The 45797-nt window shown below is 48.2% G+C and carries 28 protein-coding genes and 2 tRNA genes (1 of these 30 only partly in view); 24 read left to right on the top strand and 6 right to left on the bottom strand.

Annotated features, from left to right (window positions below):
- The 7 genes from OEY58_13600 to OEY58_13570 all read left to right on the top strand — a co-directional run.
- Nucleotides 1–2991: nitrate reductase subunit alpha (locus tag OEY58_13600; protein ID MDH5326488.1), on the top strand; the 2991-nt coding region annotated here is incomplete at its 5' end.
- A gap of 51 nt (nt 2992–3042) precedes the next feature.
- Entirely contained in the window at nt 3043–4590 is a 1548-nt protein-coding gene (narH, locus tag OEY58_13595) for a nitrate reductase subunit beta (GenBank protein ID MDH5326487.1), read from the top strand.
- 57 nt (nt 4591–4647) lie between these two features.
- Nucleotides 4648–5163 carry a nitrate reductase molybdenum cofactor assembly chaperone gene (gene narJ / locus OEY58_13590; GenBank protein ID MDH5326486.1) on the top strand — a complete coding sequence of 172 codons (516 nt, stop codon included), beginning with the start codon at nt 4648–4650 and terminating at the stop codon, nt 5161–5163.
- Nucleotides 5164–5173: 10 nt separating this feature from the next.
- Nucleotides 5174–5863, top strand: a complete 690-nt coding sequence (gene narI, locus OEY58_13585) for a respiratory nitrate reductase subunit gamma (GenBank protein ID MDH5326485.1) — start codon at nt 5174–5176, stop codon at nt 5861–5863.
- A 781-nt stretch (nt 5864–6644) separates the two neighbouring features.
- Nucleotides 6645–9143 carry a nitrate reductase catalytic subunit NapA gene (napA, locus tag OEY58_13580; protein ID MDH5326484.1) on the top strand — a complete coding sequence of 833 codons (2499 nt, stop codon included), beginning with the start codon at nt 6645–6647 and terminating at the stop codon, nt 9141–9143.
- A gap of 56 nt (nt 9144–9199) precedes the next feature.
- Complete coding sequence (locus tag OEY58_13575) at nt 9200–9649, top strand: nitrate reductase cytochrome c-type subunit (GenBank protein MDH5326483.1); 450 nt, start codon at nt 9200–9202, stop codon at nt 9647–9649.
- A gap of 13 nt (nt 9650–9662) precedes the next feature.
- Entirely contained in the window at nt 9663–10229 is a 567-nt protein-coding gene (locus OEY58_13570) for a NapC/NirT family cytochrome c (protein MDH5326482.1), read from the top strand.
- Nucleotides 10230–10243: 14 nt separating this feature from the next.
- Here the strand turns inward: OEY58_13570 and OEY58_13565 are convergent, their stop codons facing one another.
- On the bottom strand, nt 10244–10573 hold the full coding sequence (locus OEY58_13565; protein MDH5326481.1) for a hypothetical protein: 330 nt from the start codon (nt 10571–10573) through the stop codon (nt 10244–10246).
- A 204-nt stretch (nt 10574–10777) separates the two neighbouring features.
- On the opposite strand from OEY58_13565, the gene OEY58_13560 reads away from it, so the two are divergent.
- From OEY58_13560 to OEY58_13495, 14 genes are all read left to right on the top strand, one after another.
- A tRNA-Val gene (locus OEY58_13560) sits at nt 10778–10854 on the top strand.
- 331 nt (nt 10855–11185) lie between these two features.
- Nucleotides 11186–22003, top strand: coding sequence for a putative Ig domain-containing protein (locus OEY58_13555; GenBank protein ID MDH5326480.1), 10818 nt, complete (start codon nt 11186–11188; stop codon nt 22001–22003).
- 121 nt (nt 22004–22124) lie between these two features.
- Complete coding sequence (locus tag OEY58_13550) at nt 22125–23660, top strand: autotransporter domain-containing protein (protein MDH5326479.1); 1536 nt, start codon at nt 22125–22127, stop codon at nt 23658–23660.
- A 204-nt stretch (nt 23661–23864) separates the two neighbouring features.
- Nucleotides 23865–25790, top strand: a complete 1926-nt coding sequence (gene thrS / locus OEY58_13545; protein MDH5326478.1) for a threonine--tRNA ligase — start codon at nt 23865–23867, stop codon at nt 25788–25790.
- A gap of 3 nt (nt 25791–25793) precedes the next feature.
- Nucleotides 25794–26315, top strand: coding sequence for a translation initiation factor IF-3 (infC, locus tag OEY58_13540; GenBank protein MDH5326477.1), 522 nt, complete (start codon nt 25794–25796; stop codon nt 26313–26315).
- A gap of 204 nt (nt 26316–26519) precedes the next feature.
- The gene (gene rpmI / locus OEY58_13535; protein MDH5326476.1) at nt 26520–26717 is read left to right on the top strand and encodes a 50S ribosomal protein L35; all 198 of its coding nucleotides are present in this window, start codon (nt 26520–26522) and stop codon (nt 26715–26717) included.
- 12 nt (nt 26718–26729) lie between these two features.
- A complete protein-coding gene (rplT, locus tag OEY58_13530; GenBank protein MDH5326475.1) occupies nt 26730–27089 on the top strand; it encodes a 50S ribosomal protein L20 in 360 nt (119 codons plus the stop codon).
- 110 nt (nt 27090–27199) lie between these two features.
- Entirely contained in the window at nt 27200–28222 is a 1023-nt protein-coding gene (pheS, locus tag OEY58_13525; GenBank protein MDH5326474.1) for a phenylalanine--tRNA ligase subunit alpha, read from the top strand.
- 56 nt (nt 28223–28278) lie between these two features.
- Complete coding sequence (gene pheT, locus OEY58_13520) at nt 28279–30669, top strand: phenylalanine--tRNA ligase subunit beta (protein MDH5326473.1); 2391 nt, start codon at nt 28279–28281, stop codon at nt 30667–30669.
- 9 nt (nt 30670–30678) lie between these two features.
- Complete coding sequence (gene ihfA / locus OEY58_13515) at nt 30679–30984, top strand: integration host factor subunit alpha (protein MDH5326472.1); 306 nt, start codon at nt 30679–30681, stop codon at nt 30982–30984.
- The gene (locus OEY58_13510) at nt 30962–31318 is read left to right on the top strand and encodes a MerR family transcriptional regulator (GenBank protein MDH5326471.1); all 357 of its coding nucleotides are present in this window, start codon (nt 30962–30964) and stop codon (nt 31316–31318) included. The genes ihfA and OEY58_13510 overlap by 23 nt, the downstream gene beginning before the upstream one ends.
- Nucleotides 31319–31444: 126 nt before the next feature.
- A tRNA-Pro gene (locus tag OEY58_13505) sits at nt 31445–31521 on the top strand.
- 668 nt (nt 31522–32189) lie between these two features.
- Entirely contained in the window at nt 32190–32483 is a 294-nt protein-coding gene (locus OEY58_13500) for a hypothetical protein (protein ID MDH5326470.1), read from the top strand.
- Complete coding sequence (locus OEY58_13495) at nt 32473–32673, top strand: hypothetical protein (protein MDH5326469.1); 201 nt, start codon at nt 32473–32475, stop codon at nt 32671–32673. The genes OEY58_13500 and OEY58_13495 overlap by 11 nt, the downstream gene beginning before the upstream one ends.
- Nucleotides 32674–32766: 93 nt before the next feature.
- On the opposite strand, the gene OEY58_13490 is transcribed toward OEY58_13495, so the two are convergent.
- Nucleotides 32767–33462 (bottom strand): DUF3592 domain-containing protein, encoded by a 696-nt coding sequence (locus OEY58_13490; protein MDH5326468.1) that lies wholly within the window; start codon nt 33460–33462, stop codon nt 32767–32769.
- 321 nt (nt 33463–33783) lie between these two features.
- Here OEY58_13490 and OEY58_13485 point away from each other — a divergent pair, with 321 nt between their 5' ends.
- The 3 genes from OEY58_13485 to OEY58_13475 all read left to right on the top strand — a co-directional run bounded on the left by OEY58_13485 (nt 33784) and on the right by OEY58_13475 (nt 37955).
- Complete coding sequence (locus OEY58_13485; GenBank protein ID MDH5326467.1) at nt 33784–34776, top strand: histone deacetylase; 993 nt, start codon at nt 33784–33786, stop codon at nt 34774–34776.
- 165 nt (nt 34777–34941) lie between these two features.
- Nucleotides 34942–35202 carry a hypothetical protein gene (locus OEY58_13480; protein ID MDH5326466.1) on the top strand — a complete coding sequence of 87 codons (261 nt, stop codon included), beginning with the start codon at nt 34942–34944 and terminating at the stop codon, nt 35200–35202.
- Between the two features lie 386 nt (nt 35203–35588).
- Nucleotides 35589–37955: a hypothetical protein gene (locus tag OEY58_13475; GenBank protein ID MDH5326465.1), complete on the top strand. Its 2367-nt coding sequence runs from the start codon at nt 35589–35591 to the stop codon at nt 37953–37955.
- A gap of 64 nt (nt 37956–38019) precedes the next feature.
- On the opposite strand, the gene OEY58_13470 is transcribed toward OEY58_13475, so the two are convergent.
- From OEY58_13470 to OEY58_13455, 4 genes are all read right to left on the bottom strand, one after another.
- On the bottom strand, nt 38020–41094 hold the full coding sequence (locus OEY58_13470; protein ID MDH5326464.1) for a hypothetical protein: 3075 nt from the start codon (nt 41092–41094) through the stop codon (nt 38020–38022).
- A gap of 19 nt (nt 41095–41113) precedes the next feature.
- Nucleotides 41114–43909: a hypothetical protein gene (locus OEY58_13465; GenBank protein MDH5326463.1), complete on the bottom strand. Its 2796-nt coding sequence runs from the start codon at nt 43907–43909 to the stop codon at nt 41114–41116.
- A complete protein-coding gene (locus OEY58_13460) occupies nt 43906–44505 on the bottom strand; it encodes an RNA polymerase sigma factor (GenBank protein MDH5326462.1) in 600 nt (199 codons plus the stop codon). Before OEY58_13460 ends, OEY58_13465 begins: the two co-directional genes overlap by 4 nt.
- A gap of 375 nt (nt 44506–44880) precedes the next feature.
- Nucleotides 44881–45797, bottom strand: partial view of a hypothetical protein gene (locus OEY58_13455; GenBank protein MDH5326461.1) — the 3' portion only. 196 nt of this gene lie beyond the right edge of the window; 917 of the gene's 1113 nt are visible here — the last part of the coding sequence; its start codon lies off the right edge, out of view; the stop codon is at nt 44881–44883.

Raw genomic sequence — 45797 nt, 5'->3', positions numbered from 1 at the left:
GCCAATCTGCCCATGACCCGGACCCCGGACGCGCACTTTTACTCAGAAGTCCGTTATAAAGGTGCAAAAGTAGTTTCCATGGCACCGGACTATGCCGAGTATGTTAAGTTCGCTGACCTGTGGATGCCGGTGAAACAAGGGACCGATGCGGCGGCGTTTCTGGCAATGGGACACGTTGCACTTAAAGAGTTTTTCCTCGACAAACAAGACGCGTATTTCCACGAATATGCACGTACTTATACTGATCTTCCGGTACAAGTTATGTTGCGAAAACATGGTGACGCTTACGTGAGTGATCGCTACTTGCGTGCCTCAGATTTCGCCGACGGCATGGGGGAAAGTAATAATTCAGAATGGAAAACCATTGTCTATGACGGCAACACCAAGACGTTTGTCACGCCCAATGGTTCAATCGGTTTTCGCTGGGGTGAAACAGGCAAATGGAATGTTTTGCCCAAAAATGCCGCCAATCAACAGGAAATCATAGCGGAATTGAGTTGTATTGATAATCGTGATGAAGTCGTATCCGTGGCTTTTCCGCACTTTACACCGGATGAACCGGAGCTATTGCACCGCAACATCCCCGCCAGGAAATTAAAACTTGCCAGTGGCGAACAAGTCTATGTGACCTCCGTGTTTGATCTGCAACTGGCGCAATATGGGTTGGACCGAGGATTGGGTGGTGACAATGTCGCGTCATCTTATGATGATGAGACTGTTGCATATACCCCGGCATGGGCGGAAAAAATAACCGGTGTTAAACGCGCTGATCTGACCCGTACCGGCCGCGAGTTTGCCTATAACGCCTCAAAAACCAAAGGTAAGTCCATGGTCATACTGGGCGCGGCGATCAATCACTGGTATCACAACGATATGAATTACCGGGCTATTATGAATTTGTTACATATGTGTGGTTGTGTAGGCCAATCGGGCGGTGGTTGGGCGCACTATGTGGGCCAGGAAAAATTGCGGCCCCAAGCCGGTTGGGCACCCATCGCCTTTGCTTTGGACTGGAACAGGCCGCCCCGTCATATGAACAGCACTAGCTATTGGTATTTTCATACCGACCAGTGGCGATATGAAACCCTGGATGCTGATGCCATGCTGGCTCCAACCGCCAAGGGCAAATACAAAAATTACACACTGGCAGATTACAATGTGGTAGCACAACGGTTGGGTTGGTTGCCGTCTGCACCTCACTTTAATCGAAACCCGCTGCATATTGTAGATGACGCAGAGAAAAACGGTGCCACAGACGAAGCAGGAGTGGCCAAGTATGTGGTGGAGAAGCTAAAGAGCGGCGAGTTGGATTTTGCCTATGCAGACATCGATAATCCGGTTAATTTTCCGCGCAATCTTTTCGTTTGGCGTGCCAATCTGCTAGGTTGTTCCGCTAAGGGGCACGAGTATTTTCTAAAACATTTGATTGGCGCACAAAATGGAGTCATGCAGGAAGGCGTACATGGTAAAGACAGCAAGGAAATCAAATGGGTGGAGGAAGGTCCCATCGCCAAGCTGGATTTAATGGTGGATATAAACTTTAGACTCAATTCCACCGGTGCTTACTCCGATATCGTTTTGCCGACTGCGACTTGGTATGAGAAGAACGATCTCAATACAACCGACATGCATCCGTTTATTCACCCGCTTTCCGAGGCGGTATCGCCAGGTTGGGAATCCAAAAGCGACTGGCAAATCTTCCGTAGTATTGCCAAATCCTTTTCGGAGCTGGCTGAGAAACACCTGGGTGTGCGCAAAGACGTGGTTGCCTTGCCCATGCACCACGATTCACCCTTTGAGTTGGCGCAGCCATTAGGTGTACAGGACTGGAAAAAAGGCGAATGCGAACCGGTCCCGGGTAAAACCATGCCGCTGTTGAAAGTTGTGGAACGTGATTATGCCAACGTTCACAAAAAGTACAGTGCCTTAGGGCCGCTGATGGTCAAGCTCGGCAACAATATTAAAGGTATCGACTGGAATACGGAGCAGGAATACGACAAGCTGAAAGATATTAATTATACGATAAAGGACGAAGGTATTACTAAAGGCATGCCCTCACTGGAAGAGGATATTGCAGTCTGTGAAGCGATACTGCATATGGCGCCGGAAACCAACGGTGATGTGGCACACAAATCGTGGACAGCAATGAGTGAAAAGACGGGCATCGATCACCACCATTTGTATGCCGGGCGTCAAGAAGACAAAATTACCTTTCATGACATTCAAGCGCAGCCGCGCAAAATTATCACCGCGCCCACCTGGTCAGGGATCGAATCCGAAAAGGTGAGCTATAATGCAGGTTATACCAACATCCACGAACACATTCCGTTTCGAACACTGACCGGGCGAGCACAGTTCTATCAGGATCACGAGTGGATGCTTGATTTCGGCGAAGGATTTTGCGCCTACCGTCCTGCGGTGGATATGAAATCCCATATCAGTGTGCCATCGCAAGTAACAGATAAACCCCATCTGGTGTTGAACTGGATCACACCGCACTCTAAATGGGGGATTCATAGTACTTATCAGGATAACCTGCGCATGCTGCAGTTGTTTCGAGGCGGGCCGTATATATGGGTGTCTGAAAAGGACGCGCAGCAAATCGGACTTGAAGATAACGATTGGGTGGAAGCAATAAACGTCAACGGGGCAACAGTAGCCAGGGTAGTGGTGAGCCAACGTGTACCAAATGGGATGGCAATGATGTATCACGCCCAAGAGAAAAACGTGAATGTGCCCGGCTCAAATTCCACGGGTAAGCGGGGAGGAATTTTAAATAGCGTCACACGAGTGGTGGTTAAGCCTACCCACATGATTGGTGGGTATGCACAGCTTGCGTACAGCTTTAACTATTACGGAACTGTGGGTTCACAACGTGACGAATTTGTAGTGCTACACAAGATAGAGGATCGTGATATCGACTGGTTGGAGCGACCACTAACACCTGAACGTGAGGGGCAATTGAATCCACCCGGAATTGGACCAAGGTAAACGATGGTGGCCAAAGTACGCTTTAAAGTTTGGTAGGTAAGGAGAATATAGATGAAAGTTCGTGCGCAATTTTCACTGGTATTTAACCTGGATAAATGTATTGGTTGCCATACCTGTTCAGTGACATGTAAAAACGTTTGGACCAATCGCAAGGGAGTAGAATACGCCTGGTTCAATAATGTCGAAAGTAAACCCGGTGTTGGTTTTCCAAAGCAGTGGGAAAATCAAGAGGTGTGGCGAGGTGGTTGGCATCTAAAAAATGGTAAATTGGAATTACTCTCCGGCAGCAAGCTGGAACGACTGCTAAATATATTCGCAAATCCGGACATGCCGGAAATCGATGATTATTACGAACCGTTTACATTCGATTACTCGCATTTGCAAACCGCGCCTTTATCGGAGGCCACGCCGACTGCACGTCCTCGCTCCATGATAGATGGCGAACGCATGGAAAAAATTACCTGGGGACCTAACTGGGAAGACGATCTGGCAGGGGAATTTTCAAAGCGTTCACGCGACAAGAACTTTAAAGATATCGATAAGCAGATCTATTCGGAGTTCGAACAAACTTTTCACATGTATTTACCGCGAATTTGTAACCACTGTTTGAATGCCTCGTGTGTGGCAGCCTGTCCTTCCGGCTCAATTTATAAACGTGAAGAAGACGGTATCGTCTTGGTGGATCAGGATAAATGCCGTGGCTGGCGTATGTGTGTCAGCGCCTGTCCGTATAAGAAAATTTTCTACAATTGGGAATCCGGAAAAGCAGAGAAGTGCATCGGATGTTATCCGAGGGTAGAGTCTGGTCTGCCGACGGTGTGTTCAGAATCATGTGTCGGTCGCATTCGGTACAACGGTATAATGCTTTATGACGCTGATAAAATAGAAGCAATGGCCAGTAAATCAAATGAACAGGATTTATATCAGGCTCACATGGATATTTTTCTGGACCCCAATGATCCGGAGGTCATCAAACAGGCCCGGATAGATGGCGTACCGGATGATTGGATTATCGCAGCGCAAAAATCGCCAATTTATAAGTTGGTTATCGATTGGAAGCTTGCCTTTCCGATCCATCCGGAATTTCGCACCTTACCCATGGTGTGGTATGTGCCACCGCTCTCACCTGTACAGTCCCAAATCGACCAGGGTAATTTGCCCACTGGGCCGGATGGTGCCATTCCCGTCGCAGACACACTGCGAACTCCGATAAAATATCTTGCCAACCTGTTAACCGCGGGTGACGAAGAACCCGTTCGCAATGCGCTTAACCGCATGATTGCAATGCGCAGTTATCAGCGTTCTGTGCACGTTGAAGGAGTTGCAGATACTCGGGCCCTGGAAGTTGCCGGTATAACCGAAGAACAGGCGAAGGAAATGTACCGTTACCTCGCCATTGGCAATTATGAAGACCGCTTCGTCATACCCACGGCTCATGAAGAGACCCGTCTGGAAGATTTTCATAGTTTTCAAGGTCAGAACGGTTTCACTTTCGGTAACGATAGTTCGCCAGGCATCAGTGCAAAATCATTGTTTCCGGAACGACGCAGAGAATCGGTGGAGTCGCTTGATTCCGCACCTTCTGCGGATGAACGTTAGCAAAAACTTGGTGTTTGTACAGAAATCGTCACAAGCAAGCCGTAGCAGGAGAATAATATGTCTATTTACAGAATTCTATCGGTGCTTTTGCATTATCCGCAACAGGAATTACTTGATGCCGTGGTGGACATACGGACTATGTTGAAAGAGATGCCGCTGTCGACACGGGATAGTGATGTGCTGGAAAATTTCTTACAGCGATTGGAGTCAAAGGAACTGACAACACTACAGGAAGAGTATGTGCAGACCTTTGATCTGGTTCCGGAACACAGCCTGCACCTTACTCATCACTTGTTTGGCGATGAACGCGGAAGAGGCCCCGCGTTGATCGATTTGACAGAATATTATAAAGAGTTTGGATTACAAGCTGATGAAAAAGAATTACCGGACTATCTGCCAATGATCCTGGAATTCAGCTCGGAATTGGATGAAACTGAAGCACATTTATTTCTTAGTCAGACAGTGAAGGTATTACAACAATTGGCAGTCAATCTGGAGAAAGTCGGCAGCCCCTATGCAGCATTGGTACGCGTTGTCGAAAGCAAAGGGCAACTTGCCCCTATTGCCGCGTGAGGAGGAAAGAATGGACCTGCACACATTAATTTTCGGCGTTTACCCCTATTTCGCTACAACCGTTTTTCTGCTGGGAAGCTGGATTCGATTTGACCACGAGCAATACACTTGGAAAAGCGACTCGAGCCAGTTACTGTCGAAGAAATACCTGCGTTTTGGCAGCAATATGTTCCATATCGGAATTATTGCTTTGTTTTTTGGCCATGTCACTGGCCTGCTGACTCCTCACCAGGTGTTCTTGTCGCTTGGAGTCTCTGACATGGCGCACCAGTGGACAGCAATAACTGCCGGTATGATTTTCGGGGCGATGTGTTTCATCGGTGGTGTTGTGCTTTGGTTGCGGCGAATGTTAAACCGGCGAGTACGTGCAGCTTCACGTTGGATGGATATCAATATACTTGGTTGGTTAGTACTAACCGTTGCCCTGGGTCTTGCTACATTGCCGGTTTCCATTTCTCACGCGAAATCCGGAGACCCGGCAGTTATGGTGTTATTGGCAAACTGGGTGCAAAGTATACTCTATTTACAACCTAACCCCGATTTAATTCGAGACGTCTCGATTGTGTACAAGCTGCATATATTTGTGGGCATGTCAGTATTTCTGTTTTTTCCGTTTACACGTTTGGTTCATATCTGGAGTGCCCCTATAGGTTATCTTGGACGCGCATACCAGATTGTACGTACCAAGAAAACGATATGAGGAAAACAAAACTTAAGTAACCCCGCTCTAGTAACCCGACTCTTGAGTCTGCGAGGGCGTAGGTGCTTTGCCGTCGGCGGGTAGTTAGTATGCGGTTTGTAAGCTCAGGTAATTGAGTGTTTTTGGAAACCGTATCGGGATATTGGAAAGCGTATATACGTTTTTGCTCCTCAGTAATTGGTTCGGCTTCGATTGCGACACCCTCTATGGGAATGAGTGAGGCACACGTGACACCGGCGATGGCTGAAAGAATATGACCACCGAATACATTCCACGGTTTCCCCAGGGGGCTCTTTCGGGCACAGCAAAGATCAATATGGTTTATGCGCCCATCGAAGGAATGATATAACTTGCGTTTTCCAATCCAACAACCCAGGTGCTTATATAGTATACGCAGAGTATGCCCGCATTACCGCCGAGTACACATATGAACTTCTCTCGGTGATTGAATCCGTTGCCGATGTTATGGAAGGTGTTCACGGTCCGTATAAATCCAAAGGCCGGGAATTTGCATATTGACAGCTCTATCCTCCAAAAAATTTTGCACACCTTTTACATTTAAACAGCTCTGCACATTCCCCAACACAGACAGGTTCTTTGATTTGATTTTGTGCGTAATACTGCCGCCGGGTTATTAAAGGAAACCGACGTTTGGGCCGAAAATGCCTTTGCCATACATTTGTTAGGGATAAAACCCAGTGTTCCACTCAGATTAATTGGAATTTTTCGTGCATTAACCCACCGAGAAAATCTAATCCGTTTACACAATATTGAGGCAGCTATGAAATTTTCACGCAGACATTTTTTAAAATTAAATTCTATTGTGCCTTTAGCTCTATCATCCTTGTCCCTTGTGACCCAATCGGTATTTGCCAAGTCCAAATCACCGCAGTCTGATGAAAAAATTCGCTGGGATAAAGCGCCTTGTCGATTTTGTGGCGTGGGTTGTAGCGTCATGGTGGGTACTCAGAACGGTAAAGTGGTGGCCTCCCAAGCGGACCCGGAATCTCCGGTTAACCGTGGAATGAACTGCGTCAAAGGGTACTTTTTGCCAAAAATACTCTATGGGGAAGATCGTCTGCAAAAACCCCTGTTGCGTATGACCGATGGCAAATACGACAAGAACGGGACTTTTACTCCCGTCAGTTGGAAAACCGCGTTAGATATTATGGCGGAAAAAATAAAAACCACCATGAAAGCCAAAGGTCCGACAGCACTGGGTATGTTCGGTTCCGGGCAATGGACGGTTTGGGAAGGCTATGCGGCGGTCAAACTCATGAAAGCCGGTTTTCGATCCAATAACCTTGAGCCCAACGCGCGACATTGCATGGCTTCGGCGGTGGCGGGGTTCATGCGTACTTTCGGTATTGACGAGCCCATGGGGTGTTATGACGATATCGAACACGCGGATGCCTTTGTGTTGTGGGGCGCCAATATGGCGGAAATGCATCCTATTTTGTGGACCCGCGTAACCGAACGGCGTTTGAGCAATAAAAATGTCAAAGTGGCCGTGTTGTCCACCTTTGAGAATCGTAACTTTGATTTGGCTGATGTGGGTATGGTGTTTAAACCCCAAAGCGACTTGGCCATCCTCAACTATATTGCAAACTATCTCATTCAACACAATGCTGTAAACAAAGACTTTATTAACCAGCACGTGAACTTCCGCATGGGCAATGACGATATCGGTTATGGCCTGCGTCCCGATCACGAAAAACAGAAAAATGCCAAGAACGCAGACAAAGCCGGCGGTTCCAAGCCCAGTTCTTTTGATGAATTCAGAAAATTTGTTTCTTCCTATACCTTGGAAAAGGCCCATGAGATTTCCGGTGTGCCCAAGAAAGATTTGAAGAAGCTGGCAGAGCTTTACGCCGATCCCAAACGCAAAGTGGTGTCTTTCTGGACCATGGGTGTGAACCAGCATACCCGCGGAACCTGGGTAAACAATCTTATTTATAATTTGCATCTGTTAACCGGCAAGATCTCCGAGCCCGGTAACGGGCCTTTCTCTTTGACCGGTCAGCCGTCCGCTTGCGGTACTGCCCGCGAAGTAGGTACTTTCGCCCATCGCTTGCCCGCGGATATGGTGGTGAAAAACGAAAAGCATCGGGAAATCGCCGAAAAAATCTGGAAATTGCCCAAGGGCACTATTGTGGGTAAACCGGGCTTTCATGCCGTTTTGCATAACCGCAAACTCAAAGACGGTGATATGAATTTCTATTGGGTTATGTGTAACAACAATATGCAGGCGGCAGCCAACCTCAATGAAGAAACCTATCCCGGCTACCGCAATCCGGACAATTTTATCGTTGTCTCTGATGCTTATCCTACCGTAACAGCCCAAGCGGCCGACTTAATTTTGCCCACAGCCATGTGGGTGGAGAAAGAGGGCGCTTATGGTAACGCGGAACGCCGCACCCAGTTCTGGTATCAGCAAGTCCCGCCTCCAGGCGAGGCTAAATCGGATATGTGGCAGATTGTGGAATTGTCCAAGCGCTTTAAAACCGACGAAGTCTGGCCTAAGGAGTTATTGGATCAGGAACCGTCCTTACGCGGCAAAAGCTTGTTCCAGGTTTTGTTCCAGAACGGCAATGTGAACAAATTCCCGCTGAGTCAGGCCAATAAGGAAACGGAAAACCACGAAGCCAAGGACTTCGGTTTTTACATCCAAAAAGGCCTGTTTGAAGAGTATGCCAGTTTTGGTCGGGGCAAAGCCCACGATTTGGCGGACTTTGACACTTACCACAAAGTACGCGGCTTACGTTGGCCTGTGGTGGATGGAAAAGAAACGCAATGGCGGTTTCGCGAAGGATATGACCCTTATGTCGCCAAAGGCAAGGGTGTTGAATTCTACGGTAAACCGGATGGTAAGGCCTGGATCTTTGCTTTGCCCTATGAACCGGCGCCCGAAGAGCCGGATAAAGAATACGATTTGTGGCTGGTAACCGGTCGGGTACTGGAACACTGGCACTCCGGTACCATGACTCGGCGAGTTCCGGAATTATACCGCGCAGTACCGGATGCCCTGATTTATATGCACCCGAAGGATGCCAAAAAACGCGGTTTAAAACGGGGTATGGAAGCGCGCCTGGCATCGCGTCGAGGCGAAATCAAAGCTACGGTGGAAACCCGTGGGCGCAATCGCCCGCCGCAGGGCGTGGTGTTCGTGCCCTGGTTTGACGCCAGCGTATTGATCAACAAAGTGACTTTGGATGCCACCTGTCCTATCTCCAAACAAACCGATTACAAAAAATGTGCGGTTAAGTTGGAGCGGGTGTAACGGACAATAGTTAACCCAAGAGCAATATGACGAAATTAGCAAAAAGGCAAACGATCATGAACAAATTGAAACAATGGCTGATTGCGGGTGGTGTTTTGACCTGTGTTGTCGTACCGGTAAGCCTGGCTAACACCGGAGGCGTAAAATCTCTACGTGGTGACAAGGAAATCGATTCTACCTTGAATGCTCCGGAACTGAAACGCCAAAGCGGAGACACGGATGTATTGGAGCGCAACTACGTGCAACAACCACCCCTAATTCCTCATCGGATTCAAGGCTACAAAATCGATTTGCGTTCCAACAAATGCTTGCTCTGCCACAGTTGGAAAAATGCCAAACGTTCCGGTGCGACAAAAATCAGTATGACTCATTTCAAAGACCGTGATGGAAACGAGCTGTCTGAGGTGGCACCTAGACGCTATTTTTGCGTGCAGTGTCATGTACCCCAGGTCAATGCCCAACCACTGGTGAAAAACCAATTTGAGCCGGTTAAATCTTTGCAATAACAAGTAGGGAAAGATGAACGTAGAACAATTGAAACAACTGTTGCTGCGTCCCAGCAGCAAATATTCTTTGGGGATGTTGCTGACAGTGGGATTTGCGAGCGGCATTGTGTTTTGGGGCGGTTTTAACACCGTGATGGAAGCCACTAACAAGGAATCTTTCTGTATCAGCTGCCATGAAATGCGTGAGTTTGTGTATAAGGAATACCAAAACACCATTCACTACAACAACCGTACCGGCGTGCGGGCGACGTGTCCCGATTGTCACGTTCCCAAGGAATGGACCTACAAAATGCTACGGAAAATTCAAGCCAGCAACGAGGTCTTTCATAAAATCCTGGGTAGTATCAGCACCAAGGAAAAATTCGAAGCTAAGCGTGGCCAGTTAGCCGAAAACGTATGGCGGTCTATGAAACGTACGGATTCGCGAGAATGTCGTAATTGTCATGATTTCACTTCTATGGATTATCCTGCCCAAAGTCGTCGTGCTTATAAGCAACACATTAAGGGCTTTGATGAAAAACTGACCTGTATCGACTGCCATAAAGGTATAGCCCATTCATTGCCTCTAAACGGTAAGTAAAAGGGTTGTGGTGCTTAGGGCTCCGCGACCATATGCGCTTTGACCTCCTGAATCACGCCGTCATCGGAAACGATGACGGTTACACCTTTTACCACGAAGTTTTGCTGCAGGGGAACCGTCAGAGGCTTTACCAACTCATTGTAAATATGGACGGTGACCGTATCCGTCTGGATTTCGTAAGCAAAGGACACCTGTTTGGGGATAATATCGTCTCGAGCCAAACTTCGGCCTAGAAGTTCAATATCACCCTCCCGCAAATTAACCAGAAACAGCCTGACGATGAGATGTGAGGCCAGTTTTTGTTGTTCAATAAAATCCTCTCCAACAACAGGGCTGGTCCCCATTAAGACTGTGCACAGACAGATGAGACGAATCCACATAATGCCAATTCGTTTTATAGTAAAAACTCCTTACATTAAAGTATGGTATACCGGGCTGGGTTTAGATAGGTCACCTGGCCCAACTCAACGCTTACAGGGTACTTCACGGCACCCCGCTGCCAGTGCTTGACTACATTACTAACATTCAGTATTGTTGCAGCCCTCCGTAGGCGCGTAGCTCAGTTGGTTAGAGCACTACCTTGACATGGTAGGGGTCGCTGGTTCGAGTCCAGTCGTGCCTACCATCTTTTCTGATTGTCTTCAAATCCTCTCGGCTTGATTAATAAATGACCAATATCTAATATTATACCTACAATTAATATGGCTTATGCGGGTGCCATACTGCGGTGACGTTCTATAACCTGAAGCAAAAAAACAGTCGCGAAAAGTATACCAAGTGGAGACGGTTTTAAACCTGATTAAAGGATAAAATGCCGGGTCTATATTATGTTAACGTATATAATCGTGTGCATATTACCATAATTATTTTTCTGCTATATCGCTATGATATTATCGCGTGAATATCGCAATCAATAAACTTTCAAAATTCTTTCTTTCCAAATGCAGGGGTCAATCATGTCGGGGTCGTATTTATCCAACTTTGGTTTGAATTCATGGTTGGTAATCTGGAGATTACTGTTGCTGGCAAATTTGAGTTTGCTGATAAACGCCTGCGGCAGTGAACCAGACGATGCAAATGATCCTTCACAAAAAGGCTCCCTACAAAACATTGTTGTTGTAGCGGGTACGCGTGCTGTAGATATTAGCTGGTCCGGTGTACCCGGTGCGGACGGTTACACGGTGTATTGGTCCAATCAGCCCGGAGTTACCCCCCAGAATGGATCACCGATCGACACGGTAGAACCGCATCTCAGTCACACCGAGTTATCCAATGGACTGACTTATTATTATGTTATAACCAGCAAGCGCTACGGAGGGGAAAGCTATCCTTCACGTCAGGTCAGCGCAAGGCCACAAGCGGCGATACCGACGGCGGTTCAAGGAATCGAAGCTAAATCGGAAAATCAACGGGTGCGACTGCGTTGGGACGCGGTACCGGGGGCGACTTCTTACAGCATTTATTGGAGTTATAGTGCATCGGTAAGTCCTGCCGATAACCGAATACACGATGTGGAATCGCCGTTTGTTCACAGCGATTTAGAAAACGGCCAAAGCTACTACTATATTATAGTGGCTGAAAACGACGTCGGAATGGGAGTGGTTTCTGAGGTCCATACCGCCCAGCCATTGGAAGCGATTCCCATTGCTCCGGTAATGGAAAACGCGGTTATAACTGCCGACACGGTTCAATTAAATTGGCACAGTGCAGCATCGGATGTAAATATCCAATACGACATCTATTGGAGCAATGTCGATGACGTGAGTGAAGACTCCGCGGTGATCGATTCGGTCAGCAGCCCGTACACTCATGGCCCCTTAAGCGCCGGACAGAATTATTACTATAAGGTCAGGGCTCGCAACGGTCGCGGCGTCAGTGCCCTGTCGAACACGATACATGCCCAACTGCCGGGTACGGTAGACGTAGCTGTTGTGGGGGCTGTGCCGGGAGTCCCGGGCAATATTTCGCTGCGGGTGGAAAACGGCCAACTGAGTCTGAGTTGGGATAGTGCCGCGAACGCACAAGCCTATAACATCTATTGGGTATCCGGCAGCAGAACGGTGAGCAAAGCCGACAACAAAATTGCCGCCGTGCAAAGCCCCTATACCCATATTCAACTCAACAATGGTACCCAGTACGGATATGCCGTCAGTGCCGTCAACGCCAACGGAGAAAGCGACTTGTCGGTACAAGTCAACGGCAGCCCGGAACAAATCATTGCGGGTGTACCGGCGGGCTTGAGCGCTTCCGGCAGTGACGAAAGCATTGGATTGCATTGGTTGCCGGTGAGTCAGGCAAGTGAATATGTTGTCTACATTCGGGACGTGACAGATACTGTGCCCGGGCCGGAGCAGCGAATCGCGCCGGTGCAGTCGCCGTTAATCATCAATGCCGGCAACTATAGTGGCGGTTTGAACAATGCCCGGCGTTACCGCATACAAGTGACCGCGATGAATGGCGGTAGTGAAAGTGCACGCAGCCAAGCCGTAGAAGCGATCCCCAAAGAGCCGCCGCCGAATGCACCGATGGCTATATATGCCGAACCGGGAGCAGCAAGAGTACTGATCCGTTGGCCTGAAGCTCAGGCTCAAAACCCGGCGGACCCGGATGAAGTTGTCACAGGCTACCGTCTGTACTATCGACAACAAGCCGGCGTGTCAGTCGCCAATGGAAGTTTGATACCGGCATTGGATGCCAACGGCGATCCCAACTATACCCAGGTAACGGATAGCCAAGGCAATGTATTCTGGCAAGTGAACCACACCGGCTTACAAAACAACATTCGTTACTATTATATAGTCACAGCAGTAAATAGTGGTGGAGAAAGCCGCGGAAGTGATCAAGTATGGGCCATCCCGCAAGCGCCTGTACCGGCTATGCCCAGCAATACCTGGGCGGAAGCAGGGGATAACCAGGTCATTATCCATTTTACCGAAGCCACACAAGGTCCGGCTGCTTACAACCTCTACTGGATACGAGAGCGCAGCGATGGCAGTCGCAGCGGACAACAGGTTACCGCCAATATTTTGCCCGGTCATGTATTCACAGATGGGGGCAACAGTAATGGAAACAGCTACTATTTTCGATTGACCACCGTCACGGCAGGCGGCGAAAGTCAATACACCCGTGAATTCAGCGCCAGTCCGCAACCGGCCCCACCCCAAGCGCCACCGGTGACGGTCGCGGCAAGCGCCCAGGACTCCCAGGTAACGATCAACTGGACGCCCGTGGCGGACGCCGATAGTTATGTCCTGTATTGGTCTACCAGCGCGGACATTGATCCCTCACTTGGAGCGAGAATCAGTGGCCCGGAGGTGCAAAGTGGCTATGTACACAGCGGCTTGAGCAACGGCCAGGTGTATTACTATCGCCTGGCGGCTCAAAACGCAGGAGGGGAAAGCAGCCTGTCGGAATTTACCGTTGCCATGCCGCAAAGCGATCCGCCTTCACAGCCCGCCAACCTAACAGCAGTCGCCGGTGATGGCCAAGTACAAGTGCAATGGCCGAACGTTGCTACGGCCAACAGCTATACCCTGTATTGGGCTATGGAACCTGGCAATGCCCAACCCTTGACCAACTGGTCCCGACGTGTCGGGGTGCAAAGTGGCACCATAATCGATGGGCTGAACAATGGGGCCATCTATCATTTTGCGGTGCAAGCACACAATCAGGGGGGCCCCAGTGCTCCAAGCAATTCGGTGGCGGCCATACCGGAGCCCGCAGCTCCCGCCAGCCCGGATGGATTCAGCGCGGCGCCTGGGGATGGGCAAATCAGTTTGGACTGGAATACGCAAAACGGGGTCACCTACAACCTGTATTGGACCACAGATACGAATCCGATGGTACAACCGATCAGCAGCGGAAACCTCATCAGCAATGTTCGTCCCACACATATAATAAACGGGCTTAGCAACGGTACAATCTATCGTTATCAACTCACCGCCAACAATGCCGGTGGGGAAAGTCCGCCCAGCGCAGAAGTCAGTGCCATGGCGCAAGCCATAGTTGCCACAGCCCCGCAGGCACTGCGGGCAGAAGGGGTCGATGGACGGGTTATCCTCAATTGGATGCCTCCAGAGCAGGGCACAGGACCGTTTAGCTACAATGTATATTGGAGCACCACACCCGGAGTAGGTACTGGGGGTACTTTAATTGCCGATATCGCCATAAGCTCCTTTACCCATCGAGGTTTGACCAACGGACAAGCCTACTACTACGTGGTGACGGCAGTCACTGCAGCGCAAGAAAGTGTCCCGTCATTACCGGCCAGTGCCAGTCCACGGGGACTGTTACCGAGTCAGATCCAAGGTATGCGAGTGGAATCGGGCAACGGACAAAACACGGTACATTGGCAAGCGGAAACCAGCGCCAGTCAATATCAGGTGGAATGGTCATTGGAAGTCAACGCGGCCAACGAACTGCAGGGCACCATCAACAGCGCCACCGTTATAGCACCCAACACACAGTATCAACACACGGGGCTGGGTAACGATGTTCCGGTGTACTACCGGGTAAGCGCCCAAAACCAACAGGGACCGGGAGGCAGTCTGCAAAGCGGACCGGTGTCGGTCACGGTCAGCGGCACACCCCGGAGCCAGGCTAATCAAATACCGCAAATCCAACAAGGCGCGACGCATAACCTCAGCATTGACGAGGATGCCGACCCCATCAACATACTGTTGAATGCCATCGACAACGACGGAGACACTCTGAGCTGGAGCGTATCGACCGCCGCGAGCCATGGTGTAGCCGGAGTCAACGGTAATGGCAACAGTGCTATTGTCAGCTACGCAGTGAACCCGAACTTTGATCAAAGCGATCAATTTGAAATTCAAGTGAGCGATGGGCGCGGCGGCGCGGACAGCATTGTCATCAATATCAGTGTAAATCCCATTAATGATGCCCCGGCCTTTAACACGGTATTAAGCGATCGCAGCGACATTGATGCAGCGCCGATAGTTTTGGATGCCGGAGCAAGCGATGTGGAAAGCCCGACCTTATCCTATAGCGCCATCGGATTACCACCGGGTTTAAACATCAACACCGCCACGGGCCTGGTCAGCGGCACCTTGACGGCTACCGCCTCACTAAACAGCCCTTATGCGGTGACCATCACCGTGGATGACTTAAGCGGGGCAGCCAACGCCCAGACCTCGGCTTCCTTTAATTGGACAGTTAACCCGGTTGGAGTGGATCCCGCGCAGTCCAGCGCCATAATTGAACCGGCCACACCCATAACAGCAGGCGGCACGGTTAACATTACCATCACCCTCCGAGATACCAGCGGTACAGCTAAAGCCGTTGGCGGCGACATCGTCGGTTTGAACATCAGCGGAGCCAACGCGGCATTGACGGCGTCGAGTTCCATCTGGGCCACAGACAACAATGATGGTAGCTACAGCATCAGTTACACTCCCACAGTTGCGGGAACCGATAGCTACGACATCACGGTGGATATTAGCGGAACACCGCAAAGCCTGACAGGTACATACAGTAGAAATATAGTGGCAGCAGCAGCCGATCCGGCCAACAGCAGCGCTACCATAGCAGCCGGTCCCTACATCGAAGGGCAAGCCATCGCCATATCGGCCACCGTGAGAGACAGCTATGGCAATGCCGCCAGCGCCAATGTTCAGGTGAACATCACAGGGGTTAATGCGACAAGTCTGACAGCCATTGCCCAAGGTGGCGGTTTGTACACTACGCAATATACTCCGCTGAACCCAGGCGATGATTTTGTCAGCATCCTGGTGGATACAATGGCCATTGGGTCCAGTCCTTACACCTTACCCATTGGCAGTGCTAACGCATCCCCCACAGACATCAATCTGAGCAACAGCAGCATCGCCGAGAACAGTGCTGATAATACGGTTATAGGAACATTGAGCAGCGTGGACACGGCAGGGGATACGCATACCTATAGCTTTGTCGGTCCCAACAACGACGCCGGTGGTCGTTTTGCCATTGTCGATAATCAACTGCAAGTGGCTAATGGCAGTTTGTTAGACTTTGAAACCAATACCAGTCACAGCATCAGTGTGCGCGCCACAGACCAGGGCAGCTTGTTTGTGGAAAGAAGCTTCACCATCACTGTGACCAATGTGCCGGACGTATTGAGTGCGATCGGTATCAATGCAGCGCGAGGCTTCATTGAAGATGCCTCAACCTTTACACTGTTGCCTATTGTTGTAACAGCCGATGCGGACGTGACCGTGTCGTTGTCGCCATCAACAACAGCAGCCGGTAATTTGTTTATCCCGGCCACTGCGGGTGTGGTAATCAACAGCAACGCAGGTACGGGTGAGTGGACGGCCAGTGGTGCCCCAAGCAACGTGAACACCGCTTTGGCAACAACAACTTTTACCCCAGCGGAAAATTACGACAGCAACTTCAGTATCGGCGTGACCGTCAGTGGCAGCGGTTTACCGGATGTCACCGGAACCAAAAACATGGCAGTCACGGCGGTGAATGACGCCCCGGTGTTTAATACAGGATTAGGTGATCAGATCCATCTGGAAGGCACACCAGTTAACGTGGACGCCAGTGCCACAGATGTGGACGGTCCCAACTTGTTTTACAGCGCCACGGGCTTACCTGCGGGTTTGGCTATCAACTCCGGAACGGGGCAAATCACCGGCACACTGGGAGCCACCGCATCTTTGGGCAGCCCCTACACCGTTGACCTCAGCGTCAACGACCAAGGTGTACCCAATGAAGTAGCAAACCGAAGTATCACCTGGACTGTTACCAGCGACAACACAGCCCCCACAGACATCAATCTGAGCAACAGCAGTATCGCCGAGAACAGTGCTGATAATACGGTTATAGGAACATTGAGCAGCGTGGACACGGCAGGGGATACGCATACCTATAGCTTTGTGGGTCCCAACAACGATGCCGGTGGTCGTTTTGCCATTGTCGATAATCAACTGCAAGTGGCTAATGGCAGTTTGTTAGACTTTGAAACCAATACCAGCCACAGCATCAGTGTGCGCGCCACAGACCAGGGCAGCTTGTTTGTGGAAAGAAGCTTCACCATCACTGTGACCAATGTGCCGGACGTATTAAGCGCCACCGGTGTTAATACCGCTGAAGCGTTCATCGAAGACGGCCCGGCATTCACACTGGCCCCCATTGTAGTGACAGCCGATGCAAATGTAAGCGTGTCCCTGCAACCGGCAGTGGCAACGGCAGGCGTCATAACCATCCCCGTCACCGCAGGAGTTACTATTACTGCGGGAGCCGCGGGATTGGTTCAAGCCGACGGCGCTCCGGCCAACGTGAACACCGCTTTGGCAGCGACGACCTTTACCCCGGGGGCGAACCACGACACTAGCTTCGACATCACAGTGGTGGTGACCAATGCCACGTTGAATGTGAACGGCACCAAGATTGTCTCGGTAACGGCACAAAACGACCCACCGGTGTTCAATCATTTGTTACCCGATCGCACAAGTGTCGATGGAGATGTAGTCAATATAGATGCATCTGCTACCGATATAGAGTCAGCGACACTCAGCTATAGTGCCGCCGGTTTACCGGCAGGTTTGGATATCAATACGGTCACAGGTCAGATTACCGGAGCCATCGATCTTACGGCATCGTTGGATGGTCCTTATCCGGTCGTGGTGACTGTGGATGACCTTAGCGGGGCACCTAACGCACAGGTTACAACCAACTTTAATTGGACAGTCAATCCAATGACGGTGGATCCAACGCAAACCAGTGCCAGTATCACACCCTCTGCGGATGTGGTCGCAGGTACACCAATTAATATAACGGTCACCATTCGAGATGCCAACGGAACTGCAAAAGCCATAGGCGGCGATATTGTGACAATGAATATTGCAGGGGCCAATGAAGCCCTGACAATCGTCGCTCCATTGTCGGCAACGGATAATTTAAATGGCACCTATAGTATCAGTTATACGCCGGAAATTGCCGGACTGGATACCTACGATATTGCAGTGGAAATCAACAGCGTACCTTTCACAATATCCGGCAGTTACAGTAAAAACATTGTCGCCGCAGCGGCGGATCCAAACAATAGTGCTCCCAATATACCCGTTGGGCCTTATATACAGAATCAGCCGGTTGATTTGTCGGTGACCGTAAGCGATGTTTTCGGCAATCCGGCAAATGCAGCGGTAGCATTTAATATTTCAGGTCAAAACTTTGTTGGAGCACTATCGGGAGAGGGGGTTTACTCCATTCAATATACTCCTACTAACGTCGGTACAGAGACAATCAATGTCTATGTTGATGCGGTTATAGTGGAGGCGAGCCCCTATAGTCGAAACGTCCTCAGTGCAACTCTAACTGCTAATGGTATTAACGCGGTGGAGACCTTAGTGGAAAATTCTTCTGCTTTTGGTTTAACGCCATTAGAGCTGACCACGTCGGATATAACGCCGGTTTCCACTACGGTTACGTTAACCCTTTCGGATGTGGCAGCAGGCACGTTGCAAGCGGATGCGGTGCCCGGAGTAACGATAGATTTTAACCCGATAACGGGGGTTCTAAGCCTAGTGGGAATGCCTGCAGATGTGAATGTTGCATTGTCTAATGTATTTCTGACCCCTGGTTCAGGGTATTCTACAGATTTTACTATTGCCGTTATCATTAGCGATTCCATTCGAACGGATCTCAATGGGCTAAAATCCATTGGCGTGATTCCGCTGAGCGAAGTGCTGGCTTCTAGTGCGTTCACCACTACACCGCCCAGCCCGGTGTCAGCGGGTACCAACGTGGATCTGGTGCTTTCTGTTAGGGATGCATTGTCAAACCCAATGGATGTAGATGTCGTAATGCTGATGGCAACAGGTAGTGCCAATGAACAATCGCTGTTGGTGGCTAATCCGCAACAGGGTGAGTACACTGCGTCTTATCTTGCAGCAAATCGTGGTACGGATAACTTTGTGATAAGCATAAACGGTACGACATTAAATACAGAACCGTTTATTATTGGGTCCGGTCCAAGCTTACAATCGACACGGCCTGTTAGCGATTATTCCCAAGCTGCACTAAATCAAACATTTTCTCTGGTGTTCGATCAAGCCATAGACCCCAACTCAGTTACTGGAACTGATTTCACCTTACAAGGTGGTGCTGCACCGGTTCCTGGATCGGTCAATGTGATAGACAATAAAGTGATTTTTACACCAGAAGTTCAATTGAACTACGGTGCGAGTTATTTGGCCAGTTTTACTGGGACCGTAGCAAATTTCTCAGGAGCAAGCACGCTTGTAAGCATAGAGTGGCCCGTAACAGTTATGAATGCGCCTCAGGTTATCAGTTCGGAAACTTATGCCAATATTGTTGACTTTGCAGACACCCATTATAAGGCCTCCAATGGAAATATTTTTCACATTTGGACTGAGCGTAACCTCGATACGTATACGAGTTACTATCGCATATATAATGCATTATCCGGTGTTTGGTCTGATCCGCAAGTATTCGCGGGGTATGCCGCCAGCATCCAGTTCTATGAAAGTGCAGCTGGACTGTTGGTGGTTTATGCAGACGGTAGCTCCAGTGTCACAGATCGACGGCAAATTTTTACCAAATTCTATTCCCGCGGGGTATTTACAGACGCAACCAACCACGGCTATTTTCTGCAGCGGAGTTTTTCCGTGGCCAGTGAAGGTGACTTAATCGGAATGGTTACCACAGATGGCTACATTGTAAATTTCAAGTCTTACGATCCAACAAATGATACATGGAGTACTCCATCCCAAATTCATTTGGATTTCGATCGATTGATTGAATCTATCTCATTGGCAAGTAACGGGACAGGTTTTGCTGTCATGTGGGAAGAGATCAATGTCCTGACGGATGAATCTGTCAACTTGATTGGAAAAGTCCACGATGGAGCAACGTGGGGTACCAATATTGATTTGTTAGTGAATTTCTCGGGATTGTTGGACTATATTCTGGCAGGAAATGCTAACGGTTACGCCATGTTGTGGAGTGATGGGCGCAGAATCTATATCAATGACGGTTCCAGCGCCGCGAATACCGCGAATTTGGACGACACCACGGCGGGCAACCGCCTTTATCCCAGGCTGATAAGTTCACCAAGCGGATTCGCGGCCTTTTGGGCTCAAAATGGAACCTGGGTTTCGAATATTTTTCAACAAGGCCGTTGGGGAACCCCCCAATCGATTGGCGGATCTACTTTGTCTGATGTAGTAGTAGATGCCAGTGGGTATCATATTGCCTACGGAGCAGGAGGGGCTCTGTATGTCGCTAGTAACGCCGGACAAGGCTGGGTCAGTACGGTCGCATCACCGATTGATACGTCTGCGCTGTTAACGGGGCTTACCTTAGAAGTCAATGGTTCTAACTACGCAATTATCTGGCAACAGGGATGGCCGGATACATCACTTAATGCAGTTTCCTACGCTGGGCGTTGGTATGGTGTCAGTCAATTAGATACCAGCAGCATTGCATCGCAAAATTTTCGCCACAGCTTGGTGCCAGTGGATAACGGGTTTACGGCATTTTGGCGCCAGGAAGATGGTATTGGGCAGGCATACTTTGGTTCACGTATAAACATGTCAATAGTACCTCCTGCGTGGACGCGGTCTGGCATAGACTTCATGCCGCCGGTAAGTCGAGGTGCAGCTACAGCGCCCCAAATTGCAATTAACGATGCCGGTGTTAAAGTGGCAGTCTGGCGACAAACCAGTGATGTGGGAGTTGATCGTGTTTACTACAGTATGAACGAAACAGGTACATGGCAGCCACCGCAGTTATTGGATTCTTGTACACTCAGAAATAACAATGTACATATCGCGACAAACGGCAACAGCTTTATGATGGTCTGTAAAAGTGGCTCCGATGTCATTGGGTACTATTTAAACGGCAGCACTTTAACGTCAGATAGTATATTTACTTTTAGCGCTGACAGAGTGACTACCTATTACGCTGGGCCAAACATTCTGGCATCAGATGGTACTGACTACGCAGTCGTATATCCGGGTAGCGGGACCAAGTTTCGACTATTAAATTCTGCAACCGGAATATGGGGGCAGATCGAAACATTACCCATTACTCGTGCCTATAACAGTCGATTTGCCTTTCCTAAAATTACCGGCGGATTGGGTGGTTTTGCGGTCAATTGGTGGGAACAGCCAACGTCTACAACTTATTCCGCAAGTCAGTACGCTGCCACTTACAATGCGGGGACCTGGACGCCAAGTACTCGAATCAGCACCATAGAAACCGGCGCTTCTACGTATCAATTAACAAATGCATTCCGCAATCACATTACGTCAGTTGGCAGCGATTTTCTTGCTACCTGGGTTTCCAGTGATTTGTATACGTCCAGGTTTACAAGCCCATCCTGGAGTGCTGAAACTATGGTTACAGCACCAGGCGCCGTGGCGGCGACGACGCCAATACACAGTGCCTCCAATGGGTTTGGGTATAACATGGTTTGGGGTGTTACCGATTATCAGGCAACTTTGTTTGATGGTAGCAACTGGACTTCACACACAGTTCCTAACATGGTCCCGATAGTAAGACCGATTACACAATCCAATGGCAACGGATACGCGGTAATAGGGGGTATTGCCGGCAATGCAGCTTTTGCAAAATATGAATCCAATGAATGGACAGGATCGCTGCTGCTTGAAAATAAAGGAACCGCCGTAACAAATATCTATCTTGCTCCCAGTGGTTCCAATTATAGCGCTATATGGTCTCAACCGGATGCTGAGTTTGTTGCAGATCCACAAACACCACGAATTTGGGTTTCCGATGATTTCTAGGTTTGGAAAAAAATCTTGTGCCGGAGCAGGGTTGTAACTAATTATGCAGGAATAGAGAGTCATTATGCGATTTAGAAAAATCAGGCAGTTATGTTTCCAATGTTCCGTTGTTGGATTTTTGTTGACATCGTTAACTTTGTTTTCTACGCAGCTACACGCCACCGTTGTCAACCACTCTGTTAAAACAGCCCAAGGTGCCCCCCTCACCATCGATTTAAACGGTGTGATCACCAATATCACGACGGTAAACGTACAAGTGGCCAGCGCACCGGCTGCGGGGAATACGGCGGTTGCGGTTACCTGCTCTGACTTGAGCAATGCTTGTGTTTTGTATACACCGGACCCGGCTTTTGTGGGGGTGGACAGTTTTGATTACTCGGTGGTGAACGATTTAGGCGCTACCGAAGTAGCTACCGTCACTGTTAGGGTGGGGGATGTGAGTCAAGCAGGCAATGTTGGCGTGATTCCAGCGGTAGAAGTGGAGAATATGCTGGAAAATACCTTGTGCCTGGGTTCTCAAACGGGAGATTTGTTAACCCTATGTACCATACTGGCAACCACAGCGGCAGGCAGCGAAGACAGGCGAATTTTAATAAGAGCATTAACTCCGGAAGACGTGGCTGCACAGGGTTCCATGGACGAGTTATTGGCTACTGCACAACTGAATAATATTACACGCCACTTAGCGGCTCTTAGAAACACGCAGCAACAAGTTGCGATAGGTGGATTGAGCTTTAGGCTGGATAGCAAAAACATACAATTGGCAGAACTATTAAAGGGAACCCAAAGCGGGGGTGCCGCCGGTAGTGGGGGAAATGCATTGTCCTGGTTTATCAACGGAGATATCAGCAATGGTGAGCAGGAAGAAACCCTGTACGAAGACGGTTTTGATTTTTTTACCGGCACCGTGTCCACCGGCCTGGATCTGCGTTTGAACTCAGGCGTAGTGGGGCTGGCGTGGGGTTTATCCAAAACCAGTACCGATGTGTTGTATGAAATGGGTGGGCTGGAGGCGCTGTCAAACAGCGTAATTGCCTATGGCAGTTACTATCCCACTCAGGAAACTTATGTGGACTTTATTATCAGCGCCAATTTTACCAGATTTGAGTCGGAACGGCGGATAGTTTTTGGAACCTTTGATGATTTGGTCAGTAGTCAAAACGATGCCACATCGGTAGCCCTTCGTTTGGAATCCGGCGTAAATTTAGCCCAAAGCGGGGCGTTTAATATGAGTCTGGATTTTAAAGCAGAGTATACTAAAACCAACATTGACGGTTATATTGAGCAAGGCAATTCTCTGTTTGCCGTTACCATAGACGACCGAGAGAGCAATCAAGCCAAGACCATCCTGGGCACGTCCATGAGTTATGCGATTAGCACAGGGGTAGCAGTGATTCGGCCGCAGATGGATTTGTACTGGGTACATCAATTCAATGAAGAAGCGGGTAAAGTACAGGGGTTTTTTAATGCCGACCCGACTCAGACCCGATTTGCCTTTGATTCCAATCTGCCGGATACGGACTATTTAAAACTGGGCCTGGGTATGAGCATTATACTGCCCGGCGGCAGCACCGGTTTTGTGCAATTGGGTACGGTTTTGGATAAGGACTACACCAGTAGTCGACGCTTGTCCATGGGTCTACGATTGGAATTGTAAACAAGCCACGAACTGTCTGTTAAAGAGCGCGCAAAAGTATTAGAATGCCGCCGAAAATGAAAATAAGTTTGTAAGTAATTGATTGAGAAATTGGGTTAGGTTAAGATCGCCCCATTGTGGAATTTATCTTGCAAGCTACTTTTTAATTGAATTTTGTAATTCACGTGGTCTCTCGTACGGATCACCACTGACAAGGAAAAAAACATGCCTGTTATTACTCTTCCTGACGGTTCCAAACGTCCATTCGATCATTCGGTTTCCATCCATCAAGTTGCAGAATCCATCGGGCCGGGGCTGGCCAAAGCCGCCATAGCCGGGCGTGTGGGTGATAAATTGCTGGATACCTCCCATGTGATTGAGTCCGATGCGGAGCTCAGTATTATCACCGAGAAAGACGCAGAGGGTCTGGAGATTATTCGTCATTCCACTGCCCATTTATTGGCTCAAGCGGTGAAACAGTTATTTCCTTCCGCACAGGTGACCATAGGCCCTGTGATTGAAGACGGTTTTTATTACGATTTTGCTTATGAAAAACAGTTTACTCCTGAAGATCTGGGCAAAATCGAGAAAAAAATGCAGGAGCTCGCCAAGCAAAACCACTCGGTTAACCGTAGTGTGATGTCGCGGGATGATGCTGTGGCCTATTTTCGCGGCATCGGCGAGGAATACAAAGCCCAAATCATCGAAGATATTCCCAAGGGTGAAGTGTTGTCTTTGTATACTCAGGGTGATTTCACCGACTTATGCCGTGGACCTCACGTGCCTGCCACGGGCCACATCAAAGCGTTTAAGCTGATGAAGCTGGCCGGGGCTTACTGGCGTGGCGACTCCAACAACGCCATGCTGCAGCGGGTGTACGGTACAGCCTGGGTCAATAAAAAGGACCTCAAAGCGTATTTGCATCGGCTGGAAGAAGCGGAAAAGCGTGATCACCGCAAACTGGCCCGCAAGCTGGATTTATTCCATACCCAGGAAGAAGCACCGGGCATGGTGTTTTGGCACCACAACGGTTGGACCATCTATCAGCAGGTGGTGAGCTATATTCGTTCCGTTATCCTGAAAAAGGGTTACGAAGAAGTCCATACGCCGCAATTGGTGGACAGGACCTTATGGGAGAAATCCGGTCATTGGGAAAAATTCCGCGACGATATGTTTACAACAGAATCGGAAAATCGCGACTACGCGGTCAAGCCCATGAACTGTCCCTGCCATATCCAGATATTTAATCAGGGCCTGAAAAGCTACCGCGATTTGCCTTTGCGCATTTCCGAATTCGGTTCCTGTCACCGTAATGAGCCTTCGGGGACGTTACACGGGTTAATGCGGGTACGTAATTTTGTTCAGGATGATGCCCATATATTTTGTACGGAAGATCAAATCCAGGATGAGGTATCGGCATTCATAGATTTGCTCTATGGTGTATATGCTGATTTCGGTTTTAAAGAAGTTATCGTCAAATTGTCTACACGTCCGGAAAAACGGGTGGGGTCTGACGAAGTTTGGGACAAGGCCGAGCACGCCCTGGAACAGGCGCTCAATGCCAAACAGCTTGTCTGGGACTTGCAACCGGGTGAGGGGGCATTTTACGGTCCTAAAATTGAGTTTTCATTGAAGGATTGTCTAGGTCGGGTGTGGCAATGTGGTACTATCCAGGTGGATTTTTCCATGCCGGCTCGTTTGGATTCTCATTATGTGGCAGAGGATGGCACAAAACATGTGCCCGTCATGCTGCATCGAGCGATTTTGGGGTCTGTAGAGCGTTTTGTGGGTATTCTCATCGAAGAATATGCCGGTGCTTTTCCTGCCTGGTTGGCTCCTTGGCAGGTGGTCGTCATGAATATTACCGACCGACAGAGCGATTTTGCCCAAAAAATTGAAAATTCATTAAGAAATCTTGGTTTTAGGGTTAAATCCGACTTGAGAAACGAGAAAATCGGATTTAAAATTCGCGAGCACACAATGCAGAAAATCCCCTACCTCATTATTTTGGGAGATAGGGAAGAGGAAGATAATTCGGTGGCCGTACGCACGCGTGGTGGTCAAGACCTGGGAAGCATGGATTTGAACAGTTTCGCCAAGGGTCTTGAAAAAGAAATCGCGAGCCACGGCCGTCATGTTTTGGAGGTTTAAAGTATCGCCGCAGAAAAACAGGTTCGTTTGAACGATGAAATAACAGCGCCTCAAGTCCGGGTAATTGGAGCGGATGGGGAACAGGTGGGCATAATGGCTGTCAGTGACGCATTGCAGAAAGCCTACGACGCTGAATTGGATCTAGTGGAAATCGTTCCTAATGCAGATCCGCCGGTTTGCCGGGTCATGGACCACGGCAAGTATTTGTTTGAAGAAAACAAAAAACGGCATGCGGCGAAAAAGAAACAAAAACAGATCCACGTTAAGGAAATCAAATTTCGTCCGGGTACGGATATTGGAGATTACGAGGTAAAACTACGTAACCTTAAACGTTTCCTCACCAACGGGGATAGAGTTAAAGTCACTCTGCGATTTCGTGGTCGCGAGATGGCTCACCAGGAACTGGGTCTGGAATTGCTCAAACGGGTAGAGGCGGATCTGGAAGAATTGGGCGCGGTTGAGCAGTTTCCCAAAGTGGAAGGCCGAGCCATGGTGATGATCATTGCGCCTAAGAAAGGGCAATAAGAAAAACGGCAATTGATATTGTCGGCCGCTATCGGCCTCAGTCGAGAAGTTTGATTCGAGGCAGGTAGAAGCTGTTCCAAACTGGGTTGGATATCCGATTTGGGGCAGTTGTAAAAAAGAGCGTACTGCTGTTGGCCGGTGTGGCACCCAGGCTCCCAGTTATAAACGTACGCAGTTGTTTAATTAGAAAATGTGGAGTTAGTTATGCCAAAGATGAAAACAAACCGTGGCGCTGCCAAACGGTTTCAACGTTCGGGGTCAGGCGGGTTCAAGCGTGCCCAGTCACACCGGCGTCATATTCTGACCAAGAAAAGCAGCAAGCGCAAACGTCACTTGCGTTCCCCCAGTCTGGTTGCAGAGTGCGATACCTCAATGGTAAGTCGCATGATGCCGTACGTGTAAGGGGGTGGAATCATGGCAAGAGTAAAACGTGGCGTCACTGCACGCGCTAAACACAAAAAAGTACTGGATAAAGCCAAGGGTTATTCCGGTCGTCGCAAAAATGTCTACCGCGTAGCGGTACAGGCAGTCACCAAAGCCGGGCAGTATGCCTACCGCGACCGTCGTCAGCGCAAACGTCAGTTTCGCGCATTATGGATAGCCCGAATCAATGCGGCTGCACGTGAGTGTGGTTTATCCTACAGCCGATTTATTAACGGCTTGAAAAAAGCATCTATCGAAATCGATCGAAAGGTGCTGGCAGACTTAGCCGTATTTGAAAAACAGGCCTTTTCGGCCTTAGCGGAAAAAGCCAAAGCCAGTCTTTCCAGCTAAGTTACCTGTTTTACCGGCTTTATAAGTAAACACAAGGGGGGAAAGGCTAACGCTTTTCCCCCCTTTTGTGTTTTTGTAGATAAATATCCATCACTCATCGAGGTACCATCGTGTCGAAAGAGCTCCAACAGCTCGTATCCGAAGCGGAGAAAGCCATAACATCAACCGCCGACTTAAAAGAGCTGGATCAGCACCGAGTCCATTATTTGGGGAAAAAAGGACTCATCACCGCGCAAATGCAATCTCTGGGTAAACTGCCCCCGGAGGAGCGCAAAGAGGCGGGCAAAGTCATTAACCAGGCCAAACAAGCCGTACAAGTCGCTATCGAAACCCGCAAACAAAAACTGCAGCAGGAAGATCTGGAGCGCAAGCTGGCCTCGGAAGCCGTAGACGTGACCCTGCCCGGGCGTGGCTTAAACGGTGGTGGTCTGCATCCCATCACTCAGACCATTGCTCGAATTGAAGCCATGTTTGCCAAAATGGGTTTTGAAGTGGTCGAGGGTCCGGAAGTGGAAGATGACTATCACAACTTCGAAGCCCTCAATATTCCCGAGTCGCATCCGGCGCGTGCCATGCACGATACCTTTTATTTTAATGATCATTTGGTACTGCGTACCCACACATCTCCGGTACAAATTCGAGTCATGGAAGAGCGCGAACCGCCTTTAAAAATTATTGCGCCGGGTCGAGTGTATCGCTGCGACTCGGATCTGACCCATACCCCTATGTTTCATCAAGTGGAAGGCTTGTTGGTGGATCGCGCCGTAAGTTTTGCTGATCTCAAGGGGATGTTGGACGAGTTTCTGAAGCACTTCTTTGAGCGAGAAGATTTGGAAGTGCGGTTTAGGCCCTCCTATTTTCCCTTTACCGAACCGTCAGCCGAGGTGGATATCCAATGCGTCATGTGCTCCGGTAAGGGATGTCGCGTCTGCAGTCAGACCGGATGGTTGGAAATACTGGGTTGCGGCATGGTTCAGCCCAAAGTTTTCGATTACGTCAAAATCGACAATGAAAAATACACCGGTTTTGCTTTCGGCATAGGGGTGGAGCGCATGGCTATGTTGCGCTACGGCATCAATGATTTGCGTCTGCTATTTGAAAATGATTTACGTTTTTTACAGCAGTTTAACTAATTGTTACCGACCCAAAGCAGACAGCGCTTAACAACACTATGAGTTAAACAAAAATTATGAAATACAGTGAAAATTGGTTACGAGAATGGGTGAATCCGGACGTTAGCACGGAACAGCTGTCGCATCAGCTTACCATGGCCGGATTGGAAGTGGATGCCGTGGAGCCGGTAGCGGCTGCCTTGGATAAGGTGGTGGTTGGGCGCGTGATCAGCCTGGAACCCCATCCCGATGCCAATAAATTAAAAGTATGTCAGGTCGACGTGGGTGCCGATGCGCTGCTGAACATTGTCTGTGGTGCTTCCAATGTTGAGCAAGATGGTCGCTATCCGGTTGCCACTGTGGGTGCGCAATTACCCGGTGGTATCAAAATCAAAAAGGCCAAACTGCGTGGCGTACCGTCCTTTGGTATGTTGTGTTCCGCTACCGAACTGGGCATGGCTGAACAGGCCGATGGCTTGTTACCTTTACCGGGGGATGCGCCGGTCGGCGAGGCAGTGAGTGAGTATTTACAGCTAAACGACAACAGCATTGAGTTGGGTTTAACACCCAACCGTGCCGATTGTTTGAGTATTCGCGGTGTCGCCCGGGAAGTCGGAGTGATTAATCGCAAAAGCGTCAATGCCCCCAAGATTGCAGAAACCGCAGCCAAACTAAAAGACGAACTTTCCATCGAACTTAAAGCGGCAGAGCAATGCCCACACTATGTTGGGCGAATAATTAAAGGCATTAACCCCAAAGCACAAACGCCCATGTGGATGCAGGAAAAACTGCGTCGAAGTGGCGTGCGCAGCATCAGTCCCGTAGTGGATGTGACCAACTATGTGTTGTTGGAATTGGGTCAACCCATGCATGCATTTGATTTGGATAAACTCTCCGGTGGTATTGTGGTGCGTATGGCCAAGAAGGGCGAAAAGATCACCTTGCTGGATGGCCAGGAAATTGAATTGGCTGCTGACAATTTGGTGATAGCGGATCACAAACAGGCCCAGGCCTTAGCCGGCATCATGGGTGGAAACGATTCGGCCGTAGATGAGAGCACTACCAATATCTTTCTGGAAAGCGCCTTTTTCAGCCCCGAGTACATGGCCGGGAAGGCGCGCCGTTTTGGATTGCACACCGATTCTTCTCATCGGTTTGAGCGCGGTGTGGATCCCCAATTACAAAAGCAGGCCGTGGATCGAGCCACGCAACTTTTGTTGGAGCTGGTAGGCGGTGAGGCGTCTGTGGTATCGGATGTGAGCAGTGAGAAGCATTTGCCGCAGCGTGTTCCCATTGAGCTGCGTGCTGAGCGTATTGCCAGAGTCTTGGGAGTTACCGTGGAAGCGCATACGGTAACCGATATCCTGCGACGTCTGGAAATGGAGGTCACTGTGACGGGCCACCAGTGGCACGTGACACCTCCCAGTTTTCGATTCGACATCGAGACCGAAATCGATCTCATTGAAGAAGTCGCTCGCATTTACGGTTATGCAGAAATCCCAAGTAGCTCCAGCAAAAGCGCCTCTCATGTGGGTAAAGAGTCGGAAAACCATCTTCCGCTGCGTCGTTTTCGCGACACTCTGGTAGCTCGTGGTTATCAGGAGGCTATCACCTACAGTTTTGTGGATCCTGATTTGCAAATCTTATTCGATAATAATGAAAATAAACTGGCGCTAACTAACCCGATCTCCGCCGAAATGTCGGAAATGCGTACAAGTTTGTGGCCGGGTTTGGTACAGGCCGCACTTTATAACATAAATCGTCAACAAGAGACTGTACGTTTGTTCGAATCTGGTCTAAGGTTTCTGAAGTCAAATGACGATATAAATCAAGAGGCTATACTGGCCGGTTTGCACTTTGGTAGTGCCTGGCCGGAACAGTGGGGTGAACAACAGCGATCCGTAGACTTTTTTGATGTGAAAAATACCACGGAAACCCTATTGAAATTGTCAGGTGAAGCAGATACATTTATTTATAGGCCAGACAAGCACTTAGCATTACACCCGGGGCAATGTGCCCGGATTGTAAAACCGACAGACTCAGGAGAAGAGACCGTTGGCTGGTTGGGGGCCCTTCACCCGGAACTCGCCAGAAAACTGGATTTGGCACAGCCCTTGTATTTGTTTGAGCTGCGTTTAGATTCAGTGAGTTATCGCCAAACACCGAAATTTTGCGAAATTTCCAAATTTCCGGCAATTCGGCGCGATTTGGCCATTGTTGTAGACGAAAAAATTCGTGAACAAGCAGTAAGTGACTGTATTAAAAGGGCAACACCGTCTATACTGAAAACTTTGAAGTTGTTTGACGTGTATAGCGGTGAGCGGATCGAAAGCGGTAAAAAGAGCCTGGCCTATGGCCTGGTGTTGCAGAATCAGGAAAGAACGCTCACGGATGAAGAGGTAGACTCGGTTTTATCGGAAATAATGTCTATACTAAACAAGGAATTGAACGCAACTCTTAGAGAATAAGTGAGAGGAATAATGGCGCTTACAAAAGCTGAGATGGCAGAGAAACTGTACGAGGAACTTGGCCTCAACAAACGCGAAGCCAAGGAAATAGTTGAGGCCTTTTTCGCTGAAATTAGCGAAGCCTTAGAGGGCGGGCGGCAAGTGAAACTGTCCGGATTCGGTAATTTCGATCTTCGTAATAAAAACGAACGTCCCGGACGTAATCCAAAAACGGGTGAAGAAATTCCTATCACGGCACGACGTGTAGTGACTTTTCGCCCTGGCCAGAAGTTAAAAGCTAGGGTCGAAGCGTATGCTGGAAGCAGCCAGCAATAACGAACTCCCAGTGATTCCCGGCAAACGCTACTTCACCATTGGTGAAGTCAGCGAGTTGTGTGGCGTTAAGCCGCATGTGCTGAGATACTGGGAGCAGGAATTTCCCCAACTTAAACCGGTAAAAAGACGCGGCAACCGACGCTATTACCAGCGTCACGACGTGATCATGATTCGTCAAATTCGTAGCCTGCTGTATGAACACGGCTTTACCATCGGTGGTGCCCGCCAGAAGCTCGAAGGCGGCGAAGCCAAGGAAGACGTCAACCACAGCAAGCAGGTCGTTCGCCAGCTCATCTGCGAATTGGAAGACCTGCAAGAAATCCTAAAACGGTAAAAACGTTCAAAAAATACCAATTTCCAATACCACAAAGGACGGTCTTCATGTAGAATACCGCCCTGTGTCAAAACGGGCCTTTTTTCCGAACTTCTTGTCAAAAGATCCCACCAGACACAAATCAGTCGGGGTGTAGCGCAGCCTGGTAGCGCACCACAATGGGGTTGTGGGGGTCGGAGGTTCAAATCCTCTCACCCCGACCAAACAAACAAAAACATCGGTTTATACCGGTGTTTTTTTTTGTTCGTTAGGTTGGACCTGAACCGACGAGGAGGTTCTAAGCCGAAGCACATGGATGTGCAAGTGTCGCGAGAAGGCAAGGATGCCAGAAGCGACCGAAGCACATGGATGTGCAAGTGTCGCGAGAAGGCAAGGATGCCAGAAGCGACCTCTCACCCCGACCAATATTCAAAAACCGGTTAAATACCGGTTTTTTTATGGGCGGGTGATTTGAAGTTACCCAACACACATGCACCATACACAGCCCCAGGGTAGGGCGGAATAGTCCGCGTATTCCGCCAAGCAGAAGTCAATATCTTCTCGTAAGTGGTTCAACACAACAGATCCACTAGTCCGCAAACACTCACACTGTTTCGAAATCAATTGCATTATAGAAGCTTTGGAAGCACTGCTTGAAAAATACGAAACCCAGCTCGCTGATGAGAATTTGGATGAAGACGATCGATCGGATATTACCAATGACCACGGTTACGCTAAGATCTTACTAAGCAACTACAAAGATAAGAGTGATGAAATGCGACTAGATCTATAATAAAAATACAACCAATTTGAAGCCTCTTTGATGGGGTACACATTCGCAAAAAGCTACATATTTGGTCCTGGCTTGACCGGTTTAAACATAAGTGATGCAATGACTAGTTATACACCAAACGAACTTGCCTGGATGCTTGCGGCCATTAAAGCCTATGTCAATGATATTTACCCTCGCTTGAGCGAAATCAGGGATCAAGTAGACAGGCTTGATGGCGATGAAGACGCCGATGGTGATGAATTAGACAATCTCAACGATCAGCAATATCGGTTAGATCAAAAAATTACCGCTTACAACGATTTGTTTCACTATCTCGAAAATGCATACGATAGTCAGTATCGCGCTGAATACAATAAAGAACCTCCACCAAAAATGACTTTATATGAGCAATAATATGGCGCAACTGGAACCCAAAACTTTGCTACGCGTTGAAGAGGCGCTTTCTTTCTACTTGGGTGAGTTGCAGAAACGAGCGGTTGTCGCAGCAGAGCAGGATGCGGCTCAAATACGAGATGACATCGATGAACTGAGTCGACTTTTGAAAAAGGTGACTGCTGATTATGATGAACAATCAAAAACTTAATACAAATCTCCCAACATGCATTTAGAATTCCCCCCCCCCAGTTTTTGATTCTTACGAGTTCAAAACCGAAGCTAAGGAAGCATGAAAAACTAATTAATCCAGTAGAGAAAGGAGCACTATACCAATCACAATACACACAACACTGGCTGCTATCAGTGAATATGAGTCCCGTTCATCGCTATTTCTTTGTTCTTCCACTTCCTCGCAATAACCTTTTTTGAGAGCCGATACCTTAGGGTTTCGTGGATCGAAATAGACATCGGTTTCACTATTGTCATGATAATTATTATTTATCAAGTATTGCTTTGCCTGCTCTTCTGAATCTTTATTCAACTGGAATAGGCCCGGTGCAAATGCTGCGCCTACGTAGGAATTACCGCTTACCGAAAAGCTATATTTGATTTTTATTGCGTAGTAAATATCATCATTCGTTTCATCCCCAGTTCTTGCGATTTCTTCTACAACGCTCGTTGTGACGATACGACCTTTTGCTTTCTCCCACGAGTAAGATAAGTCAACCTCTCGATCCAGTAAGGCTATTTTACTCCGGTAGTAAACTGCTCCGACCAATGAGCCAATAGAAGACAATATCATGAAAGTAAAGAAAATCGCCTTTGGATTCTGCTTGTCATTGTACGACAGTCTATAAGGAGGTGCACTGCTTGATATGGTTGGGGAGCTGGAAATTCTTGGTTCCTCACCGTTTGTAGAGCTAGAGCTATAACAATCAGCAGCAACAATGATTGTCGCAAGAAAAATGATAGCAAGCGCAGCTGTTGAATTTTTCAAATCTATGCCCTTTCACTGCTACAAAATAATCTTCGGATACAACAACGATACTTTCATGATACGACAAGGCAATATAGGGTAGGGTGGCATAGTCTCTCTCGGCTCCTTGCCTTTTGTGACACTTGTGCGTCCTGCACTTCGGCCCGCGTATTTCGCCGAGGAGGTTAAACTTCGCAATTGACTTGTATTTTGAACTTTGCGATTTTCCCTCTTATCAAATAAAAGCAAGCGGTAACTGACCCTATCCCTTGAAACCCGAAAGTTAGACTCCAAATACGGTATAGCAGAATGCTAGACATTCACAAAACAAAACTGTGGACTATGCCAAACAAATTTATATTCTCCAAAAAATATGACTTTTCTTTACTGGGTTTCGACAAACTGCATCCGTTTGACGGGAAAAAATACAGCAAAGCATGGAACCTATTACAAGCAGACTACGGATCGAATTTAAAATCAGAATTAAGAACAGAACTAAGAAGAGAGTTAAGCAAAGCCTTGATAGAACCCACGGAGCCCATTGCACCGGAGCAGCTGTTAAGCATCCATACGCAACAATACTTGGACTCGCTGTCATCCTCTAAAGTCATTGCCCAAGTATTGGAAGTGGGTGCCGTTAGCTATTTGCCTAACAAAATACTGCAAAACAGTTTTCTAAAACCGGCGCGATTAGCCGTTTCCGGCACCGTTGAAGCTGCCACGCAGGCTTTAACTCATGACTGCATTGCAGTGAATATCGGCGGTGGTTTTCACCACGCCTTTCCGGATCACGGAGAAGGGTTCAGCTTTTTCGCGGATGCCGCTTTAAGCATTGAACACTGCCGATCCAAAGGATTAATTTCCGCTACCGACAATATTCTCATGATTGACCTGGACGCACACCGGGGCAACGGATTTGAATTCATCTACGCCAAAGATCCCAGAGTCCACATGTTGGACATGTACAATTTTCAAGTATACCCAGGAATACATCCGGGAGAACCGAAAGATTTTCCTTATCTGATTCCCCTGAAAGCATACAGCAACACAGACCACTATCTAAACACTTTACAGCAGCACCTGCCTGAATTTCTAAACAGTGTCGAAAAACCCAAACTGGCTTTTTACAATGCCGGAACCGATATACTGGACCAAGACCCATTGGGCGGGCTGCGTGTTTCCTACGACGGTGTAGTGGAAAGAGACCAAACGGTTTTAAAAGCATTACACGACCGAAAAATCCCCACCGTCGTCATGACCAGTGGCGGCTATTCCAAAGATTCCTATAAATTGATCGCCGATATGTGTCGCTTTGTGGTGGGGCTGGATTCGTAAATCGTGTGTCGCAAACTGAGATCTGACGGTGATTTCGCTTTCAAATATAAAATTTCTATAACAAAGCCATAACGTTTCAATAACTTCGTGCATATTCGATTGTATTGAGGGAAGCAGATAACTACACTCTATACCCAACACCGATCTAACTAACTTGGAGAAAACATGAGTGTAAAATCAAAAGTAACCGGTGCCGCGCTTGCGATTGCTGCTGCCGGCCTATTCGGATGTGCAAGTACCACGACGATGGAAACATCGGCTGTATCAGAGAACATACATTGTTATGGTGTGAACAAGTGCAAAGGTCAAAATGACTGTAAAACGGCAAGTAATGAGTGCAAAGGACACGGGTCCTGCAAAGGCCAGGGTTTTGTATCCATGTCAGAGAAAGCCTGTGATCAATTGGGTGGTAAAGTGGGTGCCTAAGGGGGCTCCTTAAAAAAGGATCAAAAAGAAATTGGGGGTGTCGTTGTACTTTTGGCTTACCCCGGTTTCCTAATGTGGACTTTTAACTTTATGGGAATACCAAGCTTTCTAATTGAAACAAAGGAATAAATACCGGAAAACGTCCAAGCAAGGGTCTTGATTGAGCTATTTTGATATAATTAAGTAGAGATTACAATGGCATCCTCGCTAGCTAGCTAATGCCAAGAGCACATCGTCGTTTTATTCCCGAAAACCCACAGATCGAAAATAGGGCTCAGAGTTAATGGGCCCAGTTTTTGTGTTATACTAACGCCTGTTTTGTGTCACAGACTAAATGTCCTTTGAGTCTCGATTTGTACAAAAATAGTCCTGTTTCGGGGGTGGCTATGTTTTACCTGTATCGTTTTGGATTGACTGTGGTGGTATGTCTGTTCTTTATCGTTGCATGTGGGGGTGGATCAGATTCTGCGCAGGGGGAATCGGGTGGTCAACCCCTGGTCGTAACCGAAGTCAGTGAGGTCGAAATCCAAGAAAACAACATTGAAGTTTTGCAAGTCAATGTGTTAAATAGAGAAAATCAGAACCTTTCTTTTTCTCTCGACGGCTCGCTCCTGGATTCAAGACTATTTTCCATCGACTCAACGGGCTCATTAGTATTCAATATTGCCCCTGATTTTGAGAATCCACGTGATGAAAATTCCGACAACATTTATGAAACTCGGATTATTGTAAGCAATGCCAAACAATCTGTTTCCTTTGATTTGTCCATATCGGTTACGGATGCTGTCGTAAACGCTGCTGTAAATACGGCGCCCTTTGTTCTGAGTCCAAGTTCTATTGTGATTGAGGAAAATCAGTTACAAGTGGCTACTGTAATTGCTTCCGACAAAGAAGAACATCCCATATCCTTCTCTATTAGCGGTAGAGATAGTTCAGATTTCAATTTGGATGTAAATTCAGGAGCGTTGAGCTTCAAAGTCACGCCGAACTATGAATCACCAGTAGACGCAAATACAGATAATAAATACGAGCTTAGAATTACTGCCTCAGATGGAGCGCTGTCCACTACTGTAAGTATATCCGTAGAAGTCACGGATACAAATGACGCTCCCATTTTTCTTTCTTCAGATGTGGTGAGGGTTTACGAAAATACGACCAAAGTACAGCAGATAGAAGTGCTGGATGAGGATGGTGACACTTCATTTACCTATGCCATTACGGGTACAGATAGGTACAGATTTACGGTTTCAGATACCGGTTTATTGGAGTTAGCGAGCCCAAGGGCATACAATCGTTGGGATAGCTTATATGAGATTGTATTGACCGTTGATGATGGTGTGTCAAGCAGGGAGCAGATGTTAAGCGTTTATATTGTTCAGCATGCGTTACAACCCAATTTAAATTTTGGAGACATCAATCCGGAAAATCCCAGCCAAAGATTGGCTTTCACAGCACTGTCAAGCAATCCAACTGGTGCAGAGACTGTATTCGATATAGCGATAAGCGGTGACCAAAAACCAATTGTGGTGGGTAGTATTTGGAACGGAGTCGATTATGACGCCAGAATTTGGCGTTACACCGCAGAAGGGGTTTTGGATACGGACCTCGTTACTGGCTTCGGGCCCATTGATCCAGACGATAGCAGCAAAAGGCTTGGCTATAGCACTCACCGTAATGCGGCTGGGGGAGATGGTAATGATAGAGCCCGTGGGGTTGTTGTTACTGCTGATAACAAAATTGTAGTAGTGGGTTCTAGTCAATTGTCTAAATTCGACTATCGTGGCATCGTTTGGCGTTATACACAAAGCGGTGAGTTAGATGTTGAGTTTGGAGACCCGGATGCGAGTAATCCCGGACAGCGTAAAGGTTATGGGGTGATATTATTGTCCTCGGGGTTTCGCGATGTGGGATTGGCATTGGATGGAGGAATTATCGCCACCGGGCACAGCTCTGCGGATTTATTGGGTGGCACTGGATCAGCTATGAGTCTTTGGAAACTAACAGCAACTGGTGAACCGGATACCACATTTGGTTTGCTTTCTGACAATCCACCCGTAAGAACAGGACATACCCTATGGTTTTCCGGCGATGGTGAGGGAGTTTACGGTAGGTATCTTGCTCTGAAAACTAACGGCCAAATTGTTGTAGCAGGTACCACTGCAAATGATGATCCGATTGTTTGGGCATTCAATCAAGACGGTACACAGGCTAGTTTCGAGGGAAGGAGTTTAGCTACGATGGTTACTTCCCTAAGTGGAATGGCGATAGCGCCGGATGGTGGAATTATGATGTTGTCGAAATCGAAGTCGAACAGTGAACCGTTTGTAGATGAGCCAGTGTTGGTGCGTCTAACAGCAGGGGGGTATTTGGATCGTGACCTATATAGTGGTTTTGGACCAACCTTCGAATTCTTTGGGTTCACTTATCGAAGAGGACATAGCTACCCGATAAAGGGATCGACTAATGCTGATATTATAGTTACAGGTATAAGCGTATTACCCAACAATAAAACGCTGATCAGTGGATACGAGCGCATAAACTCTGAGCGTGTGGATAGTGTGGTCCTACGATACAACGAGGACGGTTTCCTGGAGGGACTTGATTATCACAACACCGGTATCACAACACCTGAGGAAGATTTTCCAAGAGCTATGTTGTTAACTGGTGATAGAGTGTTTGTAGCGGGAGAGAATTCAACAGCTCAGCAAGGTGGAAACAAAGTTTTTGTGAAGGGTTTTATAACTGCACCTTAACCAATGAAGAAAACCGGGGAAGTTTTTTGACCCCGGTTTTGGCGGAAGGACGTCAGTTGCCGTGCTAGGAGCGCCAACGTTGTACCACAGGTGCCGCCAGTTTAATGATGAACACCACGGCGCCCAATAATGCAGTGGTGGCAGCGACTTGTAAACTGGTGCCGAGGTAGCCGATGGACAGCAACACCAAGGCGAACCCGCTACCTAATACCCACCAACTGGCTTTGTGTCTGTTTTGTTCCGCAAGTTTTTCAGAGGGAAATTTGATTAAAAAGATGGCCAGCCAAATGAGCAAAACACCAATGATACTGACCCAAATACCAAGAGTTTTTCCTTCTACGGATGTGTAACGAATAGTGAAAAAGGCAGGCGTTTGTGATTTGTTGGCATAGAGTTTCGCAAACTCGAAACGAATACCCTGTGTTGGTACGTTTACCTTAAAAGCACCGGCTTGATTTTTGTTTGCCTGACCGCTTTGATGCATGGTCATGTCCCTGGGATTGGCTCTGGCGTTTCTTGCGATGATATCCATATTGGATTCCACATCAACATAGTCGGGGCCGAAGGGTACAAACACATTCCAATGGGTTTTGGTCACGACCATATCCGGCAGTGGCAGGTGTGTGCCTATGGAACCCATCATGCTGAGTTTGGATATGGGTGTTGCATAGACGATTTCCACTGGAAATCCACTGGTGGAATTGATCATTTTAATCAAAATGCCGTTACTGTCTTCGCTGGCACTGGCGGGTTTTTCCGCCTGGTTATCGACGAATACGGACCACACTTCGGATTCGGCCGGTAAACTCAAACGCAGGAACTGGCGTCGACTATTGCGAACCAGGTACTTGGCCGTGGTAACCACCAAGCCGTCGTTGGTAACCAGACTTTGGTATTCTGCGGTTTCTATGGATGCTTCCTGGACCAGTATTTCCTTATGCCGGGTGATTTTTAAACTCAATTCATAAGGTGGCTTGGCATGCACATATTTAAACGCCAGCAATATGGGGTTGGTGGTTTTTAAAACCAATTGTTGCGGTAGTTCATTAATATCAACTGTGGTGAGTTGCGTAAACTTGGACGTTTGTACTTCCACCGCGGTAAGGGCTTCCACGGCAAGACGTCCATGCTCCACCTCAGCGCCTTCAACACCCAGAGTGGGTACCGCCAATTCGTCTATTCCGTCTTTCATGATTTGCTCGTAATTCACTTCAAGACGAAACTGGCCTTCCATGGGCTGGGTAAACTCAATCTGTATAGTTTGTGCCGTGTCACCGGGTTTAACGTCATAAGAGCGCAGTGAAGGCCCGGCAACAGAGAGCAGGTTAACCCCCAATGGCAGGTTCAGAACCAGTTTGGCGGTGCTCCCGGACTTCACATCAAGTTGCACAGTGGCGTTCCCTTTTACCGTGACTTCGCCGATTGAAAATAGTGTATCTACTTGGGCATCAAATTTACCCTGTTTTCGTTCCGGGGCGACAGCTTGCACTAATAATTGCGGTTTGTCACTGGTGTATTTATACGTGTGTAGAATACCCATCTGAATACTGTTTTTAACAAAACCGGGTAACTGGTTTTCACCCACACGGGATATATTATTTTCCGTTATGGGTTTTAATGCCAGTTCCGTTCCGGCCAATAGTGCTACCATACCCCGTTGCCGGTGCATATCGGTCGCGTGGATAAGGGGCACGTGTATGGATTGCTCACCTTTGTTTTTCAACAAAGACTCATAGTTCACATCCAGTACAAACCGGCCCTTAACCGCACGATCCAGAAAAACCTGTATGCGTTTGCCCTTGGCGCCTTTATTGGGTTTTTCGGTCCAATCGGATACACCACCGGAGCCGGAGGATACTCGATTGACTTGCACCGTATTGGGAACATCAAAGGAGAAAGTCGTTGCTTCACCGTGGGTGACATTAAAATCCATCAGACTGTTGACGTGTAATACGCCTTCTTCGGCGTGAATCGCATGATAAATATTGGCGTTGGCACGTACTTTTACTCTTTGCTCTTCCGGGATGGCGTCTAACCAGGAAAAGCTGACATTGTCGCGCATTGGGATGTAGACGTTGGCGATGGTTTTATTGTTTTTGGTTTTGCTGTCCACGTGGGTTTCCGGTGTCACCGTGAGTTGCTTTTTACCGGGCAATGTCAGCTCAAAACGGGAGACCGGTACCCGGGGAATATTCAAAGTGGTGATCGGGGGACCTTGTTCCTGTTTTACCGAGGTTTGAAAAGAAGTTTGTATGCTGTATTTGCCACGACCTTTAATGATCACGGCAAAATAGCCGTCCTCTTCCAGTAATGTCGCTTGCTTTTTGTTAATGCGGGCACCACTTAGTGTGACATGGCTGGGCATGAGCTTGAGTTTAACGGATTCTCCCGAGAACACCTCCACATCAAAGTCGGTGGTCCAGGTAATCGCCGATTTTTTTAATTCTCCCTGATAAAAAGCCCGACTGATGGCGTAGTTCTGTTTTGATGGTATGCGCCAGGACACCAATACAGAGGACGTGGCGGGGATGCTGGCGGTAAACTTAGTACCGCCACCAAACGCCGTACTGCGACTGTCCGCGGATGGAATGATAGCCAAATCGGGTTTTTCACCAGGGAATAACAGCTCTAACTGGGTCGCTGCGGCACTGGGCACCGTTAATGGTAAAACATAGCCGTTCTCTGATCGCGACGCATCGATATGATAAACCAGTTTGAGCGCCGCCGTGCCCGCTTTTTTTGTTCCCCAAGAAAGCCATTGAGCGCCCTGGACCAGTTGCACCGCATGATTGTTAATAAGGGTTTCCGTCAATGCAGCGCCGTGAGGCAGTATAGGCACCAGGGTCCACTGGTCTTCAAAGGTTTTAATCTCGGCGGTCACCGTAACCGTGGCGGTGGTGTGTTCCCCCAGATCTTTGATACTCACCTTTACTTTGGCATTGCCAATGGCATAAGAAGCCGGAGCCGGTTGTGGTTTTTGACTGGCGGCTTCCACCAGCTGTTGATAAACCGCCAATGGTACCCGGACATCGCCGTTGTCGCTTGCCGGTGGCGTGCCAACGGGGCTCACGGATTTGGCCATAGCAGCTATGGGTAGCAACAGTAGGGCCAGTAGGAAAGTAATCAATACCTGTTTCATTGGGGTTCTCCACATCGGTTTATTCATGTTGGCTTACCGTTTTTCTCCAACCGCTGTACTCCAACGCGTCCAAGACAAAACGGCGTTGGTGGTTGTCGCTGTACAAGGGTGAATTCAGTACTACTATAAATTGGTCTAACAGTTGGATGTCGGCCAGGATCTCCGGATCGTTGTGCCAGCTGGACACCTGTAGGCGCAGCTCTTCGTAGAGCTCGCGCAGTTGGCGTAACTCTTCAGTGGCTAGGCTCAATTGCCCTAGAGATACCTGTGAACGGGCTTGTTTGATCGCGGCAGACAAACGGCTGGCTAGCAGGTTTTTGATCACTTTATATTGCATCGGGCCTCTGGCGGTATGGCCTTGTTTTAATCGCAGTTGGGCCTGAGCGTTACCGTTGCGCATATATAAGAGGTCTTTGTATTTTACGGAGACATCGGCGATATCACCGGGGCCGGAGGCCACAACGTCCAACAGAATGACATGGGAATCACCCGCGTAAAAATGGGGGATGACAATTTGAATACCGTCGTCATCTTTGCCTCGATCCGCCGTAATACCCAGGTTGCGGGATAACCGTTGATCAATACTTTGTTCGGCTTCACGCACTCTTTGCGCCCGTTGGCTCGACAGTTTTTCAGAATCGATCACTCTAATGAGTTTGACGTTTTTAGCCAGGCGAATTTTTAAACGCACGGCCCGGGCCACGGCGCGACTGGACGACAACAATTCTTTTTGTGCCGCTTGTTTGGCTGTTTCCAGATTGTTGACCAGCCAGCGATTGCCTTGACCGGCTAATACCAGTTTATCTACCTGCTCGAAATCGCGATTCAACGCAACCACACTTAAGGTAATCCCGGCCACCGCATTTTGGTGCACTTGTTGTTCTAAACGGTGCAGATTATCCCATTGTTGATTGTTGCTGATTAACAGAATGCGGCTTGACCCCAAAGTACTGCTGGGGTCGTCGTGCAAGCGCATAGACTCAGACGTTTGTGAAATCGCGTCCTTTAAGCTGAGATACTGAGGCGCGCCTTTTGTTTTTTCACTGTCAGGCAACTGATGTCGTGATCGCAGTTTTTCGAAGGCCAAATGAATCGGGCCGTGGCGAAAGTTGTTGGAATCGACCCACAGTCCACCGTGTTTGCCCGTAACGGTTATGGAGAAATGATCGCCGGGTTGTTTTAGCGATTTTAAGGTATCGATAAAAGCCCGAATTTGATTCCATTGGTCTTTACCGACTGAGTCTTTAAGATCCAGGATAATGCCGATATTCAAGGCGGAACGATGGCCGCTTAAGCGCTCACTCGCTTGAATTCCCACTTGCAAGCGCAAACGTGTGGGTTCGTCATTGATGGCTGCGTGGTCACTGTGTAGATACACCGCTAAAGCAGAGCGGCTGGGTGGATCAAAAGGTTGCATATACTGATGTGCCAATTGATCCATGGTGATGTTGCTACGCAGTAGTTGTTGTGCTTGTTGTCGGTCCCAGGCATTGAGGCGTTTGTGTAATAAACGCATGGCCGGATCACCGGGTATATAGGTATTGCGCCAGTAGCCCTGAGCGGATTGATAGCGGATGTTTTTCAGGGACTGCAGTTCGCTGAAGAATTGCTGGGCCTTTTGTCGAATGGGTGCGCTGATGTCAGAGAATTCCATCGTTTCCGGCAGCATGATTTCCTCGGGTTCCGCTAGTAAGCCTCTTTTGCTCTGATCAGCCATTTCCAGGCGGGCTATTTGCTCTGGAGCATCAATGGCTTTATCTCGCTCTGCGCTGTTAGCACGCTCTGGTCTCTGATTTCGTTTTTCACCATACAACCGGGATTTTGCCGGTTTTTTAACAGACTTTTGAAAACGTTGTTGTTCGTTTTTAATGGGGTCTCTCATGACCAAACCAGCCACTTGGCGACGACGGCCACTTTCGGCATTGAAGTCATCATGCAATTGCATTTCCTCTTCAGCGACCATAGCTGATTGCGGTGGTGGCGATAGCAGTTGCAAGGGCGCGGATGAATCTTTTCCCGAATCCGCTTGTCCAAAATCCTGTTTGCTGTTCAGGGCTGTCGATCGATTAGCTAATACGGGTTTACTCTCTGCCATGACTTCGTCTGCTTCTTCCCTATAGAACTCAGCGCCCTTTTGACTTAGGGCATCCGTAGCATCGGCTGTCGAGGTGCTTTCCAGGGTGTTGCTTAAGAGTTTTTTTGGTTTCGGTTTGGCTTTAAATTTTTTCAAAGCTTTATCTTCGCTGAAGCGTTGTTCCAATACCGTGCTTTCCCGGGCATATTGGTTTTTTTCTGCTTTTAATCGGGATTCTTTGTCGATTTCTTCGGCCCCGGCGGGTAGAGGGCTGTTTTGGCGTGAGTCCAAACCGGCCAGAGTTTCACCGGAAAGATCGACCGTTTGTCCATCGCTTGCACCGGTGCCCAGGCTATACATATCCGTGCTGGGTTTATACATAACCGTGGGTACAATCAAAAAAACCACAATGGCGAATGCGGCCGCCGCCGCATAAGCTGTTTTCGAAAACGGGCCAAGGGGAAACAACCACTTTCGATTGGGCTTGGGTTTGGGTTTGGGTTTGAATTTGGGTTTGGATTTGGCACTTTGGTCGCACGAGTTGATGACTTGTTGTAGCAGCTTTTTGGGGGCGGCATGTTCTTTCAAACTGGCCAGTTGCACATCCAGCGTTAATGAAGCGTAGCGGTAGGCGCTACAGGCTTCACATTGGTCGATGTGTTTGCGTAAATGGGGGGTGTCGTCCACCTGTTGCACCCCACTGGCATCCAAGGCCGCTTGAACCTCTGCGCAGCTAATCATGGCGTGTCTCCTTGGGGCAGTTGACCCTGTCGTTGCAACCAGGCCTGCGTCAGCGTTTTGCGGGCCCGGCTAAGCTGGGTTTTGACTGTATTTAAAGGCATGTCCAGAATGTCGGCCACATCCTGTTGCTGTAAGCCGTTTACCGTGGTGAGAATCAGTACTTCGGCCTGGCCGAATGGCAGCAGTTTGGGTATGGCCTGTTCCAGCCATTCCAACGCTTCGCATACCGCCAGTGTTTCATCCAGTTCCGGTTGCTGGGATTCAATGTCGGTTTCTGCCACTTCGTTGAACTTATGACTGCGAAAATAATTGCGCACCACATTGGCGCTGATGGTAAATAACCAGGGACGTAAGGGGCGATGGGGTTGATAGGTGTCGGCTGCACGATGGATGCGCATAAAAATTTCCTGAAACAAATCCTCTCTGGTTTGCCGGTTCAAACCACAACGCACCAAATAACTGAATATGGGTTGCTCATAGGTTCGCACCAGCTTCTCAAAAGCCTTTTTGTCACCTCTGACGTGGCGCGGTAGCCAGGAGCGCTGCTCAATTTCAAGCATCTGATCTGGCAAGGAATGCTCTTCAAATCCGCTCACTGACTTGTGGCTCCTGATGGTTTTAGTCGTCGTTTTTTCACAGTGTAGTCACAGTTTTTCTCACCGGTTTACTAGCTAATACACGGGTGACGGCAAAAGGTTTCAAAAGGGGTGCAATTTGCTTATAAAGCATTAATCACACCGACCTGCTTATAAACGCCGGAAGCGGGATTTGGGGTTAAATGGTAAGAAAATTGTTTAGGAATTGAGTTGTTATGGGTGATTTATTGATATAAAACAATGGGATGAAGAGCGGGGTAGGGGGTAGTATTTGGCTCAGGAGTGGGTTACCTGTAGGTATAAAGTTATTGGAGGCTCGCCATCTTTGCTAAAATTTGACGTGTATTACCACAATTTGATCACTTGATTGGGTTTTCAAGAAATCCACTTTCTCTTCTTTGCTGCAATAGGGAACCAATACGTTTTTCCGTTGAATTCGAATTCTTCCAATAAAATGGTTTCACCATGGGCATCTAATGGACCTGCATAATAATGAAGTCTAACTTCCGCCATATTTTTACTTCCGCGATACCTTATCCTCGTGGACCGTTTATACTTCGCTTTCTCTGGATACAGTTTTCTGATTACCAAATTAATTTGATCTTCTTTTTTGGCATGGCTTTCGTTGTCGTAAAAATACTGGACAAGTAATTTCACTAGCTCTAGATTCTTCGTGCATGCCATGTTTTTGAGCAAATTATTAAAAGAATCACGTAATTCCCAATCAGGCATTTTGTTGCTGTAAAATCTCCTTTCAAGAATATTTTTTGCGCTCAAAATGGATAAATCGGTCTCATAGATAATCGCATCCATGATCGCAAGTAAATGCATACTCCAAGATTTGTCGCGTTCGTACATTTGAATTCGTTTATCAATAGCGTCGCCACTTGATTTCCGCTGGCCCTTTATCCTTAACAATTTACATGGACTTTCGATCCATCTTTCTACTTCGTACGTGGCAACTTTTTGAGCTAATGATAATAGATCATCCTTGTCATTCTGCCGAGTAACTGGCCCAATTTTCTTGATCGCCTCACTCAAATACAGGTACACCGCATTACTTGGTTCCTTACGTAGACAATGTTCTAACTCATCGTACACCTTAATTTTGGGTCTATCATATATCTCTGGGCCTCTTTCCAAAATGAGACTGTTTACATAAAATAATGCTTTTTCTGTACTCCCAGATTTACATAAACTCTGAACCAATTTTGCAGTAACTTCGGTAGCCGTATGCGCACTTACGACTGCCAGGGTCCCTCGCCATCCGGTGTAGTTAGCCAAGTAGTACT

The sequence above is a fragment of the Gammaproteobacteria bacterium genome, from assembly GCA_029882975.1.
Lineage (GTDB): Bacteria > Pseudomonadota > Gammaproteobacteria > SZUA-152 > SZUA-152 > JAJDNG01.
The sequence above is the reverse complement of the archived record's forward strand: the minus strand, read 5'-3'. Positions and strand labels throughout refer to the sequence as shown.

Excerpts from the sequence above, each read along its gene's own strand:
- narH (MDH5326487.1), top strand. The coding sequence starts at position 3,043 with ATGAAAGTTCGTGCGCAATTTTCACTGGTATTTAACCTGGATAAATGT.
- narJ (MDH5326486.1), top strand. The coding sequence starts at position 4,648 with ATGTCTATTTACAGAATTCTATCGGTGCTTTTGCATTATCCGCAACAG.
- narI (MDH5326485.1), top strand. The coding sequence starts at position 5,174 with ATGGACCTGCACACATTAATTTTCGGCGTTTACCCCTATTTCGCTACA.
- napA (MDH5326484.1), top strand. The coding sequence starts at position 6,645 with ATGAAATTTTCACGCAGACATTTTTTAAAATTAAATTCTATTGTGCCT.
- OEY58_13575 (MDH5326483.1), top strand. The coding sequence starts at position 9,200 with ATGAACAAATTGAAACAATGGCTGATTGCGGGTGGTGTTTTGACCTGT.
- OEY58_13570 (MDH5326482.1), top strand. The coding sequence starts at position 9,663 with ATGAACGTAGAACAATTGAAACAACTGTTGCTGCGTCCCAGCAGCAAA.
- OEY58_13565 (MDH5326481.1), bottom strand. The coding sequence starts at position 10,573 with ATGGGGACCAGCCCTGTTGTTGGAGAGGATTTTATTGAACAACAAAAA.
- OEY58_13555 (MDH5326480.1), top strand. The coding sequence starts at position 11,186 with ATGTCGGGGTCGTATTTATCCAACTTTGGTTTGAATTCATGGTTGGTA.
- thrS (MDH5326478.1), top strand. The coding sequence starts at position 23,865 with ATGCCTGTTATTACTCTTCCTGACGGTTCCAAACGTCCATTCGATCAT.
- rpmI (MDH5326476.1), top strand. The coding sequence starts at position 26,520 with ATGCCAAAGATGAAAACAAACCGTGGCGCTGCCAAACGGTTTCAACGT.
- rplT (MDH5326475.1), top strand. The coding sequence starts at position 26,730 with ATGGCAAGAGTAAAACGTGGCGTCACTGCACGCGCTAAACACAAAAAA.
- pheT (MDH5326473.1), top strand. The coding sequence starts at position 28,279 with ATGAAATACAGTGAAAATTGGTTACGAGAATGGGTGAATCCGGACGTT.
- OEY58_13510 (MDH5326471.1), top strand. The coding sequence starts at position 30,962 with ATGCTGGAAGCAGCCAGCAATAACGAACTCCCAGTGATTCCCGGCAAA.
- OEY58_13500 (MDH5326470.1), top strand. The coding sequence starts at position 32,190 with ATGACTAGTTATACACCAAACGAACTTGCCTGGATGCTTGCGGCCATT.
- OEY58_13495 (MDH5326469.1), top strand. The coding sequence starts at position 32,473 with ATGAGCAATAATATGGCGCAACTGGAACCCAAAACTTTGCTACGCGTT.
- OEY58_13485 (MDH5326467.1), top strand. The coding sequence starts at position 33,784 with ATGCCAAACAAATTTATATTCTCCAAAAAATATGACTTTTCTTTACTG.
- OEY58_13480 (MDH5326466.1), top strand. The coding sequence starts at position 34,942 with ATGAGTGTAAAATCAAAAGTAACCGGTGCCGCGCTTGCGATTGCTGCT.
- OEY58_13475 (MDH5326465.1), top strand. The coding sequence starts at position 35,589 with ATGTTTTACCTGTATCGTTTTGGATTGACTGTGGTGGTATGTCTGTTC.
- OEY58_13470 (MDH5326464.1), bottom strand. The coding sequence starts at position 41,094 with ATGAAACAGGTATTGATTACTTTCCTACTGGCCCTACTGTTGCTACCC.
- OEY58_13465 (MDH5326463.1), bottom strand. The coding sequence starts at position 43,909 with ATGATTAGCTGCGCAGAGGTTCAAGCGGCCTTGGATGCCAGTGGGGTG.